Origin of the sequence: Rhizobium sp. BT04, assembly GCF_030053135.1 — a bacterium.
GTDB lineage: Bacteria > Pseudomonadota > Alphaproteobacteria > Rhizobiales > Rhizobiaceae > Rhizobium > Rhizobium binxianense.
The window spans coordinates 1-57,193 of the sequence record NZ_CP125652.1 but is presented as its reverse complement, the minus strand read 5'-3'; the positions used below and the strand labels follow the sequence as shown (position 1 = coordinate 57,193).

51 protein-coding genes, 3 tRNA genes, 1 pseudogene and 1 riboswitch (1 of these 56 cut by a window edge) are annotated in these 57,193 nt (G+C 61.4%); of the genes and pseudogenes, 16 read left to right on the top strand and 39 right to left on the bottom strand.

Annotated features, from left to right (window positions below):
* From dprA to rpmG, 6 genes are all read left to right on the top strand, one after another.
* Positions 1–884, top strand: partial view of a DNA-processing protein DprA gene (gene dprA, locus QMO82_RS08570; protein ID WP_183606553.1) — the 3' portion only. It extends 259 nt beyond the left edge of the window; only the last 884 of its 1,143 coding nucleotides appear in the window; its start codon lies beyond the left edge, outside the window; it ends in the stop codon at positions 882–884.
* 236 nt (positions 885–1,120) lie between these two features.
* A complete protein-coding gene (gene topA, locus QMO82_RS08565; protein WP_183606552.1) occupies positions 1,121–3,790 on the top strand; it encodes a type I DNA topoisomerase in 2,670 nt (889 codons plus the stop codon).
* Position 3,791: 1 nt separating this feature from the next.
* The gene (rnr, locus tag QMO82_RS08560; protein WP_183606551.1) at positions 3,792–6,164 is read left to right on the top strand and encodes a ribonuclease R; all 2,373 of its coding nucleotides are present in this window, start codon (positions 3,792–3,794) and stop codon (positions 6,162–6,164) included.
* Positions 6,165–6,183: 19 nt separating this feature from the next.
* On the top strand, positions 6,184–6,636 hold the full coding sequence (locus tag QMO82_RS08555; RefSeq protein WP_183606550.1) for a DUF983 domain-containing protein: 453 nt from the start codon (positions 6,184–6,186) through the stop codon (positions 6,634–6,636).
* A 342-nt stretch (positions 6,637–6,978) separates the two neighbouring features.
* Positions 6,979–8,163 (top strand): MFS transporter, encoded by a 1,185-nt coding sequence (locus QMO82_RS08550; protein WP_183606549.1) that lies wholly within the window; start codon positions 6,979–6,981, stop codon positions 8,161–8,163.
* A gap of 91 nt (positions 8,164–8,254) precedes the next feature.
* Entirely contained in the window at positions 8,255–8,422 is a 168-nt protein-coding gene (gene rpmG, locus QMO82_RS08545) for a 50S ribosomal protein L33 (RefSeq protein ID WP_003587245.1), read from the top strand.
* A gap of 746 nt (positions 8,423–9,168) precedes the next feature.
* Here the strand turns inward: rpmG and QMO82_RS08540 are convergent.
* Positions 9,169–10,542, bottom strand: coding sequence for a PleD family two-component system response regulator (locus tag QMO82_RS08540; RefSeq protein WP_183606548.1), 1,374 nt, complete (start codon positions 10,540–10,542; stop codon positions 9,169–9,171).
* A gap of 18 nt (positions 10,543–10,560) precedes the next feature.
* The gene (locus tag QMO82_RS08535) at positions 10,561–10,932 is read right to left on the bottom strand and encodes a response regulator (protein WP_003547430.1); all 372 of its coding nucleotides are present in this window, start codon (positions 10,930–10,932) and stop codon (positions 10,561–10,563) included.
* Between the two features lie 132 nt (positions 10,933–11,064).
* Here QMO82_RS08535 and QMO82_RS08530 point away from each other — a divergent pair, with 132 nt between their 5' ends.
* Positions 11,065–11,373, top strand: coding sequence for a DUF3572 domain-containing protein (locus QMO82_RS08530; protein WP_183606547.1), 309 nt, complete (start codon positions 11,065–11,067; stop codon positions 11,371–11,373).
* A 2-nt stretch (positions 11,374–11,375) separates the two neighbouring features.
* Positions 11,376–12,050 carry a hypothetical protein gene (locus QMO82_RS08525; protein WP_183606546.1) on the top strand — a complete coding sequence of 225 codons (675 nt, stop codon included), beginning with the start codon at positions 11,376–11,378 and terminating at the stop codon, positions 12,048–12,050.
* On the opposite strand, the gene QMO82_RS08520 is transcribed toward QMO82_RS08525, so the two are convergent.
* Positions 11,995–12,612 (bottom strand): GNAT family N-acetyltransferase, encoded by a 618-nt coding sequence (locus QMO82_RS08520; RefSeq protein ID WP_183606545.1) that lies wholly within the window; start codon positions 12,610–12,612, stop codon positions 11,995–11,997. The genes QMO82_RS08525 and QMO82_RS08520 overlap by 56 nt on opposite strands.
* Positions 12,613–12,687: 75 nt before the next feature.
* On the opposite strand from QMO82_RS08520, the gene QMO82_RS08515 reads away from it, so the two are divergent.
* Both QMO82_RS08515 and QMO82_RS08510 read left to right on the top strand, forming a co-directional pair.
* Complete coding sequence (locus tag QMO82_RS08515; RefSeq protein ID WP_183606677.1) at positions 12,688–13,980, top strand: DNA polymerase IV; 1,293 nt, start codon at positions 12,688–12,690, stop codon at positions 13,978–13,980.
* Between the two features lie 92 nt (positions 13,981–14,072).
* A complete protein-coding gene (locus QMO82_RS08510; RefSeq protein ID WP_183606544.1) occupies positions 14,073–15,329 on the top strand; it encodes a L,D-transpeptidase family protein in 1,257 nt (418 codons plus the stop codon).
* A 169-nt stretch (positions 15,330–15,498) separates the two neighbouring features.
* Here the strand turns inward: QMO82_RS08510 and dnaE are convergent, their stop codons facing one another.
* The gene (gene dnaE / locus QMO82_RS08505) at positions 15,499–18,996 is read right to left on the bottom strand and encodes a DNA polymerase III subunit alpha (RefSeq protein WP_183606543.1); all 3,498 of its coding nucleotides are present in this window, start codon (positions 18,994–18,996) and stop codon (positions 15,499–15,501) included.
* 196 nt (positions 18,997–19,192) lie between these two features.
* The gene (locus tag QMO82_RS08500; protein WP_183606542.1) at positions 19,193–19,462 is read right to left on the bottom strand and encodes a hypothetical protein; all 270 of its coding nucleotides are present in this window, start codon (positions 19,460–19,462) and stop codon (positions 19,193–19,195) included.
* Here QMO82_RS08500 and QMO82_RS08495 point away from each other — a divergent pair.
* On the top strand, positions 19,461–19,925 hold the full coding sequence (locus QMO82_RS08495) for a DUF5680 domain-containing protein (protein WP_183606541.1): 465 nt from the start codon (positions 19,461–19,463) through the stop codon (positions 19,923–19,925). The two genes, QMO82_RS08500 and QMO82_RS08495, sit on opposite strands and share 2 nt — an antisense overlap.
* 292 nt (positions 19,926–20,217) lie before the next feature.
* Here the strand turns inward: QMO82_RS08495 and QMO82_RS08490 are convergent, their stop codons facing one another.
* Genes QMO82_RS08490 through proS form a run of 3 tightly spaced genes read right to left on the bottom strand, consistent with a single transcriptional unit; the run spans position 20,218 to position 23,558 of the window.
* Positions 20,218–20,901: an ABC transporter ATP-binding protein gene (locus QMO82_RS08490; protein ID WP_097617665.1), complete on the bottom strand. Its 684-nt coding sequence runs from the start codon at positions 20,899–20,901 to the stop codon at positions 20,218–20,220.
* Between the two features lie 14 nt (positions 20,902–20,915).
* Positions 20,916–22,220 carry a lipoprotein-releasing ABC transporter permease subunit gene (locus tag QMO82_RS08485; protein WP_183606540.1) on the bottom strand — a complete coding sequence of 435 codons (1,305 nt, stop codon included), beginning with the start codon at positions 22,218–22,220 and terminating at the stop codon, positions 20,916–20,918.
* Between the two features lie 15 nt (positions 22,221–22,235).
* A complete protein-coding gene (gene proS, locus QMO82_RS08480) occupies positions 22,236–23,558 on the bottom strand; it encodes a proline--tRNA ligase (RefSeq protein WP_183606539.1) in 1,323 nt (440 codons plus the stop codon).
* Between proS and QMO82_RS08475 the strand changes: the two genes are divergently transcribed.
* The gene (locus QMO82_RS08475; RefSeq protein ID WP_183606686.1) at positions 23,557–23,832 is read left to right on the top strand and encodes a hypothetical protein; all 276 of its coding nucleotides are present in this window, start codon (positions 23,557–23,559) and stop codon (positions 23,830–23,832) included. The genes proS and QMO82_RS08475 overlap by 2 nt on opposite strands.
* Positions 23,833–24,148: 316 nt before the next feature.
* Here the strand turns inward: QMO82_RS08475 and QMO82_RS08470 are convergent, their stop codons facing one another.
* From QMO82_RS08470 to QMO82_RS08360, 23 genes and pseudogenes are all read right to left on the bottom strand, one after another.
* A complete protein-coding gene (locus tag QMO82_RS08470) occupies positions 24,149–24,424 on the bottom strand; it encodes a DUF1467 family protein (RefSeq protein WP_183606538.1) in 276 nt (91 codons plus the stop codon).
* 111 nt (positions 24,425–24,535) lie between these two features.
* Complete coding sequence (gene mce, locus QMO82_RS08465) at positions 24,536–24,940, bottom strand: methylmalonyl-CoA epimerase (RefSeq protein WP_183606537.1); 405 nt, start codon at positions 24,938–24,940, stop codon at positions 24,536–24,538.
* Between the two features lie 2 nt (positions 24,941–24,942).
* Complete coding sequence (locus QMO82_RS08460) at positions 24,943–26,613, bottom strand: ribonuclease J (RefSeq protein ID WP_183606536.1); 1,671 nt, start codon at positions 26,611–26,613, stop codon at positions 24,943–24,945.
* 17 nt (positions 26,614–26,630) lie between these two features.
* The gene (locus QMO82_RS08455) at positions 26,631–27,395 is read right to left on the bottom strand and encodes a biotin--[acetyl-CoA-carboxylase] ligase (RefSeq protein WP_183606535.1); all 765 of its coding nucleotides are present in this window, start codon (positions 27,393–27,395) and stop codon (positions 26,631–26,633) included.
* Complete coding sequence (gene nuoN, locus QMO82_RS08450; RefSeq protein ID WP_183606534.1) at positions 27,395–28,840, bottom strand: NADH-quinone oxidoreductase subunit NuoN; 1,446 nt, start codon at positions 28,838–28,840, stop codon at positions 27,395–27,397. The genes QMO82_RS08455 and nuoN overlap by 1 nt, the downstream gene beginning before the upstream one ends.
* A gap of 18 nt (positions 28,841–28,858) precedes the next feature.
* Positions 28,859–30,370 carry an NADH-quinone oxidoreductase subunit M gene (locus QMO82_RS08445; protein ID WP_183606533.1) on the bottom strand — a complete coding sequence of 504 codons (1,512 nt, stop codon included), beginning with the start codon at positions 30,368–30,370 and terminating at the stop codon, positions 28,859–28,861.
* Positions 30,370–32,370, bottom strand: a complete 2,001-nt coding sequence (gene nuoL, locus QMO82_RS08440) for an NADH-quinone oxidoreductase subunit L (RefSeq protein ID WP_183606532.1) — start codon at positions 32,368–32,370, stop codon at positions 30,370–30,372. The genes QMO82_RS08445 and nuoL overlap by 1 nt, the downstream gene beginning before the upstream one ends.
* A 7-nt stretch (positions 32,371–32,377) precedes the next feature.
* Positions 32,378–32,686 carry an NADH-quinone oxidoreductase subunit NuoK gene (gene nuoK / locus QMO82_RS08435; protein ID WP_010066755.1) on the bottom strand — a complete coding sequence of 103 codons (309 nt, stop codon included), beginning with the start codon at positions 32,684–32,686 and terminating at the stop codon, positions 32,378–32,380.
* 22 nt (positions 32,687–32,708) lie between these two features.
* Complete coding sequence (locus tag QMO82_RS08430; protein ID WP_033180330.1) at positions 32,709–33,323, bottom strand: NADH-quinone oxidoreductase subunit J; 615 nt, start codon at positions 33,321–33,323, stop codon at positions 32,709–32,711.
* A 142-nt stretch (positions 33,324–33,465) separates the two neighbouring features.
* Entirely contained in the window at positions 33,466–33,957 is a 492-nt protein-coding gene (nuoI, locus tag QMO82_RS08425) for an NADH-quinone oxidoreductase subunit NuoI (RefSeq protein ID WP_003547385.1), read from the bottom strand.
* A 40-nt stretch (positions 33,958–33,997) separates the two neighbouring features.
* On the bottom strand, positions 33,998–35,041 hold the full coding sequence (nuoH, locus tag QMO82_RS08420; protein ID WP_183606531.1) for an NADH-quinone oxidoreductase subunit NuoH: 1,044 nt from the start codon (positions 35,039–35,041) through the stop codon (positions 33,998–34,000).
* Between the two features lie 12 nt (positions 35,042–35,053).
* Positions 35,054–37,135: an NADH-quinone oxidoreductase subunit NuoG gene (gene nuoG, locus QMO82_RS08415; RefSeq protein ID WP_183606530.1), complete on the bottom strand. Its 2,082-nt coding sequence runs from the start codon at positions 37,133–37,135 to the stop codon at positions 35,054–35,056.
* Positions 37,136–37,358: 223 nt separating this feature from the next.
* Positions 37,359–38,045, bottom strand: a complete 687-nt coding sequence (locus QMO82_RS08410; RefSeq protein WP_183606529.1) for a 5' DNA nuclease — start codon at positions 38,043–38,045, stop codon at positions 37,359–37,361.
* Positions 38,046–38,047: 2 nt separating this feature from the next.
* A complete protein-coding gene (gene nuoF, locus QMO82_RS08405; protein ID WP_003558451.1) occupies positions 38,048–39,352 on the bottom strand; it encodes an NADH-quinone oxidoreductase subunit NuoF in 1,305 nt (434 codons plus the stop codon).
* A 10-nt stretch (positions 39,353–39,362) separates the two neighbouring features.
* On the bottom strand, positions 39,363–40,529 hold the full coding sequence (locus QMO82_RS08400; protein ID WP_183606528.1) for an NADH-quinone oxidoreductase subunit E: 1,167 nt from the start codon (positions 40,527–40,529) through the stop codon (positions 39,363–39,365).
* Positions 40,530–40,545: 16 nt separating this feature from the next.
* A complete protein-coding gene (locus QMO82_RS08395; protein ID WP_183606527.1) occupies positions 40,546–40,818 on the bottom strand; it encodes a hypothetical protein in 273 nt (90 codons plus the stop codon).
* Complete coding sequence (locus QMO82_RS08390) at positions 40,818–42,008, bottom strand: NADH-quinone oxidoreductase subunit D (RefSeq protein ID WP_183606526.1); 1,191 nt, start codon at positions 42,006–42,008, stop codon at positions 40,818–40,820. Before QMO82_RS08390 ends, QMO82_RS08395 begins: the two co-directional genes overlap by 1 nt.
* 62 nt (positions 42,009–42,070) lie before the next feature.
* A pseudogene (locus QMO82_RS08385) lies at positions 42,071–42,438 on the bottom strand (four helix bundle protein).
* 55 nt (positions 42,439–42,493) lie between these two features.
* The gene (locus QMO82_RS08380) at positions 42,494–43,096 is read right to left on the bottom strand and encodes an NADH-quinone oxidoreductase subunit C (RefSeq protein WP_183606525.1); all 603 of its coding nucleotides are present in this window, start codon (positions 43,094–43,096) and stop codon (positions 42,494–42,496) included.
* Positions 43,097–43,114: 18 nt separating this feature from the next.
* Entirely contained in the window at positions 43,115–43,699 is a 585-nt protein-coding gene (locus QMO82_RS08375) for an NADH-quinone oxidoreductase subunit B family protein (RefSeq protein WP_003578567.1), read from the bottom strand.
* Positions 43,690–44,055, bottom strand: coding sequence for an NADH-quinone oxidoreductase subunit A (locus QMO82_RS08370; RefSeq protein ID WP_008521906.1), 366 nt, complete (start codon positions 44,053–44,055; stop codon positions 43,690–43,692). Before QMO82_RS08370 ends, QMO82_RS08375 begins: the two co-directional genes overlap by 10 nt.
* Before the next feature lie 247 nt (positions 44,056–44,302).
* Positions 44,303–44,379: transfer RNA gene (locus QMO82_RS08365), tRNA-Asp, on the bottom strand.
* Between the two features lie 84 nt (positions 44,380–44,463).
* Positions 44,464–44,540, bottom strand: a tRNA-Asp gene (locus QMO82_RS08360).
* 413 nt (positions 44,541–44,953) lie between these two features.
* On the opposite strand from QMO82_RS08360, the gene QMO82_RS08355 reads away from it, so the two are divergent.
* Positions 44,954–45,029, top strand: a tRNA-Val gene (locus QMO82_RS08355).
* Positions 45,030–45,320: 291 nt separating this feature from the next.
* The gene (locus tag QMO82_RS33795) at positions 45,321–45,533 is read left to right on the top strand and encodes a hypothetical protein (RefSeq protein ID WP_312862973.1); all 213 of its coding nucleotides are present in this window, start codon (positions 45,321–45,323) and stop codon (positions 45,531–45,533) included.
* Positions 45,534–45,593: 60 nt separating this feature from the next.
* Here QMO82_RS33795 and QMO82_RS08350 read toward each other — a convergent pair whose 3' ends face one another.
* Positions 45,594–46,142 carry a glutathione peroxidase gene (locus QMO82_RS08350; RefSeq protein WP_183606524.1) on the bottom strand — a complete coding sequence of 183 codons (549 nt, stop codon included), beginning with the start codon at positions 46,140–46,142 and terminating at the stop codon, positions 45,594–45,596.
* Between the two features lie 131 nt (positions 46,143–46,273).
* Positions 46,274–46,627: a hypothetical protein gene (locus tag QMO82_RS08345; protein ID WP_183606523.1), complete on the bottom strand. Its 354-nt coding sequence runs from the start codon at positions 46,625–46,627 to the stop codon at positions 46,274–46,276.
* 165 nt (positions 46,628–46,792) lie between these two features.
* On the opposite strand from QMO82_RS08345, the gene QMO82_RS08340 reads away from it, so the two are divergent.
* Positions 46,793–47,398 (top strand): class I SAM-dependent methyltransferase, encoded by a 606-nt coding sequence (locus QMO82_RS08340; RefSeq protein WP_183606522.1) that lies wholly within the window; start codon positions 46,793–46,795, stop codon positions 47,396–47,398.
* 5 nt (positions 47,399–47,403) lie between these two features.
* On the opposite strand, the gene QMO82_RS08335 is transcribed toward QMO82_RS08340, so the two are convergent.
* Positions 47,404–47,826 carry a cupin domain-containing protein gene (locus QMO82_RS08335; protein WP_183606521.1) on the bottom strand — a complete coding sequence of 141 codons (423 nt, stop codon included), beginning with the start codon at positions 47,824–47,826 and terminating at the stop codon, positions 47,404–47,406.
* 126 nt (positions 47,827–47,952) lie between these two features.
* Between QMO82_RS08335 and QMO82_RS08330 the strand changes: the two genes are divergently transcribed.
* Positions 47,953–48,939, top strand: coding sequence for an aldo/keto reductase (locus QMO82_RS08330; RefSeq protein WP_183606520.1), 987 nt, complete (start codon positions 47,953–47,955; stop codon positions 48,937–48,939).
* A gap of 73 nt (positions 48,940–49,012) precedes the next feature.
* Here the strand turns inward: QMO82_RS08330 and QMO82_RS08325 are convergent, their stop codons facing one another.
* From QMO82_RS08325 to clpX, 5 genes are all read right to left on the bottom strand, one after another.
* Positions 49,013–51,223: an esterase-like activity of phytase family protein gene (locus tag QMO82_RS08325; protein ID WP_183606519.1), complete on the bottom strand. Its 2,211-nt coding sequence runs from the start codon at positions 51,221–51,223 to the stop codon at positions 49,013–49,015.
* A gap of 83 nt (positions 51,224–51,306) precedes the next feature.
* The gene (locus tag QMO82_RS08320; RefSeq protein ID WP_183606518.1) at positions 51,307–52,206 is read right to left on the bottom strand and encodes a DMT family transporter; all 900 of its coding nucleotides are present in this window, start codon (positions 52,204–52,206) and stop codon (positions 51,307–51,309) included.
* Between the two features lie 93 nt (positions 52,207–52,299).
* Positions 52,300–52,454, bottom strand: a riboswitch (FMN riboswitch).
* 157 nt (positions 52,455–52,611) lie between these two features.
* Positions 52,612–52,887 carry a DNA-binding protein HupB gene (gene hupB / locus QMO82_RS08315; protein WP_003558438.1) on the bottom strand — a complete coding sequence of 92 codons (276 nt, stop codon included), beginning with the start codon at positions 52,885–52,887 and terminating at the stop codon, positions 52,612–52,614.
* A gap of 206 nt (positions 52,888–53,093) precedes the next feature.
* On the bottom strand, positions 53,094–55,511 hold the full coding sequence (gene lon / locus QMO82_RS08310; protein WP_183606517.1) for an endopeptidase La: 2,418 nt from the start codon (positions 55,509–55,511) through the stop codon (positions 53,094–53,096).
* Positions 55,512–55,915: 404 nt separating this feature from the next.
* Complete coding sequence (gene clpX, locus QMO82_RS08305) at positions 55,916–57,193, bottom strand: ATP-dependent Clp protease ATP-binding subunit ClpX (RefSeq protein ID WP_003573940.1); 1,278 nt, start codon at positions 57,191–57,193, stop codon at positions 55,916–55,918.

The following is a 57,193-nucleotide window of genomic DNA, read 5'->3' as shown; positions in this document are numbered from 1 at the left end:
TCGTCGGCATCGGCGAGCCGGACTACCCGCAAGCGCTGAAGCAGATCGACGGGGCGCCGCCACTTCTGGCCGTCAAGGGCGCGCTTGCCGCCACCAAACGACCGGCCGTCGGCATCGTCGGCTCACGCAATGCCTCGGCCGCCGGCGCGAAATTCGCGGCAATGGTGGCGCGCGACTGCGGCCGGGCAGGATATACCGTAGTCTCGGGTCTGGCGCGCGGCATCGACACATCGGCGCATCGGGCAAGCCTCGATACGGGCACGATCGCCGCCCTTGCCGGTGGTCTCGACCAGCCCTATCCGCCGGAGAATATCGGCCTGCTCCAGGAGATCACCGGCGGCAACGGCCTGGCGGTGAGCGAAATGCCCTTCGGCTGGGAGCCCCGCGCCCGCGATTTTCCGCGCCGGAACCGGCTGATCGCCGGCATCGCGCTCGGCCTTGTGGTCATCGAAGCAGCGACACGCTCGGGCTCGCTGATCACCGCACGGCTTGCCGGCGAGTTCGGCCGGCTGGTGTTTGCCGTGCCCGGCTCACCGCTCGACCCGCGTTGCCACGGCACCAACGGGTTGCTGAAGGACGGTGCTTCGATCGTCACCACACCCGCCGATGTCGTCGAGGCTTTGGCGCCGCTGACGCAATTCGAGCTCTTCCCGTCGTCGTTGGCAGAACAACCGGCAAGTGACGGCAAGGCGATGACGATGCCGCCCGGCGATTCAGACCGGGCTCGCATCATCGATGCGCTCGGGCCGACGCCGGTCGAGATCGACGACGTCATCCGCCATACCGGCCTGTCGGCGTCGGCGGTCTATCTCATTCTTCTGGAACTCGATATATCAGGCAGGCTGCAGCGGCATCAGGGCGGGTTCGTCTCGCTTTCCGATTGAACTTTGCACGATATCGGAGAATTGCCGAACCCCGTGTCGAAAACCTTCGACAGCCTATCTAATATTGCATTTCCCCGATAAGCTCCCTTCGGCTGCGCCAGATGCAAGAGGTAAAATTGTAGCAAACCCCTTGACCGCGGCGATTTCCCTGTCCATGTCGGAGGGCCGGTATCCATGTTTCGGTGTGTGTCGCGCTGGCTTCAAAGCTGGCGTCGTTTCCTTTTTAGAGAATCATCATGAATGTTGTAGTGGTGGAATCGCCTGCCAAGGCCAAGACGATCAACAAGTATCTGGGTCCAGGATACAAAGTGCTCGCCTCCTTCGGCCATGTGCGCGATCTGCCTGCCAAGGACGGCTCAGTTCTTCCTGATCAGGATTTCGAAATGCTTTGGGAGGTCGATGGCGCCTCGGCCAAGCGGATGAAGGATATTGCCGACGCAGTGAAATCCTCCGACGGCCTGTTTCTCGCGACCGACCCGGATCGAGAAGGCGAAGCAATTTCCTGGCACGTTCTCGACATGCTGAACAAGAAGCGGGTGCTGAACGGCAAGCCGGTCAAGCGCGTCGTCTTCAATGCGATCACCAAGAAGGCGGTGCTCGACGCGATGGCCGATCCACGCGACATCGACGTGCCGCTGGTCGACGCCTATCTGGCGCGCCGTGCCCTCGACTATCTCGTCGGTTTCAATCTTTCGCCGGTGCTGTGGCGCAAGCTGCCCGGCGCCCGTTCGGCCGGCCGTGTCCAGTCGGTGGCGCTTCGCCTGGTCTGCGACCGCGAATCCGAGATCGAGCGCTTCATTTCGGAAGAATACTGGAACATCTCGGCACTCCTGAAGACGCCGCGCGGCGACGAGTTCGAGGCCAGACTGGTTTCGGCGAACGGCAAGCGGCTCCAACCGCGAGCGATCGGCAACGGCGAGGATGCGGGCAAGCTCAAGGCATTGCTCGAAGGCGCGAGCTATATCGTCGATACGGTCGAGGCGAAGCCGGTCAAGCGCAATCCGGGACCGCCGTTTACGACCTCGACGCTGCAGCAGGCCGCCTCCTCCAATCTCGGCTTCTCGGCCTCGCGCACCATGCAGATCGCCCAGAAGCTCTATGAAGGCGTCGATATCGGCGGCGAGACGGTCGGTCTCATCACCTATATGCGAACCGACGGCGTGCAGATGGCGCCGGAGGCGATCGATGCGGCGCGCCGCGCCATCGTCGACCAGTTCGGCGAGCGCTACATGCCCGAGAAGGCGCGCTTCTACTCCACCAAGGCCAAGAACGCCCAGGAGGCGCACGAGGCGATCCGTCCGACCGATTTCTACCGCTCGCCCGACCGCGTACGCCAATTCCTCGATGCCGACCAGATCCGCCTCTACGACCTGATCTGGAAGCGCGGCATCGCCAGCCAGATGGCGTCGGCCGAGATCGAGCGCACCACGGCTGAAATCACCGCCGACAATAAGGGCGAGAAGGCCGGCCTGCGCGCCGTCGGTTCGGTCATCCGCTTCGACGGCTTCATCGCTGCCTATACCGACCAGAAGGAAGACGGCGAGCAGAGCGATGACGGCGACGAGGATGGCCGCCTGCCGGAGATCAATGCGCGCGAAACGCTCGCCAAGCAGAAGATCAATTCGACGCAGCATTTCACCGAACCGCCGCCGCGCTATTCGGAAGCCTCGCTGATCAAGAAGATGGAAGAGCTCGGCATCGGCCGGCCCTCCACCTATGCCGCGACGCTCGCGACGTTGCGCGACCGCGACTATGTGACGATCGACAAGCGCAAGCTGATCCCGCAAGCCAAGGGCCGGCTGGTGACGGCTTTCCTCGAAAGCTTCTTCACCAAATATGTCGAATACGATTTCACCGCCGATCTCGAAGAGAAGCTCGACCGGATTTCCGCCGGCGAGCTGAACTGGAAGCAGGTGCTGCGCGATTTCTGGAAGGATTTCTTCGCCCAGATCGAAGACACCAAGGAACTGCGCGTCACCAATGTGCTGGATTCGCTGAACGAGGCGCTGGCGCCGCTGGTGTTCCCGAAGCGGGAGGACGGCAGCGATCCCAGGATCTGCCAGGTCTGCGGTACCGGCAACCTGTCGCTGAAGCTCGGCAAATACGGCGCCTTCGTCGGCTGTTCGAACTATCCGGAATGCAACTACACCCGCCAGCTCTCCTCCGAAAATGGCGGAGAAGCGGACGGCGCAGCCCTCAACGAGCCGAAGAACCTCGGCACCGATCCGACGACCGGCGAGGAGCTGACGCTGCGGTCCGGCCGCTTCGGCCCCTATATCCAGCGCGGCGACGGCAAGGAAGCCAAACGCGCTTCGCTGCCGAAGGGTTGGAAGCCCGAGGACATCGATTATGAAAAGGCGATGGCGCTGATCTCGCTGCCGCGCGATATCGGCAAACATCCCGAAACGGGCAAGATGATCTCATCCGGCATAGGTCGCTACGGGCCGTTCCTGCTGCATGACGGTTCCTACGCCAATCTGGAAACCATCGAGGACGTGTTCTCGGTCGGCCTCAACCGCGCCGTGACGGTTATCGCCGAAAAGGCGAACCAGGCACCCGGCCGGGGTTCGCGCGGCACGCCGGCGGCGCTGAAGACGCTCGGCGATCATCCCGACGGCGGCGCCATCACCGTTCGCGACGGCAAGTACGGCCCTTACGTCAACTGGGGCAAGGTCAATGCCACCCTGCCGAAAGGTAGGGATCCGCAGGCGATCACTGTCGAGGAGGCGCTTGTGCTGATCACCGAAAAGGCCGGCAAAGCCCCCGCCGGCAAGGCATCGGCCGGCAGGGCGGCCAAGGCGAAAGCCAAGCCGAAGGCGGCGGCCGCCGAAGCCAAGACCACCAAGACGGCGGCCAAGCCGAAGGCAACGAAGGCGAAGGCGCCGGCGAAATCGAAAAAGGGCTGACGTGAGCAGGACACCGCGCGAAAGAACAAATCCCGCGGGCAAGCGCCCGGGCAAGATCGGCCGCCCGGGCAAGGATGCTCCCGCCGTCGAGCCGCTGAACATCGTCCACGGTGCCCTGCCCTCACGCGAGGTGATGCTGCGCTTCATCGCCGATCATCCGCAGAAAGCGTCCAAACGCGAACTCGCCAAGGCTTTCGGCCTGAAGGGCGACAACCGTGTCGAGCTCAAGCACATGCTGCAGGAGCTCGAGCAGGAAGGCATGCTGCAGAAGAGCCGCAAGTCGCTGATCCGTCCCGGTGCGCTGCCGCCCGTCACCGTTCTCGATATCACCACGCGCGACAAGGACGGCGATTTGATCGGCCGGCCGGCGGAATGGCCGGAGGATCAGGGTGTCGCCCCTGCCGTCGCCATCCGCCAGCAATCACCGGCAGGCCGCCAGGGCAAGGGCAAGGCGCCTGTCGCCGGCCTCGGCGACCGCATCCTGGCAAAGATCTTCCCGGCCGTCGATCGCGGCGGCCCGGCCTATACGGCGCGGATCATCAAGGTGATCGACAGGCGCCGCGGCGCCTCGATGGGCGTTTTCCGCACCGCACCCGGCGGCGCCGGCCGGCTGTTGCCGATCGAGCGGCGCGGCGAGGAGATGGTGATCGATCCCGATTTCACCGGCGGTGCTGCGGACGGCGATCTGGTCGAAGTCGAAATCGCCCGTCTCGGCCGTTTCGGCCTGCCGCGTGCAAAGGTGCTTTCCGTCGTCGGTTCCGTCGGCTCGGAAAAGGCGATCTCGATGATCGCGATCCATGCCCACGGCATTCCGCATGTCTTCCCGCCAGCCGTCATCGACGAGGCGGAGGCCGCAAAACCCGCCAGCATGTCGCATCGTGAGGATTGGCGCGACGTGCCGCTGATCACCATCGACCCGGCCGACGCCAAGGACCATGACGATGCCGTCTATGCCGAACTCGACCCCTCGCCCGACAATCCCGGCGGCGTCGTCGTCACCGTCGCGATTGCCGACGTCTCCTGGTATGTCCGCCCCAAATCGCCGCTCGACCGCGAGGCGCTGAAGCGCGGTAATTCGGTCTATTTCCCGGATCGCGTCGTGCCGATGCTACCGGAGCGCATCTCCAACGATCTCTGCTCACTGAAAGAAGGCGTCGACCGCCCGGCGCTTGCCGTGCGCATGAGCTTTTCCGGGGAAGGCCGCAAGATCGGCCACACCTTTCATCGCGTCATGATGAAGAGCGCGGCCAAGCTCTCCTACCAGCAGGCGCAGGCAGCGATCGACGGTAAGCCGGACGATCAGACCGGACCGATGCTCGAGCCGATCCTGAAGCCGCTCTGGCACGCCTATAAGGTGATGAAACGCGGACGCGACCGGCGCCAGCCGCTGGAACTCGACATGCCGGAGCGCAAGATCCTGCTGAAGCCCGACGGTACGGTCGACCGGGTCGTCGTGCCGCCGCGGCTCGATGCGCACAAGCTGATCGAAGAGATGATGATCCAGGCGAACGTCGCAGCCGCCGAGACGCTGGAAAAGAAGCGCCAGCCGCTGATCTACCGCATTCATGACGGCCCGACGCTTGCCAAGCAGGAAATCCTGCGCGAGTTCCTGGCCACGCTCGGCATCCCGCTCGCCAAGGGCGGCAATATGCGCGCCAACAACTTCAACGGCATCCTGGCGAAGGCGGACGGCACGCCGCATCAGACCATGGTCAACGAGATGGTTCTGCGCTCGCAGAGCCAGGCGATCTATGGGCCGGAGAATATCGGCCATTTCGGCCTCAACCTGATGAAATACGCCCACTTCACCTCGCCGATCCGCCGCTACGCCGATCTTATCGTGCATCGCGCCCTCGTCGGCTCGCTCGGCTTCGGCGAAGGCGGCATCACCCCCGACGAAGAGGCTACACTCGACGATATCGCCGCTGAAATCTCGACCTTCGAGCGCCGGGCCATGGCCGCCGAGCGCGAGACGGTCGACCGGCTGATCGCCCATCACCTTGCCGGCCGGGTCGGCGAAGAATTTGCCGGACGGGTCTCGGGCGTGACGAAATCCGGGCTATTCGTCGTCCTGCCGGACTATGGCGCCGACGGTTTCGTCCCCATCTCTACGCTTGGCACCGATTATTTCATCTATGACGAGGCGCATCAGGCGCTCTCGGGTGAAAGAACAGGGCGCGGCTATCGCCTTGGCGACAACGTCACGGTGAAGCTTGCCGAGGCGATCCCGCTTGCCGGGGCGCTGCGTTTCGAGATGATCAGCGAGGGCCGCGAGATGCCGACGGCGGTGCGCTCCTTCCACAAAGCCGGCCGCCGCGACAGGGGCCAGGTCCGCAAGAAACCCGGAACGAGGCCGCCGCGCGGACGGCACTAGATCCGAAGAGGAACACCCAATGAGCACACCGACCGAACCGGCCGTCCGCCACGGGGATGCGCCTGAGGTCGAGCGTCCGGTGGGGCGCTCCATCATGCGCGGGCTGATGAACCGCTGCCCGGCCTGCGGCAATGGCAAGCTTTTTCGCGCCTTCCTGAAGCCGGTCGATCATTGCGCCGTCTGCGGCGAGGCGATGTATCACCAACGCGCGGACGACCTGCCGCCCTATATCGTCATCCTCATTCTCGGCCACGTCGTGGTCGGCGGCTATATGCTGACCGACATGACCTTCGTGCTGCCGGTCTGGATGCATCTTGCCATCTGGGCGCCGATCACCGTGATCACAGCGCTTGCCTCGATCCAGCCGATCAAGGGCGGCGTCATCGGCCTGCAATGGGCGCTGCGCATGCACGGCTTCGGTGGAGGGAGTGACGATCCGGGCGATTATGACATCCCCGGCCGGTCGGACTAGGCCGGATTAGAGCATGTCGCGTGACAACGACATGCGAGAAATAAGGAGCTAAAGCGCAGGCAGCGAATCTGAAAGATGGCGACGCGCTTTAGCGCCTTCACCTTCCAGACATATTTGACGTGTAGTGGCAGCGCTCCACCGATCACCACCGGGGGCAGCCGACGATCCTCAACGACTTGACATGGTAAGCTTTTCTTGTCTGAACAGGCTTTACATTCCGCAGGTGGTCACTCACATCGGAAATACTGCGAAACGCCCCCGTCACCTGGATTTGGCACGCCTGTGTCTTTCTGTGTGAGGTGATCGGCCGATTCGCTCGCGTAGCTTTCTAAGGATGGATAAATGTCTCAGCCGAGAAACGGCACACCGGGCGATGTCGAGGAAATCCATTGGCCTTCTCTGGTGGCAGCCATCTCGTCCATATCAGCCGTCGGCATAGCAATCGGCCTCGGGCTGCCCCTCCTCAGCATCATCCTCGAAAAACGCGGCATCTCGTCCACCCTGATCGGGCTCAACACGGCGATGGCCGGGGTCGCGGCGATGGCTGCCGCACCCATCACCACCAAGCTCGCCCATAAATACGGCGTTGCGCCGACAATGCTCTGGGCCGTGCTGATTTCGGCGCTGAGCGCGCTCGGCTTTTATTATGCCGAGGATTTCTGGATGTGGTTTCCGCTGCGTTTCGCCTTCCACGGCGCAACGACGACGCTGTTCATCCTCTCCGAATTCTGGATCAACGCCGCTTCGCCTCCTTCCAAACGCGGCTTCGTGCTCGGCATCTATGCGACGGTGCTTTCCCTGGGCTTTGCGGCCGGGCCACTGCTATTTTCGATCCTTGGCAGCGACGGCATCTTCCCCTTCCTGATCGGCGCCGGCGCCATCCTGCTTGCCGCCATTCCGATCTTCATCGCCCGCGACGAAAGCCCGGCGCTCGAGGAAAAGCCGGAGCTGCATTTCATGCGCTACGTCTTCCTGGTGCCGACGGCGACGGCGGCGGTCTTCATCTTCGGCGCGGTCGAAGCGGGCGGACTGTCGCTTTTCCCGATCTTTGCGGTGCGCGCCCATTTCACCGAATCGCAGGCAGCTCTGCTGCTCACCATGATGGGCGTCGGCAACGTCATCTTTCAAATCCCGCTCGGCCTGCTTTCCGACCGCGTCGGCGACAAGCGACCGCTTCTGGCCGGCATGGCGCTGATGGGGTTCATCGGCTCGATGATGCTGCCGTTGCTGCTCGACAACTGGCTGCTGATGGCAGGGCTGCTGCTTTTCTGGGGCGGTTGCGTCTCCGGCCTCTATACGGTCGGCCTCAGCCATCTCGGCTCGCGGCTGACGGGCTCCGACCTTGCGGCCGCCAATGCTGCCTTCGTCTTCTGTTATGCGATGGGAACCGTGGCCGGGCCGCAGGCGATCGGCGCGGCGATCGATGTCGCTGGAAATAACGGGTTTGCCTGGGCGATTGCCGCTTTCTTCGGTCTTTACGCCCTACTTTCCGGCATCAGACTGATGTTCATTCGAAAACGGACTTGACTTTTCGGGCGAGATTCGTAGTTTCGCGCCAGAATTTGCCGTGGAGCCCATCCGGCTTCCACGGCTTTCATTTCTTAAAGGCAGGACGACTATGGCCAAGGCTACAACAATCAAGATCAAGCTGCTGTCGACAGCCGACACCGGTTTCTTCTACGTCACGACGAAGAACAGCCGTACGATGACGGACAAGATGACGAAGACCAAGTACGACCCGATTGCAAAGAAGCATGTCGAGTTCAAGGAAACCAAGATCAAGTAATCACTTGATGTCGGGGATTCAAAAAGCGCGCGCCCTCGGGTTGCGCGTTTTTTGTTGCCCGAATTGATCCTCACTGGAAGATGATAGCGCAAACAGAAAAACGCCGCCCTTCCATCTTCGGGAAGTGGCGGCGTTTTCGTGTAAGGGGGTCGGCCAGCATGCAAAACGGCACGAGGAACCGCTATAATTTGCGTACCAGCCGACCGACCCCACGACCCAGGAGATGCGGCGGACCTGAGCATCATGGGGTATCGACAACTCCTCAACGGGAGCGCTTCTCTTATGAGCCGATAATTTGCGCAGAAATGAAAGAAAATCAACAAATTCTTAATGGTGAAATTTCTTAGCTTGATTCTATGGTTAAAAGTCCAATTTTGGGACATGCAATGATTTATCGGCTCTGCTTAGGCCCGAAGCCTAATGTCGGATCACGCCAAGAAATTCGACACTATAACGTAATAACTTACGCCTCCCCTCCCCCTACGTGAGGTGACGCCGCCGCACTCTATTTGAGGCTGCAGGCGACGGGCATTTTTTATAGTCTCCATTTCATCTGAAGCCAGGGCCTCGGCGCCCTCAAGACTGTCACGCGGCGACAGATCCGCAGCAACGCCGGAAGTCCATTTTTAGGCTATTGAGTTCTAAAATTTCGCCTCGAATTGCCCAGGCGAGGATTAAAAATCGGTAACAATTCGCTTACCGCAGTGGAAAACCCGCAAACGACGCCTGTGGCGGCAAATGATTCGTCAGGCGGCTGCGGCGACCACGCGGTTGCGGCCGGTATTCTTGGCCTCGTAAAGCGCGAGATCGGCCTGCTTCATCAGCTGGTCCGGGGTCAGCACGGCTGCAATCCGCGAGGCGATGCCGAAGGACGCGGTGACGTTCAGCGCCTCACCGGCGTGTTTCAGCATGAAGGGAGCGCTTTCGATCGCCGCGCGCAGGCGCTCGGCGACGGTGGCGGCAATTTCCGGCGAGGTGTCGGGCATCACGACGACGAATTCCTCGCCGCCGTAACGGCAGGCGAGGTCCGCACCGCGAATGGTCGAACGGACGCGGTTTGCAAATTCCCGCAGCACTTCGTCGCCGCCGTCATGGCCATAGGTGTCGTTTACCTGCTTGAAGCGATCGATATCGGTGATCAGCACCGAAAGCGGCCTGCCCCGCGCCATTGAACGGTTGAAGAGCACATTCAGGTGGTTGTCGAGATAGCGCCTGTTGTAAAGGCCGGTCAGCGGATCGGTCACGGCAAGCTCGATCGTCTGCTTGACGCTGGCGCGCAGGCGGTCGTTGTAGCGCTTGCGGCGGATCTGCGTCAGGCTGCGGGCAAGCAGTTCGTTGGGATCGACCGGGCGGATGATGTAATCGTTGACGCCGAGATCGAGTGCGCGCACCACCATCTCGTCAGCCCCCTGCTCGGTGATGATCAGGATCGGCAGGAAGCGTGTGCGCTCCAGCGAGCGCAGCTGCGAGCAGAGGCGAAGCGGATCGTAATCGTCGAAGTTGGCGTTGACGATGACGAGATCGAAGGCGCTCTCGGCCGCCTCGAACAGGGCGGCCTGCGGATCGGAAAGGGCAAGCACGTCGGCGACGGGCTTCAGCGCCTTGATGATGCGCTCCTGCGAATTCGCGCGGCCGTCGACGAGTAGGACCTGAGCGGTTTCGTCGGCGCGGCCCTCGCCTGCCCGCGTGAGGTCGTCGATGCCCATCGTATGGGCGGTGTCGGCGCGAATGCGCAGCTCATCGCTCAGCGTCTTTAACCGTAGCAGGCTCTTCACCCGCGAGATCAGCTGCAGATCGTTGACCGGCTTGGTGAGGAAATCGTCGGCGCCGGCCTTCAGGCCGCGCACGCGATCGGCCGGCTGGTCGAGCGCGGTGACCATGACGACGGGAATATGGGCGGTCTTCTGGCTGGCCTTCAGCCGCTCGCAGACTTCGAAACCGTCTATCCCGGGCATCATGATGTCGAGCAGGATGAGATCGACCTGGTTGCGCTCGCAGATCGCCAGCGCCGTGTGGCCGTCGGCTGCGGTCATCACGTCGAAATATTCCGCGAGCAGCCGCGCTTCGAGCAGCTTCACATTGGCCGGAATATCGTCAACCACCAGTATTCGCGCAGTCATAATTGTCTTTCCGATGCGTCAGGCATCGCCCAGATAGGTCTTGATCGTCTCGATGAATTTCGGAACCGAGATCGGCTTGGAAACATAGGCCTCGCAACCGCCCTGGCGGATCCGCTCCTCGTCGCCCTTCATCGCGAAAGCCGTGACGGCGATGACGGGAATCACGTGCAGCTCGTCGTCTTCCTTCAGCCATTTCGTGACTTCGAGGCCGGAGACCTCGGGAAGCTGAATATCCATCAGGATGAGGTCGGGGCGATGCTTGCGCGCCAGATCCAGCGCCTCCATGCCGTTTCTGGTCTGGATCGTGGTATAGCCGGACGCCTCGATGAGGTCGCGAAAGAGCTTCATGTTGAGCTCGTTATCTTCTACAATCATCACCTGTTTGGGCATGACAAGCTGTCCCTACGTCCGTTCGCGCAGCTGTTCGTCCCATGGGAAAGGCACATGCGGACAATAGCTCCGTGAAACCGATAGCGCACGCTACCGGTATTTGGTTGAAGAAAAGGTAACTTACCCCTCGAAATGCAAAGCAACTTCAAGACTTCGAAACAACCGGCCGCCGACCCGCACGCAACCGCGATCGCCGTGCTCGGCTGGCTTGCCGACGATCCCGACATGTTCGGCCGCTTCCTTGCGCTCACGGGTGTTGCGCCCGGCCAGGTGCGCAGCGCCGTCAACGATCCGGGATTCCTCGCCGGCATGATGGATTTCCTGATGAACCACGAACCGACGGCATTGGCCTTCTGCGCGGCGAGCGGCATAAGCCCGGAGACGGTAACCGCCGCCTGGCAGCATTTCTCGTCGCCGGGCCTCGATTCCGGAGAATACTGACCGTGACCTCCGGGGAATTCGACATCTCGCATATCCGCCTCGGCGAACGGCCGTTGATCGTCTGTGACGTCGACGACGTCGTGCTGCAGTTCATCGGTCCCTTCCAGCTTTTCCTTGAGAGCCAGGGTCACGCGTTTCTGCCGCGCTCGTTCAAGCTTCATGGCAACATCGTCTCGCAAGCTGATGGCACGGAGATCGAGGATCAGCAGGTCAGCCGGCTGATCGAGGAATTCTTCGCAGCGCAGGAGCAGTGGCAGACCCCGCTCGACCGCGTCGTCGAAACGCTCGACCAGCTTTCGCAAGAGGCGGATGTGCTTTTCCTGACGGCCATGCAGCCGCGGTTCCAGGAGCAGCGCCGTCGCCTGCTCGACAGGATCGGCCTGCTCTTTCCGTTGCTTGCCACCGAAGAGCCCAAGGGGCCGATCGTTCACGCCTTGCATGCCAGCCGCTCCCTTCCCGTCGTCTTCATCGATGATATGGCGCGCAATCTGCATTCCGTCAGGGATCACGTCGCCGATTGCCTGCTGATTCACCTGATGCCGAACTCGCCCGTCCATCGTTTCGCACCGGCGGCGGCCGACGACATCACCCGCGCCGCCGACTGGGCGCATGCGGCCGAGCTCATCCAAGCGCATTTTCTGTCCGGCACGGTCGGTCGCGCAGTTCCAGCCGCATGAGCGGGCGGCCGTCCTTGCGCCGCGCCACCGTCTCGAAACCGGCTGCATCGAAGATCGCCGTCGAGCCGATGCAGAGCGTCACCGATTTCGACTGCTTCACATGATCGATCGGACAGGCTTCCAGCCGCCGCGCGCCATGGCGCCGCGCATGATCGATCGCGGCGGCGAGCAGGCGATGGCTCATTCCCTTGCCGCGCAGCTTGGGCAGCAGGAAGAAGCAGCTGACGGCCCAGTTCGACGGATCACGCGCATCGCCCTCCTCCAGCGGCCGCGAGACGGTGCGCGGCGAATTGAATTGCGGTACGTCATGGCGCGGCCCGACCTGTACCCAGGCGACCGGCGCGCCATCGGCATAACAGAGAATGCCCGGCGGCGGGCCTGCTTTGATCCGATCTCGCATATGCGCCCTGCGCTCATCGGCAGCCATCCCAGTCCTCGTTGCATGCGGCAAGCGCAGCGCCACGCACCAGCAATTACAGAAAGCCCCCTGCGACCCGAACAGGGTTTCGAAGTCGTCCCAGCGCTCTGACGTGACCGGTTCGAAACGAAGACCATTATCCAAAGGCAAAGCTTCCCCCTCTCTTGTGACTCGCAAGCTTAAGGCGTAATGTCCTGGCGTTCAATCTTTGTTCTCATCATGACACCCGCGCCCGACAAGACAACCGGCTTCTGTCGCGACTGCCTTGCCGAGCAGAAGGGCGAGGCGCGCCGATGCATTTCCTGCGGCAGCCCCCGCCTCGTACGCCATCGCGAGCTCTACGCATTGACGCTTGCACATATCGATTGCGACGCCTTCTATGCGGCCGTGGAGAAACGCGACAATCCGGAACTTGCCGATAAGCCTGTGATCATCGGCGGCGGCAAACGCGGCGTCGTCTCCACCGCCTGCTATATCGCCCGCATCCACGGCGTGCGTTCGGCGATGCCGATGTTCAAGGCGCTGGAGGCATGCCCGCAGGCGATCGTCATCCGCCCCGACATGGAGAAATATGTCCGGGTGGGGCGGCAGGTGCGAGCACTGATGCAGGAGCTGACGCCGCTGGTACAGCCGCTGTCGATCGACGAGGCCTTTCTGGAGCTTGGCGGCACCGAGAGACTGCATCACGATCCGCCGGCGCGCACGCTCGCCAAATTCGCCCGCCGTATCGAAAAGGAGATCGGCATCACCGTTTCGGTCGGGCTTTCCTATTGCAAATTCCTCGCCAAGGTCGCCTCCGACCTGCAGAAGCCGCGCGGCTTTTCCGTCATCGGGCGCGAAGAAGCAGTCGAATTCCTGGCGCCGCGTCCCGTCACCACGATCTGGGGCGTCGGCAAAGCGTTTGCGGCGACGCTCGAGGCGGACGGCATCCGCACCATCGGCCAGTTGCAGCAGATGGAGGAAAACGACCTGATGCGCCGCTACGGCAGCATCGGCCAGCGGCTCGCCCGGCTGTCGCGCGGGATCGACGACCGTGAAGTGCATCTCAACGATGCGGCCAAGAGCGTTTCTGCCGAGACCACCTTCTTCGACGACATCTGGCGTTATGACGATCTGGTGCCGATCCTGCGTAACCTCTCCGAAAAGGTTTCCTGGCGGCTGAAGAAAAACGGCATTGCCGGCCAGACGGTGGTGCTGAAGATGAAGAGCGCCGATTTCAAATCGCGCACCCGCAACCGCAAGCTCGAAGACCCGACCCAGCTTGCCGACAGGATCTTCCGCACCGGGCTCGAGCTTCTCGAAAAAGAGACCGACGGCACGAAGTTCCGTCTGCTCGGCATCGGCGTCACCGATCTCGGCGATGCCGCCCGCGCCGATCCGCCTGATCTCATCGACCGGCAATCGGGCCGGCGGGCGGCCGCCGAAGCGGCGATGGACAAGCTGCGCGACAAATTCGGCAAGAACACGGTCGAGACCGGCTACACCTTCGGCAGCGGCAAGCGCGATCACTAACACGTGAGTTCGCTCGGCCGCTCCGCCTATAAAATCTTCCTTAAACTTCGTCCCATAATGTCCCGGACCAGTATTGCGTATGGTTGGGTATCATGTTCTCGCGTCTCGTCTTCGGCCTCGGCTTGCTGTCGGCCACCGCACTCGTGCACCCTGCTCTTGCTGCAGATGCGCGCACGCTGCAGATCATCGTCTCGAAGGACAAGCAGTCGCTTGCGGTCTATGACGGCACCGAGGTCGTCGCGACCTCGAAAGTCTCGACCGGCAAGGACGGGCACACGACACCGAGCGGCATCTTCTCGGTGCTCGAAAAGCAGAAATACCACGAATCCAATCTCTATTCAGCGGCGCCGATGCCGTTTATGCAACGGCTGACCTGGTCCGGCATTGCGCTGCACGAATCCAATTCCGTGCCGCGTTATCCGGCCTCGCATGGCTGCGTGCGCATGCCCGGCGCCTTTGCCAAAATGCTCTACGGGATGACGGAGCCCGGCATCCCCGTCATCATCAGCGACGGCGAAGTGGTGCCGCAACCGATCGACCATCCGACCCTTTTCCATCCCGACGCACCGGTGCCGATGCCGCTGCTTTCGGATGCCGAGTTGCGGCCCTCCATGCCCGACAGCCCCGAAAAACCGGTGCAGGTGGCAATGAACGACACGGCTGCGATGCCGATGCCGGCAATACAGCCGGCCGCAACACCCGCAGCCGAGCCGCCGTCCGAACCGATCAGCATGCTGATCACCCGCCGCACGCTGCGCGAGACGGTGATCGACATCCAAACCCTGCTCAGTCAGCTCGGCTTTTCCGCCGGTAATCCGGACGGCGTGCTCGGTCCGTCGACCGTGCAGGCGATCAGGGCCTTCAGGGCGCTGCGGCCGGCGGAGTTTGCCGGCGACAGGAGCCTGGTCTCCGACACGCTACTCAAGGAAGTTTATGCCGCAACTGGCAAGGGTGCGCCGCCGAACGGCATCATCATGGTGCGCCAGGCCTTCAAGCCGATCTTCGAAGCGCCGGTGACGATCGCCGATCCCGGACTGGCGCTCGGCACGCATTTCTTCACGCTGCATGCGGTCAATGAAAAGGCCGGCACGGCAGACTGGCTCGGCATCACGCTCGAGAACAATCTCCCCCGCGAGACGATGAAGCGGCTTGGCATCACCAATCAGGAAAGCTCGATTGTCACAGGCAGGCCGATCGCCCGTTCGCTCAGCCGCATTACGATCCCCGACGAAACCCGCCGCAGGATCGACGCGCTGATCGCGCCCGGCTCGACGCTGACGATCTCCGATACCGGCCTAGGCCGCGAGACCGGCGAAGGCACGGATTTCATCACCATCACCCGCGGGTGATGAGCTCTTTGTTTTATGCATGTCGTTATCCCGGAACCGCTGCACACTTCCGGGCGACATGCACTACAGCGCCGCGCGTCTTTTCACACGCGCAAAGGACGCTGTAACCTTTTGAATCTACGCATCGTGCTTTCCGAAAATCGATTCCGATTTTCGGCCCATGCGCTAATCAGACAAGCTCGACATCGACAACGCCGGGGGCGGCGCGAAGGGCGGCGGCGATCTCCGGGGTGATGCGGTATTTCTCCGACAGCGCCACTTCCACCTCGCGTTTGCCGTCCTCCTTGATGACGATGAAGGAAACGAGGCCGTCGCCCTTGGCGTTCAGATGGCCGGCGACCATCTTCAGCGGTCCGGAATCTCTGATATAGACGCGCAGCGCCTTCTGCATCTGCAGCGACTTTTCCTCCAGCGACTGGATCGTCTGGATGCGCAGGCCGATGCCCTCCGGCCGCTCCTCCCCCGTCGCGGTCAGCACGAAGGATTTTCCCGACTCGAGCATGTCGCGATACTGGTTCAGCATTTCCGAAAACAGCACCGCTTCGAACTGGCCGGACGAATCCGAAAAGACGATGATGCCCATCTTGTTGCCGGTGCGGGTCTTGCGCTCCTGCTTGGAGATGACGGTGCCTGCAAGCCGCGCATTGGCCGCGCCCTGTTTGATCGCTTGGGAAAATTCGGCAAAGGTCTGCACCCGCATCTTCTGCAGGATGTTGTTGTAGGAATCGAGCGGGTGGGCTGTCAGATAAAAGCCCAGCACCTGGAATTCCTTGAGCAGCCGCTCGGAGGGGAGCCAGGGCGAGAACGGCGGCAGGGAGATCTTCTCAGGCCCCGTGGTCAACGTACTGCCGAAAATGTCCGACTGGCCGCTCAGCTTGTTCTCCTGGGCGCGCTGGGCATAACCGAGGATGCGGTCGAGGCCGGCTGCAAGGTGGGCGCGGTCCATATCGAAACAATCGAAGGCGCCGGCATAGATCAGGCTTTCGAGCACGCGGCGATTGACCTGACGCGGATCGATGCGCAGGCAGAAATCTTCGATGCCGGCGAACGGCTTATCGCCACGCACCTCGACGATGTGGTCGACGGCGGATTCGCCGACGCCCTTGAGGGCGGCGAGCGCGTAATAGATGCGGTTGTCGCCGGTTTCGAAATGGCGGAAGGAGGTCTGCACCGAGGGTGCGATCACTTCGATGCCCAAGCGCTTGGCGTCCTGACGGAAATCATTGACCTTTTCCGTATTGGACATGTCGAGCGTCATCGAGGCGGCGAGGAATTCGACCGGATAATGCGCCTTCATGTAGGCCGTCTGATAGGAGACGATGGCGTAGGCGGCGGCATGCGACTTGTTGAAGCCGTAATTGGCGAACTTCGCCAGCAGTTCGAAGATGTTGTCGGCCTGCGGCTTCGAGACGCCGTTCTTGACGGCGCCGACGACGAAGCGCTCGCGCTGCTGGTCCATCTCGGCCTTGATCTTCTTGCCCATGGCGCGGCGCAGAAGGTCGGCTTCACCCAGCGAGTAACCGGACAGCACCTGGGCGATCTGCATCACCTGTTCCTGATAGACGATAACCCCTTGAGTTTCCTTGAGCAGGTGGTCGATCATCGGATGGATCGATTCCAGCTCCTCGTCGCCGTGCTTGCGGGCATTGTAGGTCGGGATGTTCTCCATCGGGCCTGGACGATAGAGCGCCACCAGCGCGATGATGTCCTCGATGCAGTCCGGCTTCATGCCGATCAGCGCCTTGCGCATGCCGGCACTTTCCACCTGGAACACACCGACCGTCTCGCCGCGCGACAGCATCTCGTAGGTCCTCTTGTCGTCGAGAGGAATGGCCGCGAGATCGACCTTGATGCCGAGCTTGGCGACGAAATCGACGGCGACCTTCAGCACCGTCAGCGTCTTCAGGCCGAGGAAGTCGAACTTGACCAGGCCCGCCTGCTCCACCCATTTCATGTTGAACTGGGTGACTGGCATATCCGAGCGCGGATCGCGATACATCGGCACAAGCTTGGACAGCGGCCGATCGCCGATGACGATGCCGGCGGCATGCGTCGAGGCGTGGCGGTAAAGCCCCTCGATCTTCTGGGCGATGTCGAGCAGGCGCGCGACCACGGGTTCTTTCGCCGCCTCCTCCTGCAGCTTCGGCTCCTCCTCGATCGCCTTCGACAGCGGCGTCGGATTGGCCGGGTTGTTCGGCACCAGTTTGCAGATCTTGTCGACCTGGCCATAGGGCATCTCAAGCACGCGGCCGACGTCGCGAAGGGCGGCGCGCGCCTGCAGCGAACCGAAGGTGATGATCTGCGCCACCTGCTCGCGGCCATACTTGGCCTGGACGTAGCGGATCACCTCTTCGCGGCGGTCCTGGCAGAAGTCGATGTCGAAGTCCGGCATCGAGACGCGTTCGGGATTGAGGAAGCGCTCGAACAGCAGCGAAAACCGCAAGGGATCGACATCGGTGATCGTCAAGGCGTAGGCGACCAACGAGCCGGCGCCCGAACCGCGGCCCGGGCCGACCGGAATATCATGCTGCTTGGCCCATTTGATGAAGTCGGCAACGATCAGGAAGTAACCGGGAAAACGCATGCGCTCGATAACGCTGAGCTCGAAATCCAGCCGCTCGCGATAGTCCTTTTCCTCGTAACCCGGCGACATGCCAAGCGTTGCAAGCCGCATGTCCAGTCCTTCGACCGCCTGGCGGCGCAACTCGCTCGCCTCGGCGCGTTCGGCCTCCTCGGCGTCGTCGGTCGCACCGGTGAAGCGCGGCAGGATCGGCTTGCGCGTCTTCAGCACGAAGGAGCAACGCTTGGCGATCTCGATCGTATTTTCCAGCGCTTCCGGCAGGTCGGCGAAGAGCTTGACCATCTCGGCCCGGCTCTTCAGATAGTGGTCCGGCGTCAGACGAAAGCGGCTGTCGTCGGAGACGATGGCGTTGTGAGCGACCGCCATCAGCGCATCATGGGCGTCGTAATCGTCGCGTGTCGGGAAGAAGGCCTCGTTGGTTGCAACCAGCGGCAGGTCGTGGGCATAGGCGAGCCCGACGATCTTCTGTTCGTGCCGCTTGTCGTAGGTGCCGTGCCGCTGCAGCTCGACATAGAGCCTGTCGCCGAAGAGACGCTTCAGCAGGAGCAGCCGGGCTTCCGCCTGGGCGGGATGGCCTTCCTTGATCGCCATGTCAACTGGCCCGGTCGGGGCGCCGGTCAAGGCGATCAGCCCTTCCGTGCCGGCCTCTGCCAGCCAGGAGGCGTTGATATGAACGGCCTGGTTGCTTTCGCCGCCGAGATAGGCGCGGCTGACGAGATCGACGAGCCGTTCGTAACCGGCATCCGTCGCGGCGAGAAGAACGATTGACGGCAGCTTGACCAGGGCCTGGTGGCCGCCGCGCTTTTCGGTTTCCAACCCGTCTCCCATGTCGATGGAGACCTGGCAGCCGATGATCGGCTGCAGGCCCTCGTCCATCGCCTTCTGGGAGAATTCGAGGGCGACGAACAGATTGTTGGTGTCGGTAATCGCAATCGCCGGCTGGCTATCGCCGGTCGCCTTGTAGAGAATCTTCTTCAGAGGCAGAGCACCCTCAAGAAGCGAATAGGCGGAATGGACCCTCAGGTGGATGAAACCCGGCGTGCCGCCGGTCGCCTCACCCGTTGAACCCTTTGCCGTATCCGCCATGACATGCCTTCCCAATCACCCGAATGAATCGGACGCATTGTCGGCATAGAGGGCGATGATGTCCAGAAGAAGTCCCGCGTCCGGACCGCATGAGTGCCACGCGGTCCCCTGAAAATTTCAGATCGCCATCACGATCAGCGAGAAGCTGGCAACGAACATTGCGATGGAGGTGAATGCTGCGATATCACGGATCATGTCAGTCATTTGGCTCTCCTTTACTCGTTATGTTTTCACTTTGTTCGATGTATGTTCCGTTGTCAACAGGAATCTTTTCCTTCTTTGTTGCGTTTGGAAAATGCCGAATTCGCGTCTGCGAATCGCTGAGAACCGGCACTCGACGGTGATCGGCGGCAACTTGCCCTTCTTCCTCCTCTGAGCGCGCTCTTAATTTTCGGCTTATGTTCTTCATTTGTTCTTTACATGTCGCAGCATATTTGCCAGCATCGGGCTGAGAGGAGAGCAACATGCTCGACATTGCGATGCTGAATGAATTCGTCGTGGAGGCGAAGGCCGCGACCTATGTCGGCGGCGGCGTGCCGCGCGCGCCATGCCGGCCGGGTTCCCACGATATCGGCTACGAACGCGGTGGTTGGCGCTATCTCGACAGCTATTTCGGCGGCACCGATTTCGCCGGGCAGGAAGTGGTGTGGTTTGCCGGCGAGCCCGTCTGGGCGATGAATTATTTCGGCTGCGTCAACGCGCCTGATCTCATCGACGGCGCAGCAGCCGGAGCGGTGATCAAGGCGGCACTTTCGGCGATGTACCGAGAGGGCCGGTTTCTGGGCGGCATGGAATTCGATCATTCGTTCGGCCGCTATATCGACCACAGCGACGGCGGCTGCGCGCGGTTCAACGGCCAGGAATGCATCTTGGTCGAGGGCCGGAGGGCCTATGTGCTCGACTATCGCGGCGGGCTGATCATCCCCTGACCGCGGTCCGCCCGGTCAAAAATGTGAACTAAGTGTTAATATCCCGCGAGGAGGTCGGCGAGATCAGCCCCATCCGCCTGCCGGCACCGACCGGGGTCGAGCCACGGGTCTCGACCCGTCCTTCGGACCCCCGCTGGCGGGGCGAAGGGACCGTGCCGCGTCCTCTCCGTTCCCCGCCTACTCGCCCCGTTTACGGGGGGCAGCAGGACGGGGCAAGACGAGTGGTTCGATCCCGGTAGATTAGCGTGAACGGCAGTGATTGGCGTCAACCGGACAGCCATGGACCGCAGTCTCAAAAATCGACGATCTTGCCGTCGGAGATCGTCACGCGCCGATCCATGCGGCGGGCGAGTTCGTGATTGTGGGTGGCGATGAGGGCGGCAAGGCCGGACTGACGCACCAGCGCTTCCAGCGCGTCGAAGACGTAGCTTGCCGTTTCAGGGTCGAGATTGCCTGTGGGCTCGTCGGCGAGAAGCAGGGCCGGCGCATTGGCGACGGCGCGGGCGATCGCGACGCGCTGCTGTTCGCCGCCGGAAAGCTCTCCCGGACGATGGGCGCCGCGATGGCCGATGCGCATATAATCGAGAAGCTGGCCGGCCCGCTCTCCGGCTTCCTTCCAGGACAGCCCGGCGATCAGCTGCGGCATCATGATGTTCTCAAGCGCCGAGAATTCCGGCAGCAGGTGGTGGAACTGGTAGACGAAGCCGATTTCGCTGCGGCGGATCGCCGTGCGTTTATCGTCGCTCAGGCCATCGCAGGCATGGCCGTTGATGGTGACTTCACCGCCGTCCGGATGTTCCAGCAGACCGGCGACATGCAGCAGCGTCGATTTGCCGGTGCCGGAGGGGGCGACGAGAGCGACGATTTCGCCTTTCGATATCGAAAAATCCGCACCCTTCAGGATCGGGAGCAGCGTATCGCCCTGCCCGTAATGGCGCTCGACGCCGGTAAGCTTGAGAACGACGTTGCGTTTCATGAAGGCGGCATTCCTTATTCGTAGCGCAGGGCCTGCACCGGATCGAGCTTTGAGGCACGCCAGGCGGGGAAAATGGTCGCAATGAAGGAGAGCGTCAGCGCCATGACGACGATCGAGATCGTTTCGCTGAGATCCATTTCTGCCGGCAGCTGGCTGAGGAAATAGACCTGCGGATTGAAGAGCACGGTGCCCGATATCCAGGAGAAGAACTGGCGGACGGATTCGATGTTGACGCAGACGAGAACGCCGAGCAGAACGCCGGCAACGGTGCCGACGATGCCGATCGCCGCTCCGGTCATGAAGAAGATGCGCATGATCGCGCCGGCACTGGCGCCCATGGTGCGCAGGATGGCGATATCGCTGCCCTTGTCCTTCACCAGCATGATGAGGCCGGAGATGATGTTCAACGCCGCGACAAGCACGATCAGCGTCAGGATCATGAACATGACGTTGCGCTCGACCTGGAGTGCCGAGAAGAAGGTCTGGTTGCGCTGGCGCCAGTCGGTGATGGCGATCTGGCGGCCGGCCGCCTCCTCCACCTTGGGCCTGAGAGCGTCGATATCGTCGGGATTGTCGACGAAAAGCTCGATCGACTGCACCAGCCCCTCGGCATTGAAATAGAGTTGTGCTTCCTCGAGCGGCATGAAGATGATCGAGGAATCATATTCCGACATGCCGATCTCGAAAAGGCCTGAGATCTTGTAGGACTTGATGCGTGGGCTGACGCCCATCGGCGTGATGTCACCGTCTGGCGACGTCAGCGTAATGAGATCACCGACACGCAGGCCCAACTGGTCGGCCATGCGGGTGCCGATCAGCACGCCGTCGCCGGAGGCATACCCCACCATATCGCCTGATTTGATGTTGTCGGAGATCGTCTTGAGCTTGGTCAAGTCGTCGGCGCGGGCGCCGCGCACCAGCGCGCCGGTGCTGCCACCGGCCTGGGCGGAAGCCAACACCTGGCCTTCCACCAGCGGCAGCGCCATCTTGACGCCGGGCACGGCGGCGAGCTTGCTAGCGAGGGCGGGATAATCGGTGAAGGGGCCGTCGACCGGCTGGACGATCATGTGACCGTTAATGCCGAGGATACGCGAGACGAGCTCGGTGCGGAAGCCGTTCATGACGGCCATGACGATGATCAGCGTCGCAACGCCGAGCATGATGCCGACAAAGGAAAAGCCGGCGATCACCGAGATGAACGCCTCCTTGCGGCGGGCGCGCAGATAGCGCCACGCCACGAGGCGTTCGAAGGTGGAAAATGGCTTGCCAGCCGGACCCAAGCCGGATTTTGAACTCCGGTCCACTGCTGCCTCTGCCATTTCGCCTCCGTTTCCTTAAGCCGCGAACCTGTTGATCGCCGCCTCGATGGTCATCGTTTCGCGAGCGCCGGTCTTGCGGTCCTTCACCTCGACTTCGCCGTTGGCGACCGCGCGCGGGCCGGCGATGATCTGGACGGGCACGCCGATCAGGTCGGCGGTCGCGAACTTCGTGCCGGCCCGGTCGTCGGTATCGTCGTAGAGCACATCCTTGCCCGCCTTGCTCAGCGCGGCATAGATCAACTCGCAGGTATCGTCGCAGGCCTGATCGCCCGCCTTCATGTTGATCACCACGACATCGAAGGGCGCGACCGATGCCGGCCAGATGATTCCGTTGTCATCATGCGATGCTTCGATGATGGCGGGAACAAGGCGTGTCGGGCCGATACCGTAGGAACCCATGTGAACGAAGTGTTCCTTACCGTCCGGTCCCTGCACTTTCGCGCCCATCGGCTCGGAATATTTCGTGCCGAAATAGAAGATGTGGCCGACCTCGATGCCGCGGGCCGAAAGCCGGTCGCCCTCGGGAACGGCGCTGAAGGCCGCCTCGTCGTGCATTTCCGAGGTCGCCGCATAGAGCGAGGTCCACTTGTCGAAGATCGCCTGCAGGCCCTCGACGCTGTCGAAATCGGTGCCTTCGCCGGGAATGTCGAAATCGACGAAATCCTTGTGGCAGAAAACCTCGGATTCGCCGGTATCGGCGAGGATGATGAATTCGTGGCTGAGATTGCCGCCGATCGGGCCGGTATCGGCGCGCATCGGGATGGCGCGCAGGCCGAGCCGATCGAAGGTTCTGAGGTAGGCGGCGAACATCTTGTTGTAGGAATGCTCCGCCCCTTCGCGCGTCAGATCGAAGGAATAGGCATCCTTCATCATGAACTCGCGCGAGCGCATGGTGCCGAAGCGCGGGCGGATCTCGTCGCGGAACTTCAGCTGGATGTGATAGAGATTGAGCGGCAGGTCCTTATAGGACTTGACCGAGGAGCGGAAAATATCCGTCACCATCTCCTCGTTGGTGGGACCGTAGAGCATCGGCCGATCCTGGCGGTCCTTGATGCGCAGCATCTCCTTGCCGTAGGCGTCGTAACGGCCGCTCTCCTGCCAGAGTTCGGCCGATTGCAGCGTCGGCATCGACAGCTCGATGGCGCCGGCCCGGTTCTGCTCGTCGCGGATAATGGCGTTGACCTTGTCGAGGACGCGCTTGCCGAGCGGCAACCAGGAATAGATGCCCTGCGACTGCTGGCGGATCATGCCGGCGCGCAGCATCAGCCGGTGGGAGACGATTTCCGCCTCCTTGGGGTTTTCCTTGAGGATGGGCATGAAATAGCGGGACAGACGCATGGCGGATTCCGAAGCAGTTGGATCCCGCGGCAGGCGGAATCGAAAGACAATGGTTAATGTCGGGAGCGTTCATAGCCGCTTCGCGGCAGGAAGGAAACCCGCAACTGATGTTGGCAACCTCCCGCATGCGCATGTTCGCACCCGCAAAATGACAGGGCGTGAAAAAGCGCGTGTTTATAAGGACTTGAACGAAAATCTTGTCAACAGAAAAATTTTGCTAGAGTGTAGCAAAAATGCAAAAAAAGCTGATGACAAAGCCCAATGTTTGAGCTAGCTTTAGCTCACAAAACAGGCAGGAAGGATAAATTCTTGTCGAATTCGCGGTCAAGTCTTGGGAGGATCAGATCTTAGGCGCGCTCGTCGCAGCCCCGGCAACGGTTACAGATCACGCGATACTTAAAACAAGGCTTTTAGCCTTGTTTTTTTTTGGTTTTTCGGCTCACGTCCCCCGCAAAATCCTGCCCGCCTCCCGTTGGGAGATGGGCCTCTTTCCGTTACGTGAGCTCTTTGCCGCAAAAACATGACACTGGTATGACGGTATACCGTCCGCCGATTGTACATATGCCCAAAGTTTGGGCAAAAGCTAGCTCTTAATAGAAGCTCGGCCCGAGTTGTGGAAGGGCGTCGAAACCCCAGCCGAAATATGTGTCGCAGACATACCAGAGACCGTAGATCACAGCCGAAATCAGTGTCGTCAGCGAAAAGACGAAGGCGGCGCGAAACCGGGCGGGCGCGCTCGGAACGGTGCCGAGCACGACATCATTGTCTTCCGCCTGGGTGCGCAGACCGATCGGCAGGACAGCGAAAAGCGTCATCCACCAGATGATGAAGTAGACGGCAAATCCCTGAAGAAAGACCTGGAGCATTATGGTTCCCGTTGATGCCGCGGTGATATGGCGTCCTTATACGGCGAAATGTCGGCCAACTCAAAGCGGGCAAAACGTTTAGCCGCCTTTGGGTCACTCTGCCGCAGCGGCTCAGGCCTGTTCGAGTTCGATCAACGTGCCGAAGAAATCCTTCGGGTGCAGAAAGAGCACCGGCTTGCCATGCGCGCCGGTCTTCGGCTGACCGTCGCCGAGCACCCTGGCGCCCGCCTCAACCAGCCGGTCGCGGGCGAGAATGATATCCTCCACCTCGTAGCAGATGTGATGCATGCCGCCGGACGGGTTCTTTTCCAGGAAGGCTGCGATCGGCGAGGTCTGCCCAAGCGGTTGCAGCAATTCGACCTTGGTATTCGGCAATTCGACGAAGACGACGGTGACGCCGTGCTCCGGCAGTGCCTGCGGCTGCGATACCGCAGCCCCCAGCGTGTCGCGATAGGCAGCCGTCGCCACTGCCAGATCGGGAACGGCGATGGCGATGTGGTTTACCCGGCCGAGCATGATCAGACCTTGGTCACAAAGGCGGTGACGACGGGCTTCTTGCCCCAGGCATGGTTCGCAGCTGCGCGGATGGCGCGGCGCACGGCCTCCTGCAGCATATCGATATCCTTGCGGCGGGCGCGCGGAATGCTCTCGATGGCGCTGATCGCGGCGTCGAAGAGCGTATCTTCCATCTCCTCGCCCTCGTCGTCATAGACCGGCAGGCCGATCGAAACGAGATCGGGATCGCCGACGATGTCGTAGCGGGCGTCGAGCACGACGTTGACAGCGACATGGCCGACATAGGAGAGCTTCTTGCGCTCGCCGATACCCATCTCGTCGAAATCACCGATCAGCGAGCCGTCTTTATAGATGCGGCCATGCGGCGCCTCGCCGATCACCTCGACGGGACCGGGCGCCAGCCGCAGGATATCGCCATTGCGCACGCGCGGCACGATCGCGATACCGGATTGCTCGGCAAGTTCCTTATGCGCCGTCAAATGCGTCGCTTCGCCATGCACCGGCACGACGATCTTTGGCCGCGTCCACTCATACATCCGCTGTAACTCGTTGCGGCGCGGATGGCCGGAAACGTGGACCAGGGCTTCGGTATCGGTGATGATGTGCACGCCCTGCTCGACAAGGCCGTTCTTAATGTCCTGGATCGCCTTCTCGTTGCCGGGAATGGCGCGCGAGGAAAAGACGACGATATCGCCTGCGGCAAAGGCCACATTGCGCATCTCGTCGCGTGAGAGCTTGGCAAGCGCTGCCCGCGCCTCGCCCTGGCTGCCGGTCAGGATGACGACGACCTTGTCGCGCGGGATATAGCCGTATTCATCTTCGGAGATGAAGGGCTTCACGCCTTCCATCAGGCCGATGTCCTGGGCGACGTTGACGACGCGCTTCAGCGAACTGCCAAGCAGCAGCACTTCGCGGCCTGCCGCCTCGGCGGCCTCGGCAACGGTGCGAATACGCCCGACATTCGACGAGAAGGTGGTGATCGCCACCCGACCCTCGGCATTCTCGATGATCTTGCGCAGGCTTTCGGACACATCCTTCTCGGAGGGCGAAACACCGTCGCGCAGCGCATTGGTGGAATCGCACATCAGCGCCAGGACGCCCTCGTCGCCGAGCTGGCGGAAACGCGTCTCATCGGTCAGCGGCCCGAGCGAAGGCTCGTGGTCGATCTTCCAGTCGCCGGTGTGGATGACATTACCGGCCGGCGTGCGGATCATCAGCGACATCGGCTCAGGGATCGAATGGTTGACGGCGACACCTTCGATGCTGAAGGGGCCGACATTGATCGCATCACCTGCCTTGAACGGCGTCACCGGCACTTCGCCGATCGTCGCCTTCTCGAAATTGCGCTTGGCTTCGAGCAGACCTGCGGTAAAGCCCGAGGCATAGACCGGCACGTTGAGCCCCGGCCAGAGATCGGCAAGCGCGCCATAATGATCTTCATGCGCATGGGTGATGATGATCGCCTTGAGGTTCTTGCGCTCGCTGGCGAGGAAGCGGATATCGGGCAGCACGAGGTCGACGCCCGGCAGGTCGGGGCCGGGAAAGGTGACGCCGCAATCGACCATGATCCATTGGCGATGCTCGGGCGGGCCGTAGCCATAAAGAGCGAGATTCATGCCGATCTCACCAACGCCGCCCAGAGGCAGGAATACCAACTCGTCCTGTTTCGCCATAATTTTCGATTTTTCCGCTATCCAAAAAACACATCACCGGCGGCAATGGGCATTATCCTGCCAGCGCCGGTATCGAGCATCAACAAGCCATTATCATCAATTCCGGCGAATTGTCCGGAAATCGATCGGTCCGGCAAATTCACCGTGATCTTTTCGCCAATGCCGCAGGCAATAGTGCGCCAGAGCGCCGTGATCTCGCCGATGCCGCGGCCCTCATCCCATATTTCAAGCACATCCGCCATGGCGGCGAAGAGATGGGCGAAGAGTTCCTCCGGCGAGGCTGCACTTCCCTGCTGACGCAGGCAGGTGACGGGGTAGAGCGGATTGTCGGGCATCACCGAGACATTGATGCCGATGCCGACGATGAGGGCATAACGGCCATCCGGCAGCCCCTCGCCTTCGACGAGGATGCCGCAGGTCTTCTTTCGGCCGATGAGGATATCGTTCGGCCATTTAACCTCGAGCGGCTCGGCGCCCGGCGGCAGCACCCGGCGGATCGCCTGGTGCACGGCAACGGCAACGGCCAGCGGCAAAGAGCTCAGGCGCTCCATCGGCGCCGGGTCGATCAAAAGAAGAGAGGCGTAGAGATTGCCGCGTTCGGAAACCCAGAGCCTGCCGCGGCGGCCGCGGCCGCCGGTCTGTCGTTCGGCGGTCACCCAGAGATTGCCGCCATCACCCGCCCGAGCCCGGACGAGGCATTCGCTGTTGGTGGACGATGTTTCCGACAGAGCTTCGTGCCTGAAATCGCCGAGCGATATCCGGCGCCGCCCGTCGGAAGCCATTAAAAGAGCGTCGCGGCGGCAAGCTCTGCCGCGCCGCCGATCGGGCCGCCGATGAGGACATAGGCGGTGACGAAGAGACCGGAGAGACCGAAGACCAGACGCAGTGCGCCGGAAACCCGGGCGAATTCGCCGGTCGCCTCATCGAACCACATCAGCTTGATGACGCGCAGATAATAGTAAGCGCCGACGACCGAGGCGAGAACGCCGATGATGGCAAGCGCATAAAGCTTGGCTTCGATGGCGGCGACGAAAACGAAGTACTTGGCGAAGAAGCCGGCGAGCGGCGGAATGCCGGCAAGCGAGAACATCAGCGCCGTCAGCACCACGGCCATGAATGGGTTGGTCGTGGAAAGGCCGGCGAGATCGTTGACCTCCTCGACGACGGTGCCGTCCTTGCGACGCATCGACATGATGATCGCGAAGGTGCCGAGCGTCATGACCATGTAGATGACCATGTAAAGCATGACGCCGGTGACGCCGGTCTGGTTGCCGGCGGCAAGGCCGACCAGCGCATAGCCCATGTGGCCGATCGACGAATAGGCCATCAGTCGCTTGATGTTCTTCTGGCCGATCGCGGCAAACGAGCCGAGCAGCATCGAGGCGATCGAGATGAAGACCACGACCTGCTGCCAGTCGGCCAGAACCGGCTGGAAGGCGGTGATGACGATGCGGGTCATCATCGCCATGGCGGCAACCTTGGGGGCTGCGGCCAGGAAAGCGGTGACCGGCGTCGGCGCGCCTTCATAAACGTCAGGCGTCCACATGTGGAAGGGAACCGCCGAGATCTTGAAGGCGATGCCGGCGAGGATGAAGACCAGGCCGAAGACGAGACCGAGCGAACGCGCGCCCTCGACCGAAAGCGCCTGGGCGATCTCGGAGAAGTGGGTGTGGCCGGTGAAGCCATAGACCAGCGACATGCCGTAGAGCAGCATGCCGGAGGAAAGTGCACCAAGAACGAAATATTTGAGGCCGGCTTCGGTCGACTTCAGGCTGTCGCGGTTGATCGCGGCGACGACATAAAGCGCCAGCGACTGCAGTTCCAGCGCAAGATAGAGCGAGATCAGGTCGTTGGCCGAGATCATCAGCAGGATGCCGAGGGTCGCAAGCACCAGCAGAACCGGGAATTCGAACTTGTCGAGCTGATTTTCGCGGGCGTGGCCCATCGTCATGAACAGCGCGACCAGCGAACCGATGAGCGCCACCAGCTTCATGAAGCGCGAGAAGCCGTCGGCCATATAGACGCCGCCATAGGCAAGGCCTTCTGCCGGCACGAAGAGCAGCCACAGGCCGGAGGCCAGCAGCAGGACGATGGCGAGGCCGGTGACGACAAGGCCCGACCGCTCGCCCGAGAAGACGCCGACCATCAACAGGACAAGGGCGCCGACCGCGAGGATGAGCTCCGGCGCGGAAAGATGCAGACTAAGGAGAATGGTTTCAGCGGTCATGTCCAATAAGTCCCGTCATCAATTCATAGACAGCGCAACATTCTGCGCTGCGTGCACGGCGGCCGTGTAGTTGTTGACCAGCAAATCCACCGAGGCGGCCGTCGCATCGAAGACCGGAGCCGGGTAAACGCCGAAGAAAATGGTCAGCGCGACCAACGGATAGAGGATCAGCTGTTCGCGCCTGGAAAGATCGAGCAGCGCCTTCAGCTTTTCCTTTTCCAGCGCGCCGAAGATCACCCGGCGATAGAGCCAGAGCGCGTAGGCGGCCGAGAGGATGACGCCGGTGGCGGCAAAGAGTGCCACCCAGGTGTTGACCCGGAAGACGCCGATCAGCGTCAGGAATTCGCCAATGAAGCCCGACGTGCCGGGAAGCCCGACATTGGCCATGGTGAAGACCATCATCGCGACGGCATATTTCGGCATGTTGTTGACGAGGCCGCCATAGGCGTTGATCTCACGGGTGTGGGTGCGGTCGTAAATGACGCCGACGCAGAGGAAGAGCGCGCCGGAGACGATGCCGTGCGACAGCATCTGGAAGATCGAACCCTGAACACCCTGCATGTTGGCGGCAAAGATGCCCATGGTCACATAACCCATGTGCGCCACCGAGGAATAGGCGATCAGCTTCTTGATGTCGTCCTGCATCATCGCCACCAGCGAGGTATAGATGATGGCAATGACGGACATGGCGAAGACGAGCGGCGCGAAATAATCGGAGGCGACCGGGAACATGCCGAGCGAGAAGCGGATAAGGCCGTAACCGCCGAGCTTCAGGAGCACGCCGGCCAGGATGACCGAGCCTGCCGTCGGCGCCTGAACGTGGGCATCGGGAAGCCAGGTATGGACCGGCCACATCGGCATCTTCACCGCAAAGGAGGCGAAGAAAGCCAGCCATAACCAGGTCTGCAATGCCGGCGGGAACTTGTAGGCGAGCAGCGCGGTGATGTCGGTCGTGCCGGCCTGCCAGTACATCGCCATGATGGCGAGCAGCATCAGCACCGAGCCCAGCAGCGTATAGAGGAAGAACTTGTAGCTCGCATAGACGCGGTCCTTGCCGCCCCAGACGCCGATGATCAGGAACATCGGAATGAGGCCAGCCTCGAAGAAGACGTAGAACAGCACGATATCGAGCGAGACGAAGACCCCGACCATCATCGTTTCCAGGATGAGGAAGGCGATCATGTATTCCTTCAGGCGCTTCTCGATCGAGAGCCAGCTCGCCAGCACGCAGAAGGGCATGAGGAAGGTCGACAGGATGACGAACAGCATCGAGATGCCGTCGACGCCGACGTGATAGCCGATGCCGGTGCCGAGCCAGTTATGCTTCTCGATCATCTGGAAGCCCGGATTGGCATTGTCGAAGCCGGTCCAGATGAAGAGCGAGACGACGAAGGTGAAGACGGTGGTGATCAGCGAGATCCACAGCACGTTTTTCCGGCCGGTTTCGCTCTCGCCGTTCATCAATAGCAGGAGCACCACGCCGACCAGCGGCAGGAAGGTGACCGTTGAAAGAATAGGCCAATCGGTCATCAGAAGGAACTCCCGAGCATCATCCAGGTAACGAGCGCCGCAATGCCGATCAGCATCGCGAAGGCGTAGTGATAGAGGTAACCGGTCTGCAGGCGGACGACACGGTCGGTGACGGCGACGACGCGGGCGGCGACGCCGTTCGGGCCGTAGGTGTCGATGACGCCGACGTCACCCCTCTTCCACAGGAAGCGGCCGAGCGCCTTGGCCGTGCGGACGAAGAGGAAGTCGTAGAGTTCGTCGAAATACCACTTGTTGAGCAGGAAGTGGTAGAGCACGCGATGCTGCTTGGCGAGGGTGCGCGGCGTCTGCGGCGAGCGGATATACATGTACCACGCGGTGACGAAGCCGAGCACCATGGCGATGAAGGGGCTCAAGCCCACGAGCGCCGGTACATGGTGGAACTCTTCGACGAGTTCATTCTCGGCGCCGGTAAACAGCGCACCCTTCCAGAACTCGGCATATTCCTCGCCGTAGAAGCGGCCCTCGAAGAGGAAGCCGGCAAACACCGCACCGATCGCCAGGAGATAGAGCGGCACCAGCATGACCTGCGGCGACTCGTGGACGTGGTGCATGACCTCGTGCGAAGCGCGCGGCTTGCCGAAGAAGGTCATGAAGATCAGGCGCCAGGAATAGAAGCTCGTAAACAGAGCCGCGATGACCAGCAGCGAGAAGGCGAAGCCCGAGACGGGCGAATGCGATGCATAGGTCGCCTCGATGATCACGTCCTTGGAGAAGAAGCCGGCAAAACCGATCGGCGTGAAGGGAATGCCGACACCGGTGATCGCCAGCGTGCCGATGATCATCATCCAGAACGTTACCTTGATGTGCGGCCGCAGGCCGCCCATGTAGCGCATGTCCTGCTCGCCATCGACGGCATGGATGACCGAGCCGGCGCAGAGGAAGAGCAGCGCCTTGAAGAAGGCATGGGTGAAGAGATGGAAGATCGCCGCGCCATAGGCCCCTACCCCGAGCGCCACGAACATGTAGCCGAGCTGTGAGCAGGTGGAATAGGCGATGACGCGCTTGATGTCGTTCTGCACCAAGCCGACGGTGGCCGCGAAGAAGGCGGTGATCGCGCCGATGACCGTGACGACCGTAAGCGCATCCGGCGACAGTTCGAACAGCGGCGACATGCGGGCGACGAGGAAGACACCGGCGGTGACCATTGTGGCGGCATGGATGAGAGCCGAGACCGGGGTCGGGCCTTCCATGGCATCCGGCAGCCAGGTGTGCAGCAGGAACTGCGCCGACTTGCCCATCGCGCCCATGAACAGCAGCAGGCAGATGCCGGTCAGCGCATGCGCCTTGTCGAGCTGCATGCCGAAGAGGTTGAGGATCACTTCGCTCGCCTCGCCGCCACCTTCATGCGGGGCGAAATTCGAGGCGTTGGCGAAGATCGTGTCGAAGTTGATCGAGCCGAACAGCACGAAGACGCCGGCAATGCCGAGCACGAAGCCGAAGTCGCCGACGCGGTTGACGATGAAGGCCTTCATCGCCGCAGCCGTCGCCGACGGCTTCTTGAACCAGAAGCCGATCAAGAGATAGGAGGCAAGACCGACGCCTTCCCAGCCGAAGAACATCTGGCCAAGGTTGTCGGCCGTCACCAGCATCAGCATGGCGAAGGTGAAGAGCGACAGATAGGCAAAGAAGCGCGGACGATGCGGATCGGTATGCATGTAGCCGATCGAATAGACATGCACCAGCGTCGAGACCGTGTTGACGACGATCAGCATCACTGAGGTCAGCGTATCCACACGCAGCGACCAGGAGACGTCGATGCCGCCGGACTGGATCCAGCGCAGCACCTCGACCTTGATCGGGCCGCCTTCGGCATGGCCCATGCCGACGGTGAAGAAGACGACCCAGGACAGGATGGCGGCGATGATCATCAGGCCGCTGGTGAGATATTCCGAAGCCTTGGCGCCGATGGCGCGGCCAAAAAGGCCGGCGACGATCGCACCGATCAAGGGAAGAAAGACGATAGCCTTATAGAGGAACATGAGCCACTCAGCCCTTCATCATATTGACGTCTTCGACCGCGATCGAGCCGCGGTTGCGGTAGAAGACAACGAGAATTGCAAGACCGATCGCCGCTTCGGCAGCCGCGACCGTCAGGATGAACAGCGCGAAGACCTGGCCGACGATGTCGTTCAGGAAATGGGAAAAGGCGACCATGTTGATGTTGACGGCAAGCAGGATCAGTTCGACCGACATCAGGATGACGATGACGTTCTTCCGGTTCAGGAAGATGCCGAAGACGCCGAGCGTGAAGAGGATGGCGCTAACCGTCAGGTAGTGGGAAAGTCCGATGACCATGTTCTTTGTTCCTTGACCTGCCTTAGACGCCCTGCCCGGGCTTGACCGACACCACCTCGACGGCGGTGGCGGGCGTGCGGGCAACCTGCCGCGGAATATTCTGCCGCTTGATGTTGGTGCGATGCCTCAGCGTCAGCACGATCGCGCCGATCATGGCGACCAGCAGCACCAGACCGGCGATCTGGAAGAAATAGACGTAGTTGGTATAGAGCACGTCGCCGAGGGCGGCCGTATTCGTCCGCTCGCTGAGTGCCGGGATCGGCATGGCGACTGATTTGGCGATCTCCGGCGAGATGACGCTGCCGCCGATGACGACGATCAGTTCGGCCGCCAGGATCACTCCGATCAGCCCGCCGATCGGCGCATATTCGAGAACCCCTGCCCTCAATTCGGTGAAGTCGATATCGAGCATCATCACCACGAAGAGGAAGAGAACGGCGACGGCGCCGACATAGACGACGAGCAGGATCATCGCCAGGAATTCGGCACCGGCCAGCAGGAAGAGGCCGGCCGCGTTGAAGAACACCAGGATCAGGAACAGAACCGAGTGAACCGGGTTCTTCGCCCAGATGACCATGAACGCCGACGCCACCGCGACAAAGGCGAAAAGATAGAAAAATAGAGCCTGCAGACCCATGTTGGTGCCTTTTTCATCTTCCCCCGGGCAGCCGGGAGTTTTTCTGCCCGATAGAGCTTTGCGCGGCTGACCGGCAGAACTCCTGTGCATATTGACCGCGACCGAAGCGCTCAAGCTCCATTACGGCATTTCAAAAACTCGATCAGCGGTACGGCGAGTCGATCGCGATGTTGCGGGCGATTTCGCGCTCCCACCGGTCTCCGTTATCCAGAAGCCGCGCCTTGTCGAAATAGAGCTCTTCGCGGGTTTCCGTCGCAAATTCGAAATTCGGGCCTTCGACGATCGCGTCGACCGGGCAGGCTTCCTGGCAGAAGCCGCAATAGATGCACTTCACCATGTCGATGTCGTATCGCACCGTGCGGCGCGTGCCGTCGTTGCGGCGCGGACCGGCCTCGATGGTGATCGCCTGGGCAGGACAGATCGCCTCGCAGAGTTTGCAGGCGATGCAGCGTTCCTCACCGTTCGGATAACGGCGCAGCGCATGCTCGCCGCGGAAACGCGGGGAGACCGGGCCTTTTTCGAAGGGATAGTTGATCGTCGCCTTCTGGCGGAAGAAATAGCGCATCGACAGAAAGAACGCGCCGACGAATTCCTTGAGAAACAGCGAGCTGATGGAGCCGGACAAGCTTGCCATCTTCAACCTCCAATTTTGCCGAAAACGAGAGCGGGCATCATCATGCCCACCCCGTCAGTTTCAGCACGAATGCAACGATGACGACCATGGCGAGCGACAGCGGCAGGAAAACTTTCCAGCCGAGGCGCATGAGCTGGTCGTAGCGGTAGCGCGGAACGAAGGCCTTGACCATCGCGAACATGAAGAACACCAGGCAGGCCTTCAGCGTGAACCAGATGATGCCTGGGACCCAGTTGAGGATCCAGATATCGACCGGGGGCAGCCAGCCGCCGAGGAAGAGGATCGTCGTCAGCGCGCACATCAGGCAGACGGCCGCATATTCGCCGAGCATGAACATCATGTATGGCGAGGAGCCGTATTCGACCATGAAGCCGGCAACGAGTTCCGATTCGGCTTCCGGAAGGTCGAAAGGCGGACGGTTCGTCTCGGCGAGTGCCGAAATGAAGAAGATGATGAACATCGGGAACAGCGACAGCCAGTGCCAGTCGAGGAACGACGCCGGCAGGCCGAGCATGGTGCCCAGGCCGGTATGCTGAGCATTGACGATGTCGGTCAGGTTCAGCGATCCGACGCAGAGAAGCACGGTGACGATGACGAAGCCGATCGAGACTTCATAGGACACCATCTGTGCGGCCGAACGCAGCGCGCCGAGGAACGGATACTTCGAGTTCGAAGCCCAGCCGCCCATGATGATGCCGTAAACCTCGAGCGAGGAAATCGCGAAAATATAGAGGATGCCGACATTGATGTTGGCGATCACCCATCCGTCGGCCAGCGGCACCACTGCCCAGGTGGACAGCGCCAGAAGCACCGTCACCAGCGGGGCCAGCAGGAACACCGCCTTGTTGGCGCCGGCCGGAATGATCGGCTCCTTGAAGACGAACTTCAAAAGGTCGGCGAAGGACTGGAACAGGCCGAAGGGACCGACGACGTTCGGGCCGCGACGCAGCTGCACGGCCGCCCAGATCTTGCGGTCGGCGAGCAGCACATAGGCGATGAAGACGAGCAGGCAGACGAGAAGCAGCAGCGACTGACCGATCATGATGATCGCCGGCCAGACATAGCTCGAAAAGAAAGAATCCATAGTCCCCTGCCCTTACTCTGCCGCGACTTTGAAGTTGTTGCGGGCCAATGCCGAGCACTCCGCCATGACAGCCGAGGCACGCGCTATCGGGTTCGTCAAATAGAAGTCTTTCACCGGCGACGCAAACCCTGACTTGTTCATCTTGCCGGCTTTTTTCGCAACTGCGGCAATTTGGGCGCTATCGCTTTCGGCGATCTCATCGATGGCGGCGAAATGCGGGAAAGCGGCATAGAGCCGGACGCGCAATTCGCTCAGCGAATCGAAGGGAAGCTTCTTGCCGAGCACGTCGGAAAGAGCACGGATGATCGCCCAGTCCTCGCGGGCATCACCCGGCGCAAAGCCGGCGCGGTTGCCCATCTGAACGCGGCCTTCGGTGTTGACCCAGGTGCCGGACTTTTCGGTATAGGCTGCGGCCGGCAGGATGACGTCGGCATGATGCGCGCCGTTATCGCCGTGCGAGCCGATATAGACGGTGAGCCTGGCCTTCTTGGCGGCAAAGTCGAGTTCGTCGGCGCCGAGCAGGAAGAGCACATCCATTGCCGTCAGCATTTCGGCGGCGTTGACGCCCTTGGCCCCCGGCACGAAGCCGAGATCGAGGCCACCGACGCGGGACGCTGCGGTATGGAGGACGGCAAAACCGTTCCAGCCTTCGACAACAGCGCCGACCGAACCGGCGAGCTTGGCCGCACTGGCGAGAACGCCAGCGCCGTCGGTGCGCGACAGCGCGCCCTGGCCGATGATGATCATCGGCTTGGCGGCATTCTTCAGGACTTCGGCGAAGGCATGGTTGCCGTCGACCAGATCCTTCAGCGTGTCGGGACCGCCGCCGAGGTAGTCATAGCTGTAGCGCAACTCGCCCGGCTCGCCGATGACGCCGATCGGGAACTTGCCCCGGCGCCAGCGCTTGCGGATGCGGGCGTTGAGGATGGCTGCCTCGAAACGCGGATTGGCGCCGATGATCAAGAGCGCGTCGGCCTGGTCGATGCCCGAAATGGTCGGGTTGAAGAGATAGCTTGCACGGCCGAGCGACGGATCCAGTGCGGCCCCATCCTGGCGACAGTCGAGATTGGCCGATCCCAGCGACTTCACCAGTTCGGAGAGCGCATACATCTCCTCGACGGAAGCAAGGTCGCCTGATATCGCGCCGATCTTGTCGCCCGAGGTGGCGCTGACGGCGGCCTTGATGGCGCCGAAGGCTTCGGCCCAGGTGGCCGGCTGCAGGCGGCCGTCGCGGCGCACATAGGGCCGGTCGAGGCGCTGGGTCTTCAGGCCGTCCCAGATGAAGCGGCTCTTGTCGGAGATCCACTCTTCATTGATCGCCTCGTTGACACGCGGCAGGATGCGCATGACTTCGCGGCCGCGGGTGTCGACGCGGATCGCCGAACCGACGGCATCCATGACGTCGATCGATTCGGTCTTGTTCAATTCCCAGGGGCGCGCGGTGAAGGCGAAGGGCTTCGAGGTGAGCGCGCCGACCGGGCAAAGGTCGACGACGTTGCCCTGCAGCTCGGAGGTCATCGCCTGTTCGAGATAGGTGGTGATCTCGGCATCCTCACCGCGGCCGATCAGGCCGAGTTCGGAAATGCCGGCGACCTCGGTGGTGAAGCGGACGCAGCGCGTGCAATGGATGCAGCGGTTCATCACCGTCTTGACCAGCGGGCCGATATACTTGTCCTCGACGGCGCGCTTGTCTTCCTGGTAACGCGAAGTGTCGATGCCGAAGGCCATCGCCTGGTCCTGCAGGTCGCATTCGCCGCCCTGGTCGCAGATCGGGCAATCGAGCGGATGGTTGATCAACAGGAATTCCATCACACCTTCGCGGGCCTTCTTGACCATCGGGGTGTTGGTGAAGACCTCGGGCAGTTCGCCGTTCGGGCCGCCGCGGATATCGCGCACGCTCATGGCGCAGGAAGCCTGCGGCTTCGGCGGGCCGCCCTTCACTTCGACAAGGCACATGCGGCAATTGCCGGCAACCGACAGCCGCTCGTGGAAGCAGAAGCGCGGAACCTCGGCGCCGGCATCCTCACACGCCTGCAATAGCGTGAAATGATCCGGAACTTCGATCTCGTTGCCGTCAATCTTCAGTTTTGCCATCGTCGCTCAGTCCTGTTTCCCGTTTGCCTGATGACGGCAAACAAACCTATTTTTGCAACACTCTCACTGCCAAGCCGGATCTTTCGTCCTGCCGACAGCTGATGTCGCCGAAGTTCTCTGTCGCGCGTTCCAGACCCGGAACCCGCAGCGGCATCTGCAGCGTGAGGCCCCCCGCCCGTCCGCCGATCTGCCCTTTTTCCGGCCGATGATCCGGCCGGACAGTTCATTTCCGTCTACGGCCCCGTCCCGCCAGAACCTTCGCCTGACCAGTCCAGTCGTCACGGCCGATGCGGCCATTGAAGCCAAGCTCGGCGTCGAGCCGGACGATTTCCTCATCGCTCCATGCGGCGATCTCGGCGAAGCTGCGAATGCCCCTGGCGTTCAGTACCTGCTCCAGCTTCGGGCCGATACCGGTGATCAGCTTCAGATCGTCGGCCTTAACAGCCCGCGCAACCGGCCTGGCCTTGACGGCGGGCTTCGGCTGGCTGGCAGGAACCGGTTCGCTGACCGGTGTGACAACAGTCAGTTTCGGCCTTGCCTTCTTCTCGACGTCAGGCTTGGTCTCGGCCGCCGGCTTGGCGACAGCCTTGACGGCAGGGCGAATATTCTCCGGCCGGATCTCGACGTCGGGCATCAACGCGTCCGGCGGCGTGTCATCGAGGGCGGCAGCAAGCTTGCCGGTCGTTTCCAGTGCGCTCTGGAAGGCGCCGAAAAAGGCGCCTGCCATCTGGGTCGAGAAACCAAAGCCGATCGCCGTCGCGGCGGCAAAGGCTGCGGCAGGATGTGCCATCAGCGGATGCACCGGCATTGCCCGCGCATTTTCCAGCATCTCGGCAGCAAGCCGGCCAAAGCCGGCCGGGAAATCGGCTGCCTCTTCCTTCTTTCTGCCGTCGGATGCCTTGTCCACCATGATTATTCAGCCGCCTCCAGAACCGCACCGTGATCGAGCGCGCTCGCCGTATACTGGTCAATGCGCTTTTCGATCTCGGGACGGAAGTTACGGATCAGACCCTGCACCGGCCATGCGGCGGCGTCGCCGAGCGCACAGATGGTGTGGCCTTCGATTTGCTTGGTCACCTGGAACAGCATGTCGATTTCACGCTTCTGGGCATTGCCCTTGGCCATGCGCTCCATCACCCGCCACATCCAGCCCGTGCCTTCGCGGCACGGCGTGCACTGGCCGCAGCTCTCATGCTTGAAGAAGGCGGAGATGCGGGCGATCGCCTTGATGACGTCGGTGGACTTGTCCATGACGATCGCGGCGGCCGTGCCGAAGGAGGAACCGACGCCGCGCAGGCCGTCGAAATCCATCGGGCAGTCGATGATGTCCTTGGCCGGAACGATCGGGCAGGACGCACCGCCCGGAATGACGGCGAGCAGGTTGTCCCAGCCGCCGCGGATGCCGCCGGCATGGCGGTCGACCAGCTCGCGGAAGGTGATGCCCATTTCTTCTTCGACCGTGCACGGCTTGTTGACGTGGCCGGAGAGCATGAACAGCTTGGTGCCGACATTGTTCGGACGGCCTATGGCCGAAAACCAGCCGGCGCCACGGCGCAGGATGGTCGGCGCCACAGCGATCGATTCGACGTTGTTGACAGTCGTCGGGCAACCATAGAGGCCCATATTGGCCGGGAAAGGCGGCTTCAGGCGCGGCTGGCCCTTCTTGCCTTCGAGGCTTTCGAGCAGTGCGGTTTCCTCGCCGCAGATGTAAGCGCCGGCGCCGTGATGGACGAAGATGTCCATGTCCCAGCCGAGCTTGTTGTTCTTGCCGAGCAGGCCGTAATCATAACATTCGTCGATCGCCGCCTGCAGCGCTTCGCGCTCTCTTATATATTCGCCACGCACATAGATGTAGGCGGCATTGGCGCCCATGGCGAAGCTCGCGACAACGCAGCCTTCGATCAGCGTATGCGGATCGTGGCGCATGATGTCACGGTCCTTGCAGGTGCCAGGCTCCGATTCGTCGGCGTTGACGACGAGGTAATGCGGGCGGCCGTCGCTTTCCTTCGGCATGAAAGACCATTTGAGGCCTGTCGGGAAACCGGCGCCGCCGCGACCGCGAAGGCCGGATGCCTTCATCTCGTTGATGATCCAGTCTCGGCCCTTTTCGAGGATCTGCTTGGTGCCGTCCCAGTGGCCGCGGCTCATCGCGCCCTTCAGGGATTTGTCCTTGAGGCCGTAGATGTTGGTAAAGATGCGGTCTTTATCTTGTAACATGCTTCACCTCTTACCGCGGCTTCTTGCCGAAGACCTTGATATATTCCGCTTCGCCGCCCTTGGCGAGCGCCTTGGCCTGCTTGACCCAGTCGTCGCGCTCGATGCGGCCGCGGAAGTTCAGGTAGCCGTCGACCCATTCGCGCTCGGCCTTCTTCCAGCCCGCGACCTGCGAGAAGGTGAAGATGCCGATCTCGTTCAACGTCGCCTCGATCTTCGGGCCGACGCCCGAGATCATCTTCAAATCATCCGGTGTGGCGGGCTTTTCGATGCCGGCCGGACGGTTCTTGTCGGTCAAAGCCGGCTTTGCCGCCGGGGCGGCTTCGGCCTTGACGGCAGCGGCAGGCGCCGGTTCGGCAGCGGCGGTGCCTGATATCGGCTGCTCCTGTGCAGCCTTTGCGTTCTTCGCCGCAGCCTTCGGCGCCGTTGCCGGCGTCTTCAGGGCAGCATTGGTTTCCGCGTCGGTGCTCTTCGGGCGGGCAGCCTCGGAGGGGGGAACCGGAGCGCCGTCGACCGGACCGGAAATGGTTTCGGCATCCGCCTTCTTGGCGCGCGTCCGTGCCTTCGGCTCTTCCGTCGTCAGCGAAGTCGGGCCGCCTTCAGGCGCCGAGAATATCCGGTCAATCTGGGTGCCCGGCTTGATGCTGGCGCCATTGCCGCCGGCAAAGGCATCGATGATCTCTTCGAGACGCTCAGGCGTCAGGTCCTCGTAGGTGTCCTTGCCAATCATCACCATCGGGGCGTTGACGCAAGCCCCGAGACATTCGACCTCTTCCCAGGACAGCGTGCCTTCGGCATTGCGCTCGAAGGTATGAGCGTGGATCTTGCTCTTGCAGACCGACATCAGCGCTTCCGAGCCGCGCAGCATGCAGGGCGTCGTGCCGCAGACCTGGACATGGGCGCGTGTGCCGACAGGGTGCAGTTGGAACTGCGTATAGAAGGTCGCGACCTCGAGCACTCTGATATAGGCCATGTCGAGCATGTCGGCGATCTTTTCGATCGCCGCGCGCGTGACCCAGCCGTCCTGCTCCTGTGCCCGCATCAACAGCGGAATGACAGCCGATTGCTGGCGGCCGGCGGGGTATTTCTGGATCGTCTTGTCCGCCCAGACCGCATTCTCATCGCTGAAAGCGAATGCGGCAGGCTGAAATTGATCTTCGGCTAATCGACGAACGGACATTCTTCCTCACGCCTTGTCAGTTTAGGGTTCCACACCGCGAAGCGGTCAAAGACTGCATTTCGCAGGCATAGGCCGACTGGTCTTTCTGCATAAACACTACGAATTTGCTGCCATTCGGAATGGCGGCCTTGATCTGATAGCCCTTGGACAAAAGCTCGCCCATGGACGTTTTCGCCGCCGGCGGCGTCACTTCCTTACGGCCCAGCGGCGTGCCGAGGCTATCGGCTTCCTGAGCCGAAACCCCGGATGCCGCAAGAAGAAGTGCAACGGCAAGCGGCAGAGCCTGCATCAGCGGTCCACCTCGCCGAAGACGATGTCGAGCGAGCCGAGAACGGCTGCGACGTCGGCAAGCTGGTGGCCGCGGCACATGAAATCCATCGCCTGTAGATGGGCATAACCCGGCGCGCGGATCTTGCAGCGATAAGGCTTGTTGGTGCCGTCGGAGACGAGATAAACGCCGAACTCGCCCTTCGGCGCCTCGACAGCGGCGTAAACCTCGCCGGCCGGCACGTGGTAGCCTTCCGTATAGAGTTTGAAGTGGTGAATCAGCGCTTCCATCGAGCGCTTCATCTCGCCGCGCTTCGGCGGCACGACCTTGCCGTCGATCGACGAGAAAGGACCGGTCTTGGCATCGGACAGCAGGCGATTGACGCATTGCTTCATGATGCGGACCGATTCGCGCATCTCGATCATGCGGATCAGGTAGCGGTCGTAATTATCGCCGTTCTTGCCGATCGGAATGTCGAATTCGAGATCGGAATAACATTCATAAGGCTGGGCGCGACGCAGATCCCAGGCCGCGCCCGAACCGCGCACCATGACGCCGGAGAAGCCCCAGGCCCAGCAGTCTTCCAGCGAGACGACGCCGATATCGACGTTGCGCTGCTTGAAGATGCGGTTGCCGGTCAACAGATTGTCGATGTCGTCGAGCGCCTTCAGGAAGGGATCGCACCAGTCGCCGATATCCTGCACAAGCTTTTCCGGCAGATCCTGGTGGACGCCGCCCGGACGGACATAAGCGGCGTGCATGCGCGAACCGCTGGCGCGCTCGTAGAACACCATCAGCTTCTCACGCTCTTCGAAGCCCCAGAGCGGCGGCGTCAGCGCGCCGACGTCCATGGCCTGTGTCGTGACGTTCAGGAGATGCGAGAGGATGCGGCCGATTTCCGAATAGAGAACGCGGATCAGCTGGCCGCGGATCGGGATCTCGATGCCGAGCAGCTTTTCGACGGCCATCGCATAGGCATGCTCCTGGTTCATCGGCGCGACGTAATCGAGGCGATCGAAATAGGGCACGGCCTGCAGATAGGTCTTGGTCTCGATCAGCTTCTCGGTGCCGCGGTGCAGCAGGCCGATATGCGGATCAACCCGCTCCACAATTTCGCCGTCAAGCTCCAGGACAAGACGAAGAACGCCATGCGCCGCCGGATGCTGCGGTCCGAAATTGATGTTGAAGTTGCGGACGTTATGTTCTGTCATGGCGATCAACTCGCTTAGAGTGAGTAGTGAATAGTGGGTAGTGAGTAGTTTTCATCCGTTCACTATTCGTCAGCTTTTCTCTGCTGAACGCTTCGAATAAGCGATCCCAGCATCTTTCCAATTTCGTCGCATCGGTCGAGCAATTCGTCCAAGGCCGCGGCTTGAAGAAAGCCAATTCGTCCGGCGATGATCAAATGCGTCTCCAACTCTTTCAACGAGCCCTGAGCGATCTTGAGAATTGGGTAAACGAGCCTCGATTTTCTCTTCCATATCCCTCTGCGACATTTGCAGCCACGGAAGCGGAAGGTCGTCTGATCTGGCTGGTCAATCCATAAATCTCTTCCCGCGGGAAGGTTCTCGTCACCTCATAACAAACGACAGACAGCTCGATAGCGAATTGCCAGACTTTCAAATCACGATAGGAACTGATTTTCCCGTTCGCCACCCAAATATCTGCCCACTAATCACTACCGACTATTCACTACTCACTGTTTCGCCTTTTCATCCCCAGGCAGCACATAGTCAGTGCCTTCCCATGGCGACATGAAGTCGAAGTTGCGGAATTCCTGCTTCAACTCGACCGGCTCGTACACGACGCGTTTCGCGGCGTCGTCGTAGCGGACCTCGACGAAACCTGTCGTCGGGAAGTCCTTGCGCAGCGGGTGGCCTTCGAAACCGTAGTCGGTGAGGATGCGGCGCAGGTCCGGATGGCCGGTGAAGAGTACGCCGTACATGTCCCAGGTTTCGCGCTCGAACCAGTCGGCGCCGGGATGGACGGCGCAGGCGGAGGGAACCGGCGTATCTTCGTCGGTTGCGACCTTGACGCGGATGCGCAGATTCTGCTTCGGCGACAGCAGGTGATAGACGACGTCGAAACGCAGCTCGCGCTGCGGCCAGTCGACGCCGCAAATATCGATCAAGTTGACGAAACCGCATTTGGCGTCGTCGCGCAGAAAGGTCAGCAGCGCGATCAGGTTTTCACCCGTCGTCGTCAGCGTCAGCTCGCCATACTTCATCTGCGATGTCGCGATCAGATTGCCGCGCGCTTCGCCAAGGTAGGACGCAAGCTCAGTCAGGGCTTCACTCATATGCCTTGTCCTTAACCCTTAGCGTTCGATCGTGCCGGTGCGCCGGATCTTCTTCTGCAGCAGAAGCACGCCGTAAAGCAGCGCCTCTGCCGTGGGGGGACAGCCCGGCACGTAGATATCGATCGGCACGATGCGGTCGCAGCCGCGCACCACCGAATAGGAATAGTGATAATAACCGCCACCATTGGCGCAGGAGCCCATCGAGATGACATAGCGCGGCTCGGGCATCTGGTCATAGACCTTGCGCAAGGCCGGCGCCATCTTGTTGGTCAGCGTGCCGGCGACGATCATCACGTCGGATTGGCGCGGCGAGGCGCGCGGCGCAAAACCGAAGCGCTCGACGTCGTAACGCGGCATCGACAGCTGCATCATTTCGACGGCGCAGCAGGCAAGACCGAAGGTCATCCACATCAGCGAACCGGTGCGGGCCCAGTTGATCAACTCGTCGGTCGAGGTGACGAGAAAACCCTTATCGGCAAGCTCGTTATTGATCTCGCCGAAAAAGGCGTCGTTACTGCCGATCGGCTTACCGGTCGAGGGATCGATGATCCCCTTCGGCTGCTGGGCAACGAGCGGCTGATTGCTCACAGGGGCTACTCCCATTCCAGGGCTCCCTTCTTCCATTCATAGATAAAGCCGATGGTCAGCACGAGGAGGAAGACCATCATGGACCAGAAGCCGAACCAGCCGATGGCGCCGAAGGAAACGGCCCAGGGGAAGAGGAAGGCGACTTCGAGGTCGAAGATGATAAAGAGGATCGACACGAGGTAGAAGCGGATGTCGAACTTCATGCGGGCGTCGTCGAACGCGTTGAAGCCGCATTCGTAAGCCGAGAGCTTTTCCGAATCGGGCGCTTTGAAAGCGACGGCGAACGGCGCAATGAGCAGCGCCAGGCCGATAACGAGCGCGATACCGATGAAGATGGCGATCGGAATATAAGAACTGAGCAGTTCAGTCATCATGTTCATCCCTGCTTGCCGGAGGCGCCAGACGGCGCATTTGGGCAAATGCCCGGCAAGCGAACGTGCGTTGCAACAAGCCGTGGTTAGCGCAGCCGACGCCCCGGCGCAAGAGATTTACAGAGGCAATTCGACGCGTCGCGCGCGGACATTATCAAGCAGGTGCAACGATGTCGCGACAAATCCGCCCAAACCGCCTGAAGCTGCATGTCTGACCACTGGAAACTGCATGGCTTTCAGAAGAAAATGGCGCGAGTGACGGGGCTCGAACCCGCGACCTCCGGCGTGACAGGCCGGCACTCTAACCGACTGAGCTACACCCGCGCATAGGACCGGCCATTTGCGGCCGCGAGGATGAAGAAAACCGGACAAACGACAAATCACATTTGCGTTTCACAAGACTTGAAATGGCGCGAGTGACGGGGCTCGAACCCGCGACCTCCGGCGTGACAGGCCGGCACTCTAACCAACTGAGCTACACCCGCAATTCATTTCAAGCAGTCCGGATGCCTTCGCACCCTCACCAAAACGGCTGCCCGTTTCGATGAGCGGCTAACTACGGGGTTCGTCTTTTAGTGTCAAGCAGGTTTGGAGACAAAACCATGACAGTCGTTGAATTGTTTCGGCAAGGCCCGCACGCGGCGAAGGAAAAGCCGACAATTCCGTTTGCCGCAGCGGCACGGAGGCCCAATCGAAGCCGGTGGCACGGCCGAAGCCGACATGCCCATCGCCTCCCCCTCCCCTTTATCCACAGCCCGGCCGCGGCCCATCGACATAACAGGGAGCGAACCGCCACCAAAAAAATCAAAAAATCTTCACAAACACTCTTGCGGTTTTGCCGCGATCCGCATAGATCACGGCCACCAACGCGGCAGGCCGATCCGGCTTCGTTAGCGATGGGCGATTAGCTCAGTTGGTAGAGCGCCTCGTTTACACCGAGGATGTCGGGAGTTCGAGTCTCTCATCGCCCACCATTTTTTTCCTTCAAGTGTCAAATATCTGGGCGATGTCTAGGCCTTCGCGGACAGACGCCTGCAGGTTGCTTCGTCAGCATATCTACAATTCCAATGAGCCTACCGATCCAGTGAGCGCACCCGGCAGATTTGGATGCGGCGCACCGCGTGACAGGCAGCTCCACCAAACGGACTACTCCGGCCGCCGCACCACCTCCTATTGGGCGAATGGATGGGGGCCAGCAAAAGTGGGAGTATTCGCCGCCCGGAAAGTCTCCGCGCTTGAAGGCTTACGACGCCTGGAGGTGTGCCATGAAGGCCCTGTGCTCCGCATTGACGCTATGCGTTGCGATTGCCCTATGCACGCCAAGTGCCATCTATGTCAGCCTGCCCGGATACGCCTTCAAGACGAATCCGAAATGCCAGCGCCACGAACCAAAAACGCGATTCGACAAGAGGTGCGACTGGCCGAAATTGGGCTTCAAGGACTTTACGCCCCCGCTTGTGACCGTGCTTGGGATCTGAGGATCAGCTCAGCCTTTCGCAAATTCTCGCAGTCCAGAGGCCCCTGGCAGCGCGAGGGCCTCACCCCTTCGCCAATTCCCTCTCCACCGCCGAAACCAGCCGCGAATCATCTGCCGTCACGTCAGGCGCAAAGCGGGCGGCGACTTTGCCGTCGCGGCCGATCAGGAATTTTTCGAAGTTCCAGAGGATGTCGTCCTCGTCGCCGCCTGCCAGGCCGTGGGATTTCAGGCGTTCGCGCATCGGGCCGTCGCCTGTGGTCGCGACGCCCGACTTGGTCAATTGGCGGTAAAGCGGGTGCTGTGCCTCGCCCTTGACTGAGATCTTCGAGAAGATCGGGAAGGTGACGTCATAGGTGCTGGTGCAGAAGTCGACAATCTCGGCGTCGGTGCCGGGCTCCTGGCCCTTGAAGTCATTGGCGGGGAAAGCGGCGATGACGAAGCCGCGCTCGCGCTTTTCGCCATAGAGCTTTTCCAGCCCCTCATATTGCGGCGTCAGCCCGCATTTCGAGGCGACATTGACGACCAGGAGCACCCTGCCCTTGTATTCGTTGAGCGTGGTCTCGCGACCATCCACAGTTTTGACCGGGATATCCAACACGTTGCCCGTCACGGGAACCTCCAATTTTTTTAGGATATGGTTCGCCAAACTTAGCGATATCGCCGCCATTGTCACCAGTGTCGGGATCAACTCGGCGTCAACAAAATGCCGGTGCGGCTTCCGGCCGCACCGGCCTCCGCACCTCAGGCCGGGGATGTTTCCTTCACGTCGTCGAGCAGGAAGTGCACGACGAGGTAATCCGTCTTGTAGTGGCGGCCACTGTCCGACACGGAATCGACGCTGCCGCCGTCCTTCGGGTGCCAGGCGTGGTAATGGGGGTTGGTGGTGATCAGGGTGATGGCCTTGCCATCTCTGTCGCCAAGCCGGAAACGCATCTCGGCGAGCGGCCAGATCCGCTCGTAATCCTGCATGGTGATTCGCGCCTTCAGCGCCTTGCGCTGCAGCGGCGCTTCGCCGGCCTCGGCGGGTACTTCCAACGTCACCTCCTCGGCTCCGCTGATAATGGCGTTGAATTCTTCAGGCCACATGCGTCTCATGAAATCGCTCCTCCCGAGGCTTTTCCGTCAGTCCACAGCTGCAACTTAGCGGTTTGTCCGAAAGAAGCAAATTCCTGTCATGTGGTTGTCATCGACATCAGTCGCTCCTACCTTCCCGTCAAACCGCATCAGGGCCGTCAGGCGCCCGCAATCCCGAGTTCAGAGATGAAGACACGTGAAGACAGGCAGGCGCTGCGGGCGAGCATGCCGCGCACTCCGCTCAGCGCCCATCATATGGAAAATGCCCGGCTGCTGCCGGACCGCGGCGAGCTGCTCTACCGCATCCCGAACGGCGGCATCGGTGTCGAGGTGGGCGCCGCCTTCGGCGAATATACGGCGGAGATCCTGGAAAAGAATCGCCCGGCGCAGCTCTACCTCATCGATCCCTGGTCGATGGATCGCTACAGCTCAGGGCTTGATGCGATCCATACGAATTTCGCGGCCGAGATCGCGGCCGGCCGGCTGCATCTGATGCAGGGCACGTCGCTGGAGAAGCTTGCCGAATTCGAGGACGATTTCCTCGACTGGACCTATGTCGATACCGACCATTCCTTCGAGCTCACCTGGCAGGAGCTGCTGCTCTGCGACAAGAAGGTGAAGCGGACGGGGCGTATTGCCGGGCATGATTTCTGCACCGGCAATACGGTGAAGCCGATCGTCTATGGCGTCGTCGAGGCGGTCACCAAATTCTGCAAGGATTACGGTTGGCAATTCGAGTTCCTGACGGTCGAATCGCACGCGCATTTTTCCTATTGCCTGAAGCGGCTCTGATTGACTTAGGCCTTGCCGGAATATTGCGCGTCGCTGACCTTTTCCATCCAGTCGACGTGCTTGCCATCCAACGCCTCGTGAATGGCGATATGCACCATCGCCGTATCCGGGGCAGCCCCGTGCCAATGTTTTTCACCCGGTGAGAACCAGACGGCGTCGCCGGCGCGGATCTCGCGGATTTCCTCGCCCCAGCTCTGGGCGAGGCCCTTGCCTGATGTGACGATCAGCGTCTGGCCGAGCGGATGCGTATGCCAGGCCGTGCGGGCGCCGGGTTCGAAGGTGACGGAGGTTGCCCTCACCCGGGCCGGCGCCGGCGCTTCCATCAGCGGATCCTGGCGGACGGCGCCGGTGAAATAGTCGGCCGGTGGCTTCGTCGAGGGGCTGGAGCCGGCGGGTTTGATCTCCATGGTCTTTCCTTTTCCATTCATTGCTGTTGAAGCCTTGTAACCTGACGATATTTCATCGGGGCAACCAATCAAAGCCGGATCGACAATTTGCCGCAAAGTCCCCTGCCTGATAGGCCAGTGTCTTTCATCACCTACGGAGGATTTTTCATGAGACACCATGCTTTTGGCCGCATGCCCTTCACCGTCACCAATGTCGGCTTCGGCGCCTGGCAGATCGGCGGCTCCTGGGGCGATATCAGCGAGGCTGAGGGGCGCGCGGCGCTGAATGCCGCGCTCGATGCCGGCATGACCTTCATCGATACGGCTGACGTTTATGGTGACGGCCGTTCGGAAAAAATCATCGCCGACGTGCTGAAGACCCGTGGCGGCGCCCGCCCGATGGTCGCCACCAAGGCGGGCCGCCGCCTCAATCCGCATGTCGCCGAAGGCTACAGCAAGGCCAATCTCGAAGGCTTCATTGACCGCAGCCTGACGAATCTTGCCGTCGACAGCCTCGACCTTGTGCAGTTGCACTGCCCGCCACGCGACGTGCTTTACCAGCCCGAGGTCTTCGAAGGTCTCGACGCGCTGCAAAAGGCCGGCAAGATCAAGGGTTACGGCGTCAGCGTCGAAAAGGTCGAGGACGGGCTGAAGGCGATCGAATATCCCGGCGTCGTCAGCATTCAGATCATCTACAATATCTTCCGCCAGCGCCCCGATCACCTGTTCTTCCAGGAAGCGCGGCGCAAGAACGTGGCGATCATCGCCCGCGTGCCGCTCGCAAGCGGCCTTCTCTCCGGCAAGATCACCCGGGACACGCACTTTGCCAGCGACGATCACCGCAATTTCAACCGCAACGGCGAAGCCTTCGATGTCGGCGAGACCTTTGCCGGCGTGCCTTTCGAGGTCGGACTGCAGGCGGTGGAAGAGGTGCGCAAGCTGGTGCCTGCGGGCGCCACGATGGCCGCCTTCGCGCTCCGCTGGATCCTGATGGCTGAAGCCGTCACCGTCGTCATCCCCGGCGCCCGCAATGGCGAGCAGGCGAGAGCCAATGCGGCTGCCGCCGACCTCGCGCCGCTTTCGACCGACGTCATGGCGGCAACGCGCGAGATTTACGAGCGGCTGATAGCGCCGCATGTGCATCAGCGCTGGTAGGCGTCCAATACTCCAAAATGCAAATGGCCGGGTTTTCGCCCCGGCCATTTTTATGTCACCGATCCGTCAAGGCTCAGTTTGTGCCGACCAGATCGACCGGGAAGAACAGGGTTTCGCCGGAGGAGTCGCTGACGCCGTCATTGTCGGTGACGGCGTAAGGCTTGCCCGAGGCGTCGAAGGTGAAGCCTTCGAGTTTGTCGAGCACATAGCCGTTAGTGGCAGCCTTGAGTTCGCCGAGAAAGTCGTGGGCTTCGGTCTTCTTGACGACCGGCAGCTCGGTCCCGAGCTTGGCGGGCTTCAGCTCCGAGATCGCCACCTTGTAGAGCTTCTTCAGCTTGGCTGCATCGCCGACGAGGTTGTCGCGCTCGATGATGTAGACGCTGTCGCCATGAGCCGAGATTTCCGATAGGCCGACCCAGCCGCTTTCCGTCTTGTCGAGCGGATAGCGGACAGCGCCCCATTCCTTCTTCTTCGGATTGTAGGAGACGAGCTTGACGAAGCCCTTCTCGTCGTCAGCCCACTCGCGCTGGACCGCCATCCAGAGCGTCGCATCGTCGCCGGTGCCGACAATGGTGACCCCTTCGAAGCCATAGCGGATTTCGTTGGCGGCGAGCTCCTTCGGCAGGGCGATCTCGGCCTTGATGTCACCCTTGGCGTTGACGTTGTAGAGGGCGTGCGGGACGAGACGCTCGCTGTAGCCTTCCGAGGCGAGCCAGAAGGAGCCGTCGGCGGCAGCCGCAATGCCTTCGATGTCGAGCTTCTGGGCCGGGGCGCCGTCACGCTTGACGACGAGGGCGTCGGTAATGACGGCTGGCTTCTTGCTGGCATCGATCGTGTAGATCGTCGGCTGCGAGCCGAGAACGCTGTCGCTGACGGCGTAGAGCATGCCTGGCTTGCCCGGAACCGCGGCGAGACCCGAAAGCGCTGCAAAGCCGATCGGATTGCCGTCCCTCTCGGCCGAAACAATCTGCGGATAGGCCTTTTCGCCTTCCGAGCGCTCATAAATCATCACATGCGAGCGGGCGCCGCCGTCCTTGCCGAGGTCGAGTTCGTTGGCTGTCGCGAAGAGATTGCGTGCAGGGATGGCGATCCCGCCTTCCGGCGAAATCCCCGACGGCAGCAATTGCACGAGTTCGGGATCGGCGCCAGTATCCCTGTAGACGCCGACGACCGAAGCGCGCTCGGCGAGCAGGAAGAAATACTTGATATCACCGAACGTGGCGGCTTCGAGACCTTCCGGCTCGACGCCCTTCGATCCCGAGCGGCTTTCCGGATAGTGGCCGAGATGAGCGACGGCGCGTTCGAAGGAAGCGCCCGATTCGTAGAGAACCTTGCCCGTCTTGTCGAAGATGGTAAAGCTGCGCGAGCCGCCCTGGTAGTCGCCTTCATTGGCAATGACGAACCGGTTATCGTCCAGCCACTTCACGGCGTCGGGCTCGCGCGCAACAGCCTTGGATTCGCCTGAGAATTTCAGGGCGCCGTCACGCTTGGTGTCGATGCCGGTAAGATCGACGCTGCCGGCGGAGAAGTGCGTCTTCACTTGAGCCGTGTTGGCGTCGATGATGATGATCTCGTTGTTTTCCTGCAGCGTCAGGGCGATCTCGCTCAGGCCGTTGAAGGCGACGAATTCCGGCTCCGGATCTTCGGGCGCGACGCCGGCAAGGCCGGTCAACGCCACGTGTTTGATCGTGCCGCAATCGACAGTGCCGTTCTTGACCTGGAAGACGACAAGGTCGCCGGCCGGCATTTGCGGGATCTTGCCGTCATTGACCTCTTCGTCGCGCTCGTTTTCGATCGCGATGGCACCGAGCGTCTTGTCCTTGTTGAGGGCGATCGAATCCGGCTGGCCGCCGAGATCGCAGCTGTTCTCGATCTTCTTCGTCGCCACGTCGACGATTGCGAGACGGCCCGACGGCTTGGCTTTGCTTTCGGAGGTGTTGACGGCGACCAGCGCCTTGCCGGCGCTCGAGGTGACCGATGTCGGCTCGCCGTCCATCATCAGCGCGCCGCCGGCCTTCGGAGCCTTGGCATCGGTAATGTCGATGAAGCCGATCGCGCCGAGCGGGCTGTCGCTATAGATCAGCGTGTTGCCGTCGTCGGTCGCGGTAAGGATTTCGGCCGACGTGGCCGAAAGCTTATCCTTGTCACCAGGCAGGTTCTGGGCCACCGGGAAAGAGGCGATTCGGTTGAAGACCGGTTCGGCCGCAGCCGGAAAGGCAACGGATGCGAGAAGCACGGCAGCAAGCGCTGCCTTGCGCGATGAAATTGTCATGAAATCCCCCATGTGTCGAACATTCGAAACATGAGTTTTCTGCGGGAGCGGCGTGACAGAGGCATGACAGATGCGACATTTTGCGCCGGATCAGATCAGGCGGGTTTGCGCTCCCTGCGCATCTCGTTTCGCATGATGAAAAGCGAAGCGGACAGGATGAGCGCCGCTCCCAGCCAGAGGTAACCCGCCGGCGCATAACCGAAGAACAGCCAGCCGGCCAGCACGTTCAGCGGCAGTTTCAGATCGTCGAAAGGCTGGACGTAGGCGGCATCGGCTGCGGCATAGGCAAGCGTCAGAAAATACTGCGCCGCCGCGGTCAGCAGTCCCGCCAGGAGGAACAAGGCAAGGGCTGCGCCCGTCGGCACGGCAAAGCCTGCCGCAAGCGCCAGGCCGCCGTTTATCGGCGTCAGCAGAACGAGCAGCCAGACGGTGATCGTCTCCGGTCGTTCGATGCCCGTCAGGCTCTTGGTGATCAGCGACGAGGCGCCCCAGAGCACCGCCGAGAGCACCGGCAGGAGCGCGGCCCAGCCAAAACTGTCCGACCATGGCTGCAGGATGATCATCGCGCCGCTGAAACCGGCTGCGGTCGCCGCCCAGCGGGCCGGACCGACGCGCTCACCCAGGAAAAGCCGGGCGCCCAGAATGATGAAGAAAGGCGAGGTCATCACCAGTGCGATCGCCTGCCAGATCGGCACCGCGGCAAGACCGGCAACCCACGCCTCGACGCCGAGCGCGGCAAGCACGACGCGCGCGAGGTGGCGCCAGGGATAGTGCGTGCGCATCGCCGCAAGGCCGAGCTGGCGAAGGAACGGCAGCGAAAACAGGAAGGCGAAGCCATATTGCCAGAAGGCGGCCGAGGCCGAGGGGAAGGCAAGCTTCATCGTCAGCCATTGGGTGACGACGTTGAGAAGCGAAAAAGCAATGCCGGCAAGGACCATCCAGAGGGCGCCAACAACGGCGCGGGACGGCTCGGCAGCAAGGGAAGTCTGATTCATGTCTTTCATCCACGACTTAGGGACCAACATAAATCAGGACGCATGAGCTACCGACACGGACGACATGACGAATCCTCGCCCTTCGCACGACCGACTCATTCTCTTCCATCCGGACTTTAACCGTCGGCTCCGGAATCGCACCGGATCTGCTGACCCCTCCCCCGCTTCGACACGAGAAAAGGCGCTCGCGGGCTTGGGCCGAGACCCTTACCGCCGGTGGGGAGTTTCACCCCGCCCTGAGAACGGGAATCTCGTAGATCAAAGCCGGCGCGGCGGCAAGGCCGGCCAAAGCAAAAAGGTCCGGCAAAGCAAATGGCCCGCCACAAGCAAAAGGGGTCCGGCAAGCCGAACCCCTCTCAAATCCTGCACAACCGGTCTCGTTTCCGGCTGGCGGATAATCCCAGATCAGCCGTTGACGGCGTCCTTCAGGCCCTTGCCGGGCGTGAACTTCGGCACGTTGCGAGCCGGAATGTCGACTTCAGCGCCCGTCGACGGGTTGCGGCCCTTCGTTGCGGCGCGATGAGAAACGGTGAAGCTGCCGAAACCCGCGAGGCGGATGTCGCCCTTGTTCTTGAGTTCAGCCTGGACAACGTCAAAAACCGCGTCAACAGCGGAAGCCGCGTCAGACTTCGTCAGTCCTGCCTTTTCGGCGACTGCGGACACGAGTTCATTCTTGTTCATGTTTCCACCCCTTTCTAAATGGTATGAAACGACTCAAAAGTAAGCTAGGCGCCGAATAGGTTTCATCAGGCCCGCCGGAAACCCAAAAGCCCTGCAAATCAAGGAAAAGCAAGCGTCTCCATGACGTTTTCACAAAAAAGGCTGGCGTTTTCGCCAGCCTTTTTCCGTGTTTTGCTCCAATGGGGCATAAATGTGGCCGAGGCCATTCAATGCGCTATGGTTGCGCCTGTCTCATCGAGGCCTTCGACCGATGTGATGACGGGCGTTTCCACCGTGCCGTCCCATTCGATCGGCTCCGGCCGCCGGATCAGCGCGTGCTTGATCACCTCGCCCATGCGGGATACCGGGATGATCTCCATGTTGTTCTTCACGTTGTCCGGAATCTCCGCCAGGTCCTTGGCGTTTTCCTCCGGAATCAGCACCTTCTTGATGCCGCCGCGAAGCGCTGCAAGCAGCTTTTCCTTGAGACCGCCAATCGGCAGCACACGGCCGCGAAGGGTGATTTCACCGGTCATGGCCACGTGCCTGTTCACCGGGATACCGGTCATGATCGAAACGATCGCGGTCGCCATGGCGACGCCGGCCGAGGGGCCATCCTTCGGGGTCGCGCCTTCCGGCACGTGCACGTGGATGTCGCTCTTGTCGAAGCGCGGCGGCTCGATGCCGAAATCGACGGCGCGCGAGCGGACATAGGAGGCCGCCGCCGAAATCGATTCCTTCATGACTTCCTTCAGATTGCCGGTGACCGTCATGCGACCCTTGCCCGGCATCATCACGCCTTCGATCGTCAGCAACTCGCCGCCGACCTCCGTCCAGGCAAGACCGGTCACGACGCCGACCTGATCCTCGCCCTCGGCTTCGCCATGGCGGAAGCGCGGGACACCCAGATAGTCGGAGATGTTGGCGGCCGTCACATGAACGGACTTCGTCTTGCCCTTGATGATCTCGGTGACCGCCTTGCGGGCGAGCTTCATCAACTCGCGTTCGAAGCTGCGGACACCGGCTTCACGGGTGTACTGCTGGCTGATCGCCATCAGGGCGTCGTCGCTGACCGAGAATTCTTCCGGCTGCAACGCATGTTCCTTGATGGCCTTCGGCAGCAGGTGCCGCTTGGCGATCTCGCGCTTTTCATCCTCGGTGTAGCCGGCGATACGGATGATCTCCATGCGGTCCATCAGCGGCGCCGGGATATTCAGCGTATTCGCCGTGGTGATGAACATCACGTCCGACAGGTCGTATTCGACTTCCAGATAATGATCCATGAAGGTCGAGTTCTGGGCCGGATCGAGCACTTCGAGCAGGGCCGACGACGGATCGCCGCGATAGTCCTGGCCGAGCTTGTCGATCTCGTCGAGCAGGAACAGCGGGTTGGACTTCTTCGCCTTCTTCATCGACTGGATGACCTTGCCGGGCATCGAGCCGATATAGGTGCGGCGGTGACCGCGGATTTCGGCTTCGTCACGAACGCCGCCGAGCGCCATGCGGACATATTCACGGCCGGTCGCCTTGGCGATCGACTGGGCGAGCGAGGTCTTGCCGACGCCCGGAGGGCCGACGAGGCAGAGAATCGGGCCCTTGATCTTGGTGGCGCGGGCCTGGACGGCCAGATATTCGACGATGCGTTCCTTGACTTTGTCGAGACCGAAGTGATCGGCTTCGAGGATCTTCTCGGCATTGTTGAGATCGGCCTTGATCTTCGACTTCTTGCCCCAGGGAATGCCGAGCAGCCAGTCCAGATAGTTGCGCACAACGGTGGCTTCCGCCGACATCGGGCTCATCTGGCGCAGCTTCTTCAGCTCCGCATCGGCCTTTTCACGGGCCTCCTTGGACAGCTTGGTCTTGGCGATGCGCTCTTCCAGTTCGCTCATCTCGTCGCGGCCTTCCTCGCCGTCGCCAAGTTCCTTCTGGATCGCCTTCATCTGCTCATTCAGATAATATTCGCGCTGGGTCTTCTCCATCTGGCGCTTGACGCGCGAGCGGATGCGCTTTTCGACCTGCAGCACCGAAATCTCGCCTTCCATGAAGCCGAGCGCCTTTTCGAGGCGGGCCTTGACGCTGGTGGTTTCCAGCATCTCCTGCTTCTCGGTGATCTTGATCGACAGATGCGAGGCGACCGTATCGGCGAGCTTGGAATAGTCGTCGATCTGGCTGGCTGCGCCGACCACTTCGGGCGAAATCTTCTTGTTGAGCTTCACGTAGCTCTCGAATTCGGAGACGACCGAACGCGACAAGGCTTCCAGCTCGACCGGATCGTCGTGCGGCTCTTCGAGCACATGGCCGAGGGCTTCGTAGAAATCTTCGCGGCTGGTATAGGTGTCGATCTCGGCGCGGGCACGGCCTTCGACCAGAACCTTCACGGTGCCGTCGGGCAGCTTCAGAAGCTGCAACACGTTCGCCACAGTGCCGACATTGTGGATGGCGGACGGATCCGGATCGTCGTCACTGGCGTTGATCTGCGTGACCAGCATGATCTGCTTGTCGGAACCCATGACCTCTTCGAGCGCACGGATCGACTTTTCCCGTCCGACGAACAGCGGCACGATCATATGCGGGAAAACCACGATGTCGCGCAGGGGCAGAACAGGGTAGGCAGTACTGCTCGCTACAGACGTTTTCTTCGTCATTTTTAAGTCCTTTCCATCGTCCCGTTGCCGGGCTCTCTGCACGGCCGCTTGGGACCGGCCGGCACTCTCACTTGGGTCTACAAGTGGAGGTCCTGACTACGCTTTTCAAGCCACGCTAACGCCCGCGTTCCCCGGATGTGACAGCTTCATTACAACGGAACGCCAACACTATGAAGCGCGTGGCTGGACCGGCGCTTACCACTTCCGACCCGGCTAAAATACAAACGCCAGCAATAGGCTTACGGAATCACCGCATCATTGCCAAGCACTCTCCGTTGCGCAACATCGGCAAAGGCAATTCCGTCCCCACCGGCAAAATACTAACAGCGCCTTGCATGATTTTTCAAATAGAAAGGGGCCTGCCGATGGCAAGCCCCCAAAATAATCATAGGAAAGCCGCAAGGTCACGCCGAAGCGTTGGCCTTTTCTTCCTGGCGATCGGCATAGATGTAAAGCGGACGGGCAGAACCGCGCACCACTTCCTCCGAGATGACGACCTCGCGCACGCCCTCCAGCGTCGGCAGTTCGAACATCGTGTCGAGCAGGATCTTCTCCATGATCGAGCGAAGGCCGCGGGCGCCGGTCTTGCGGACGATCGCCTTGCGGGCGATTTCGCGCAGGGCATCCTCGTGGAAGGTCAGCTCGACGTCTTCCATCTCGAACAGGCGCTGATACTGCTTGATCAGCGCGTTCTTCGGCTCGGACAGGATCTGGATCAGCGCATCCTCATCGAGATCCTCAAGCGTCGCCAGAACCGGCAGACGGCCGATGAACTCGGGGATGAGGCCGAACTTGACCAGGTCTTCCGGCTCCAGTTCGCGGAGGACTTCGCCGACGCGGCGGTCGTCCTGGGCCTTGACCGTCGCGCCGAAGCCTATCGAGGTCTTCTCGCCGCGGGCGGAGATGATCTTGTCGAGGCCGGCGAAGGCGCCGCCGCAGATGAACAGGATGTTCGTCGTGTCGACCTGCAGGAATTCCTGTTGCGGGTGCTTGCGGCCGCCCTGCGGCGGAACGGATGCAACCGTGCCTTCCATGATCTTCAAGAGCGCCTGCTGCACGCCCTCGCCCGAGACGTCGCGGGTGATCGACGGGTTGTCGGACTTGCGCGAAATCTTGTCGACTTCGTCGATGTAGACGATGCCGCGCTGGGCACGTTCGACATTGTAGTCGGCCGACTGCAGCAGCTTCAGGATGATGTTTTCGACATCCTCGCCGACATAACCGGCCTCGGTGAGCGTCGTCGCATCGGCCATGGTGAAGGGAACGTCGATGATGCGGGCGAGCGTCTGGGCAAGATAGGTCTTGCCGCAGCCGGTCGGGCCGACGAGCATGATGTTCGACTTCGCCAGTTCGACTTCGCCGTTCTTGGAGGCGTGCGCCAGGCGCTTGTAGTGGTTGTGAACGGCGACCGACAGGATCTTCTTCGCCTGCCGCTGGCCGATGACGTATTCGTCGAGAACCTTGATGATGTCCTGGGGCGTCGGAACGCCATCGCGGGACTTGACCATCGAGGACTTGTTCTCCTCGCGGATGATGTCCATGCACAATTCGACGCATTCATCGCAGATGAAGACGGTCGGTCCGGCAATCAGTTTCCGGACCTCGTGCTGGCTCTTTCCGCAGAACGAACAATAAAGCGTGTTCTTGGAGTCGCCGCCGTTGCTGCCGCTGACCTTGCTCAT

Bases quoted from the DNA above. Each gene is read 5' to 3' on its own strand.
- QMO82_RS08455 (WP_183606535.1), bottom strand. From the start codon at position 27,395: ATGGCTTCCGACGGGCGGCGCCGGATATCGCTCGGCGATTTCAGGCAC.
- lon (WP_183606517.1), bottom strand. From the start codon at position 55,511: ATGACGAAGAAAACGTCTGTAGCGAGCAGTACTGCCTACCCTGTTCTG.
- nuoF (WP_003558451.1), bottom strand. From the start codon at position 39,352: ATGTTACAAGATAAAGACCGCATCTTTACCAACATCTACGGCCTCAAG.
- QMO82_RS08390 (WP_183606526.1), bottom strand. From the start codon at position 42,008: ATGACAGAACATAACGTCCGCAACTTCAACATCAATTTCGGACCGCAG.
- QMO82_RS08445 (WP_183606533.1), bottom strand. From the start codon at position 30,370: ATGACCGATTGGCCTATTCTTTCAACGGTCACCTTCCTGCCGCTGGTC.
- QMO82_RS08370 (WP_008521906.1), bottom strand. From the start codon at position 44,055: ATGACTGAACTGCTCAGTTCTTATATTCCGATCGCCATCTTCATCGGT.
- QMO82_RS08330 (WP_183606520.1), top strand. From the start codon at position 47,953: ATGAGACACCATGCTTTTGGCCGCATGCCCTTCACCGTCACCAATGTC.
- QMO82_RS08340 (WP_183606522.1), top strand. From the start codon at position 46,793: ATGAAGACACGTGAAGACAGGCAGGCGCTGCGGGCGAGCATGCCGCGC.
- QMO82_RS08540 (WP_183606548.1), bottom strand. From the start codon at position 10,542: ATGACTGCGCGAATACTGGTGGTTGACGATATTCCGGCCAATGTGAAG.
- QMO82_RS08470 (WP_183606538.1), bottom strand. From the start codon at position 24,424: ATGCTCCAGGTCTTTCTTCAGGGATTTGCCGTCTACTTCATCATCTGG.
- hupB (WP_003558438.1), bottom strand. From the start codon at position 52,887: ATGAACAAGAATGAACTCGTGTCCGCAGTCGCCGAAAAGGCAGGACTG.
- QMO82_RS08430 (WP_033180330.1), bottom strand. From the start codon at position 33,323: ATGGGTCTGCAGGCTCTATTTTTCTATCTTTTCGCCTTTGTCGCGGTG.
- QMO82_RS08475 (WP_183606686.1), top strand. From the start codon at position 23,557: ATGGCGGATTCCGAAGCAGTTGGATCCCGCGGCAGGCGGAATCGAAAG.
- nuoL (WP_183606532.1), bottom strand. From the start codon at position 32,370: ATGTTCCTCTATAAGGCTATCGTCTTTCTTCCCTTGATCGGTGCGATC.
- QMO82_RS08495 (WP_183606541.1), top strand. From the start codon at position 19,461: ATGCTCGACATTGCGATGCTGAATGAATTCGTCGTGGAGGCGAAGGCC.
- QMO82_RS33795 (WP_312862973.1), top strand. From the start codon at position 45,321: ATGAAGGCCCTGTGCTCCGCATTGACGCTATGCGTTGCGATTGCCCTA.
- QMO82_RS08490 (WP_097617665.1), bottom strand. From the start codon at position 20,901: ATGAAACGCAACGTCGTTCTCAAGCTTACCGGCGTCGAGCGCCATTAC.
- QMO82_RS08345 (WP_183606523.1), bottom strand. From the start codon at position 46,627: ATGAGACGCATGTGGCCTGAAGAATTCAACGCCATTATCAGCGGAGCC.
- QMO82_RS08400 (WP_183606528.1), bottom strand. From the start codon at position 40,529: ATGTCCGTTCGTCGATTAGCCGAAGATCAATTTCAGCCTGCCGCATTC.
- nuoH (WP_183606531.1), bottom strand. From the start codon at position 35,041: ATGGATTCTTTCTTTTCGAGCTATGTCTGGCCGGCGATCATCATGATC.
- QMO82_RS08555 (WP_183606550.1), top strand. From the start codon at position 6,184: ATGAGCACACCGACCGAACCGGCCGTCCGCCACGGGGATGCGCCTGAG.
- nuoK (WP_010066755.1), bottom strand. From the start codon at position 32,686: ATGGTCATCGGACTTTCCCACTACCTGACGGTTAGCGCCATCCTCTTC.
- QMO82_RS08325 (WP_183606519.1), bottom strand. From the start codon at position 51,223: ATGGGGGATTTCATGACAATTTCATCGCGCAAGGCAGCGCTTGCTGCC.
- QMO82_RS08485 (WP_183606540.1), bottom strand. From the start codon at position 22,220: ATGGCAGAGGCAGCAGTGGACCGGAGTTCAAAATCCGGCTTGGGTCCG.
- QMO82_RS08535 (WP_003547430.1), bottom strand. From the start codon at position 10,932: ATGCCCAAACAGGTGATGATTGTAGAAGATAACGAGCTCAACATGAAG.
- QMO82_RS08375 (WP_003578567.1), bottom strand. From the start codon at position 43,699: ATGGGAGTAGCCCCTGTGAGCAATCAGCCGCTCGTTGCCCAGCAGCCG.
- rpmG (WP_003587245.1), top strand. From the start codon at position 8,255: ATGGCCAAGGCTACAACAATCAAGATCAAGCTGCTGTCGACAGCCGAC.
- QMO82_RS08460 (WP_183606536.1), bottom strand. From the start codon at position 26,613: ATGGCGAAACAGGACGAGTTGGTATTCCTGCCTCTGGGCGGCGTTGGT.
- QMO82_RS08380 (WP_183606525.1), bottom strand. From the start codon at position 43,096: ATGAGTGAAGCCCTGACTGAGCTTGCGTCCTACCTTGGCGAAGCGCGC.
- nuoI (WP_003547385.1), bottom strand. From the start codon at position 33,957: ATGGCAAGCTTGTCCGGCTCCATCAGCTCGCTGTTTCTCAAGGAATTC.
- nuoN (WP_183606534.1), bottom strand. From the start codon at position 28,840: ATGACCGCTGAAACCATTCTCCTTAGTCTGCATCTTTCCGCGCCGGAG.
- QMO82_RS08510 (WP_183606544.1), top strand. From the start codon at position 14,073: ATGTTCTCGCGTCTCGTCTTCGGCCTCGGCTTGCTGTCGGCCACCGCA.
- topA (WP_183606552.1), top strand. From the start codon at position 1,121: ATGAATGTTGTAGTGGTGGAATCGCCTGCCAAGGCCAAGACGATCAAC.
- QMO82_RS08320 (WP_183606518.1), bottom strand. From the start codon at position 52,206: ATGAATCAGACTTCCCTTGCTGCCGAGCCGTCCCGCGCCGTTGTTGGC.
- QMO82_RS08515 (WP_183606677.1), top strand. From the start codon at position 12,688: ATGACACCCGCGCCCGACAAGACAACCGGCTTCTGTCGCGACTGCCTT.
- QMO82_RS08395 (WP_183606527.1), bottom strand. From the start codon at position 40,818: ATGCAGGCTCTGCCGCTTGCCGTTGCACTTCTTCTTGCGGCATCCGGG.
- QMO82_RS08410 (WP_183606529.1), bottom strand. From the start codon at position 38,045: ATGGTGGACAAGGCATCCGACGGCAGAAAGAAGGAAGAGGCAGCCGAT.
- QMO82_RS08500 (WP_183606542.1), bottom strand. From the start codon at position 19,462: ATGTTGCTCTCCTCTCAGCCCGATGCTGGCAAATATGCTGCGACATGT.
- proS (WP_183606539.1), bottom strand. From the start codon at position 23,558: ATGCGTCTGTCCCGCTATTTCATGCCCATCCTCAAGGAAAACCCCAAG.
- QMO82_RS08530 (WP_183606547.1), top strand. From the start codon at position 11,065: ATGCAAAGCAACTTCAAGACTTCGAAACAACCGGCCGCCGACCCGCAC.
- QMO82_RS08550 (WP_183606549.1), top strand. From the start codon at position 6,979: ATGTCTCAGCCGAGAAACGGCACACCGGGCGATGTCGAGGAAATCCAT.
- QMO82_RS08335 (WP_183606521.1), bottom strand. From the start codon at position 47,826: ATGAATGGAAAAGGAAAGACCATGGAGATCAAACCCGCCGGCTCCAGC.
- dnaE (WP_183606543.1), bottom strand. From the start codon at position 18,996: ATGGCGGATACGGCAAAGGGTTCAACGGGTGAGGCGACCGGCGGCACG.
- nuoG (WP_183606530.1), bottom strand. From the start codon at position 37,135: ATGGCAAAACTGAAGATTGACGGCAACGAGATCGAAGTTCCGGATCAT.
- clpX (WP_003573940.1), bottom strand. From the start codon at position 57,193: ATGAGCAAGGTCAGCGGCAGCAACGGCGGCGACTCCAAGAACACGCTT.
- mce (WP_183606537.1), bottom strand. From the start codon at position 24,940: ATGCTCGGCCGGGTAAACCACATCGCCATCGCCGTTCCCGATCTGGCA.